65 protein-coding genes, 1 tRNA gene and 1 pseudogene (2 of these 67 cut by a window edge) are annotated in these 52,816 nt (G+C 65.0%); 25 read left to right on the plus strand and 42 right to left on the minus strand.

What is annotated here, in order from left to right:
* The 24 genes from EJA05_RS16410 to EJA05_RS16525 form a co-directional block, all read right to left on the minus strand.
* Positions 1–2: a 2-nt sliver of a head maturation protease, ClpP-related gene (locus EJA05_RS16410; protein WP_125859041.1), read on the minus strand. Its footprint begins 874 nt before the window's first position; only 2 of the gene's 876 nt are visible here; its start codon straddles the left edge of the window (only 2 of its three bases are visible, at positions 1–2); the stop codon falls past the left edge of the window.
* A 13-nt stretch (positions 3–15) separates the two neighbouring features.
* Positions 16–1,413 carry a phage portal protein gene (locus EJA05_RS16415; protein WP_228711097.1) on the minus strand — a complete coding sequence of 466 codons (1,398 nt, stop codon included), beginning with the start codon at positions 1,411–1,413 and terminating at the stop codon, positions 16–18.
* Positions 1,413–3,110: a terminase large subunit gene (locus tag EJA05_RS16420; RefSeq protein ID WP_125859043.1), complete on the minus strand. Its 1,698-nt coding sequence runs from the start codon at positions 3,108–3,110 to the stop codon at positions 1,413–1,415. The genes EJA05_RS16415 and EJA05_RS16420 overlap by 1 nt, the downstream gene beginning before the upstream one ends.
* Positions 3,107–3,580: a terminase small subunit gene (locus tag EJA05_RS16425; protein WP_125859044.1), complete on the minus strand. Its 474-nt coding sequence runs from the start codon at positions 3,578–3,580 to the stop codon at positions 3,107–3,109. The genes EJA05_RS16420 and EJA05_RS16425 overlap by 4 nt, the downstream gene beginning before the upstream one ends.
* A gap of 149 nt (positions 3,581–3,729) precedes the next feature.
* On the minus strand, positions 3,730–4,068 hold the full coding sequence (locus EJA05_RS16430; protein WP_125859045.1) for an HNH endonuclease: 339 nt from the start codon (positions 4,066–4,068) through the stop codon (positions 3,730–3,732).
* Entirely contained in the window at positions 4,068–4,256 is a 189-nt protein-coding gene (locus EJA05_RS16435; protein ID WP_125859046.1) for a hypothetical protein, read from the minus strand. The genes EJA05_RS16430 and EJA05_RS16435 overlap by 1 nt, the downstream gene beginning before the upstream one ends.
* Before the next feature lie 60 nt (positions 4,257–4,316).
* The gene (locus tag EJA05_RS16440; protein WP_125859047.1) at positions 4,317–4,598 is read right to left on the minus strand and encodes a phage holin family protein; all 282 of its coding nucleotides are present in this window, start codon (positions 4,596–4,598) and stop codon (positions 4,317–4,319) included.
* Positions 4,599–4,973: a putative holin gene (locus EJA05_RS16445; protein ID WP_125859048.1), complete on the minus strand. Its 375-nt coding sequence runs from the start codon at positions 4,971–4,973 to the stop codon at positions 4,599–4,601.
* Between the two features lie 64 nt (positions 4,974–5,037).
* The gene (locus EJA05_RS16450; protein WP_125859049.1) at positions 5,038–5,397 is read right to left on the minus strand and encodes a hypothetical protein; all 360 of its coding nucleotides are present in this window, start codon (positions 5,395–5,397) and stop codon (positions 5,038–5,040) included.
* A gap of 179 nt (positions 5,398–5,576) precedes the next feature.
* Positions 5,577–5,951 (minus strand): antiterminator Q family protein, encoded by a 375-nt coding sequence (locus EJA05_RS16455; protein WP_125859050.1) that lies wholly within the window; start codon positions 5,949–5,951, stop codon positions 5,577–5,579.
* Positions 5,948–6,235, minus strand: a complete 288-nt coding sequence (locus EJA05_RS16460) for a hypothetical protein (protein WP_125859051.1) — start codon at positions 6,233–6,235, stop codon at positions 5,948–5,950. The genes EJA05_RS16455 and EJA05_RS16460 overlap by 4 nt, the downstream gene beginning before the upstream one ends.
* On the minus strand, positions 6,228–7,562 hold the full coding sequence (locus EJA05_RS16465) for a tyrosine-type recombinase/integrase (protein ID WP_125859052.1): 1,335 nt from the start codon (positions 7,560–7,562) through the stop codon (positions 6,228–6,230). Before EJA05_RS16465 ends, EJA05_RS16460 begins: the two co-directional genes overlap by 8 nt.
* Positions 7,559–7,903: a Lar family restriction alleviation protein gene (locus tag EJA05_RS16470; protein WP_125859053.1), complete on the minus strand. Its 345-nt coding sequence runs from the start codon at positions 7,901–7,903 to the stop codon at positions 7,559–7,561. Before EJA05_RS16470 ends, EJA05_RS16465 begins: the two co-directional genes overlap by 4 nt.
* A complete protein-coding gene (locus tag EJA05_RS16475) occupies positions 7,900–9,282 on the minus strand; it encodes a replicative DNA helicase (RefSeq protein ID WP_125859054.1) in 1,383 nt (460 codons plus the stop codon). The genes EJA05_RS16470 and EJA05_RS16475 overlap by 4 nt, the downstream gene beginning before the upstream one ends.
* Positions 9,279–10,079, minus strand: coding sequence for an ATP-binding protein (locus EJA05_RS16480; protein ID WP_125859055.1), 801 nt, complete (start codon positions 10,077–10,079; stop codon positions 9,279–9,281). The genes EJA05_RS16475 and EJA05_RS16480 overlap by 4 nt, the downstream gene beginning before the upstream one ends.
* Positions 10,060–10,794, minus strand: a complete 735-nt coding sequence (locus EJA05_RS16485) for a helix-turn-helix domain-containing protein (protein WP_125859056.1) — start codon at positions 10,792–10,794, stop codon at positions 10,060–10,062. Before EJA05_RS16485 ends, EJA05_RS16480 begins: the two co-directional genes overlap by 20 nt.
* Before the next feature lie 4 nt (positions 10,795–10,798).
* Positions 10,799–11,029: a hypothetical protein gene (locus EJA05_RS16490; protein WP_125859057.1), complete on the minus strand. Its 231-nt coding sequence runs from the start codon at positions 11,027–11,029 to the stop codon at positions 10,799–10,801.
* A complete protein-coding gene (locus EJA05_RS16495) occupies positions 11,026–11,418 on the minus strand; it encodes a hypothetical protein (protein WP_125859058.1) in 393 nt (130 codons plus the stop codon). The genes EJA05_RS16490 and EJA05_RS16495 overlap by 4 nt, the downstream gene beginning before the upstream one ends.
* Positions 11,415–12,179, minus strand: a complete 765-nt coding sequence (locus EJA05_RS16500; protein ID WP_125859059.1) for a BRO-N domain-containing protein — start codon at positions 12,177–12,179, stop codon at positions 11,415–11,417. The genes EJA05_RS16495 and EJA05_RS16500 overlap by 4 nt, the downstream gene beginning before the upstream one ends.
* On the minus strand, positions 12,176–12,463 hold the full coding sequence (locus EJA05_RS16505) for a hypothetical protein (protein ID WP_125859060.1): 288 nt from the start codon (positions 12,461–12,463) through the stop codon (positions 12,176–12,178). The genes EJA05_RS16500 and EJA05_RS16505 overlap by 4 nt, the downstream gene beginning before the upstream one ends.
* A complete protein-coding gene (locus tag EJA05_RS16510; RefSeq protein ID WP_125859061.1) occupies positions 12,444–12,728 on the minus strand; it encodes a hypothetical protein in 285 nt (94 codons plus the stop codon). Before EJA05_RS16510 ends, EJA05_RS16505 begins: the two co-directional genes overlap by 20 nt.
* Entirely contained in the window at positions 12,725–13,021 is a 297-nt protein-coding gene (locus tag EJA05_RS16515) for a hypothetical protein (RefSeq protein WP_125859062.1), read from the minus strand. Before EJA05_RS16515 ends, EJA05_RS16510 begins: the two co-directional genes overlap by 4 nt.
* Positions 13,018–13,275 (minus strand): hypothetical protein, encoded by a 258-nt coding sequence (locus EJA05_RS16520; protein ID WP_125859063.1) that lies wholly within the window; start codon positions 13,273–13,275, stop codon positions 13,018–13,020. The genes EJA05_RS16515 and EJA05_RS16520 overlap by 4 nt, the downstream gene beginning before the upstream one ends.
* A 373-nt stretch (positions 13,276–13,648) precedes the next feature.
* Positions 13,649–13,945 (minus strand): Cro/CI family transcriptional regulator, encoded by a 297-nt coding sequence (locus EJA05_RS16525; RefSeq protein WP_125859064.1) that lies wholly within the window; start codon positions 13,943–13,945, stop codon positions 13,649–13,651.
* 106 nt (positions 13,946–14,051) lie between these two features.
* Here EJA05_RS16525 and EJA05_RS16530 point away from each other — a divergent pair, with 106 nt between their 5' ends.
* The 11 genes from EJA05_RS16530 (at position 14,052) to EJA05_RS16580 (ending at position 19,655) form a co-directional block, all read left to right on the plus strand.
* Positions 14,052–14,846: a S24 family peptidase gene (locus EJA05_RS16530; protein WP_125859065.1), complete on the plus strand. Its 795-nt coding sequence runs from the start codon at positions 14,052–14,054 to the stop codon at positions 14,844–14,846.
* Positions 14,847–15,013: 167 nt separating this feature from the next.
* Positions 15,014–15,403: a response regulator transcription factor gene (locus EJA05_RS16535; protein ID WP_125859066.1), complete on the plus strand. Its 390-nt coding sequence runs from the start codon at positions 15,014–15,016 to the stop codon at positions 15,401–15,403.
* Between the two features lie 90 nt (positions 15,404–15,493).
* The gene (gene csrA, locus EJA05_RS16540; RefSeq protein ID WP_125859067.1) at positions 15,494–15,685 is read left to right on the plus strand and encodes a carbon storage regulator CsrA; all 192 of its coding nucleotides are present in this window, start codon (positions 15,494–15,496) and stop codon (positions 15,683–15,685) included.
* On the plus strand, positions 15,675–15,902 hold the full coding sequence (locus tag EJA05_RS16545) for an Arc family DNA-binding protein (protein ID WP_125859068.1): 228 nt from the start codon (positions 15,675–15,677) through the stop codon (positions 15,900–15,902). Before csrA ends, EJA05_RS16545 begins: the two co-directional genes overlap by 11 nt.
* Entirely contained in the window at positions 15,889–16,260 is a 372-nt protein-coding gene (locus EJA05_RS16550; RefSeq protein WP_125859069.1) for a hypothetical protein, read from the plus strand. The genes EJA05_RS16545 and EJA05_RS16550 overlap by 14 nt, the downstream gene beginning before the upstream one ends.
* Positions 16,257–16,448, plus strand: coding sequence for a hypothetical protein (locus EJA05_RS16555; protein WP_125859070.1), 192 nt, complete (start codon positions 16,257–16,259; stop codon positions 16,446–16,448). Before EJA05_RS16550 ends, EJA05_RS16555 begins: the two co-directional genes overlap by 4 nt.
* Entirely contained in the window at positions 16,432–16,761 is a 330-nt protein-coding gene (locus EJA05_RS28440; protein WP_223811835.1) for a hypothetical protein, read from the plus strand. Before EJA05_RS16555 ends, EJA05_RS28440 begins: the two co-directional genes overlap by 17 nt.
* A complete protein-coding gene (locus EJA05_RS16565; protein ID WP_125859071.1) occupies positions 16,758–17,492 on the plus strand; it encodes a hypothetical protein in 735 nt (244 codons plus the stop codon). Before EJA05_RS28440 ends, EJA05_RS16565 begins: the two co-directional genes overlap by 4 nt.
* A complete protein-coding gene (locus EJA05_RS16570; protein ID WP_125859072.1) occupies positions 17,489–18,277 on the plus strand; it encodes a metallophosphoesterase in 789 nt (262 codons plus the stop codon). Before EJA05_RS16565 ends, EJA05_RS16570 begins: the two co-directional genes overlap by 4 nt.
* Before the next feature lie 9 nt (positions 18,278–18,286).
* Positions 18,287–18,517: a hypothetical protein gene (locus tag EJA05_RS16575; RefSeq protein WP_125859073.1), complete on the plus strand. Its 231-nt coding sequence runs from the start codon at positions 18,287–18,289 to the stop codon at positions 18,515–18,517.
* A gap of 1 nt (position 18,518) precedes the next feature.
* Positions 18,519–19,655: a phage integrase Arm DNA-binding domain-containing protein gene (locus tag EJA05_RS16580; protein ID WP_125859074.1), complete on the plus strand. Its 1,137-nt coding sequence runs from the start codon at positions 18,519–18,521 to the stop codon at positions 19,653–19,655.
* Positions 19,656–19,786: 131 nt separating this feature from the next.
* On the opposite strand, the gene EJA05_RS16585 is transcribed toward EJA05_RS16580, so the two are convergent.
* Positions 19,787–19,863, minus strand: a tRNA-Val gene (locus tag EJA05_RS16585).
* A gap of 202 nt (positions 19,864–20,065) precedes the next feature.
* On the opposite strand from EJA05_RS16585, the gene EJA05_RS16590 reads away from it, so the two are divergent.
* Positions 20,066–21,349: an NAD(P)/FAD-dependent oxidoreductase gene (locus EJA05_RS16590; protein WP_125464487.1), complete on the plus strand. Its 1,284-nt coding sequence runs from the start codon at positions 20,066–20,068 to the stop codon at positions 21,347–21,349.
* 85 nt (positions 21,350–21,434) lie between these two features.
* Here the strand turns inward: EJA05_RS16590 and EJA05_RS16595 are convergent.
* Positions 21,435–22,179 (minus strand): annotated as a pseudogene (locus EJA05_RS16595) (peptidase C39 family protein).
* Between the two features lie 154 nt (positions 22,180–22,333).
* Between EJA05_RS16595 and EJA05_RS16600 the strand changes: the two are divergent.
* Positions 22,334–22,513, plus strand: coding sequence for a hypothetical protein (locus EJA05_RS16600; RefSeq protein ID WP_125464489.1), 180 nt, complete (start codon positions 22,334–22,336; stop codon positions 22,511–22,513).
* A gap of 3 nt (positions 22,514–22,516) precedes the next feature.
* Here EJA05_RS16600 and EJA05_RS16605 read toward each other — a convergent pair whose 3' ends face one another.
* The 3 genes from EJA05_RS16605 to EJA05_RS16615 form a co-directional block, all read right to left on the minus strand.
* Positions 22,517–23,608, minus strand: a complete 1,092-nt coding sequence (locus EJA05_RS16605; protein WP_125464490.1) for an extracellular solute-binding protein — start codon at positions 23,606–23,608, stop codon at positions 22,517–22,519.
* On the minus strand, positions 23,608–24,717 hold the full coding sequence (gene aguA, locus EJA05_RS16610; protein WP_125859076.1) for an agmatine deiminase: 1,110 nt from the start codon (positions 24,715–24,717) through the stop codon (positions 23,608–23,610). The genes EJA05_RS16605 and aguA overlap by 1 nt, the downstream gene beginning before the upstream one ends.
* 94 nt (positions 24,718–24,811) lie before the next feature.
* Positions 24,812–25,699 (minus strand): LysR substrate-binding domain-containing protein, encoded by an 888-nt coding sequence (locus EJA05_RS16615; protein ID WP_125859077.1) that lies wholly within the window; start codon positions 25,697–25,699, stop codon positions 24,812–24,814.
* 210 nt (positions 25,700–25,909) lie between these two features.
* Between EJA05_RS16615 and EJA05_RS16620 the strand changes: the two genes are divergently transcribed.
* From EJA05_RS16620 to EJA05_RS16635, 4 genes are all read left to right on the plus strand, one after another.
* Entirely contained in the window at positions 25,910–27,199 is a 1,290-nt protein-coding gene (locus EJA05_RS16620) for an NAD(P)/FAD-dependent oxidoreductase (RefSeq protein WP_125859078.1), read from the plus strand.
* Positions 27,192–27,752, plus strand: a complete 561-nt coding sequence (locus EJA05_RS16625) for a helix-turn-helix domain-containing protein (RefSeq protein ID WP_125859079.1) — start codon at positions 27,192–27,194, stop codon at positions 27,750–27,752. Before EJA05_RS16620 ends, EJA05_RS16625 begins: the two co-directional genes overlap by 8 nt.
* Positions 27,753–27,762: 10 nt before the next feature.
* Positions 27,763–29,115 (plus strand): glutamine synthetase family protein, encoded by a 1,353-nt coding sequence (locus tag EJA05_RS16630; RefSeq protein WP_125859080.1) that lies wholly within the window; start codon positions 27,763–27,765, stop codon positions 29,113–29,115.
* 249 nt (positions 29,116–29,364) lie between these two features.
* The gene (locus EJA05_RS16635) at positions 29,365–30,144 is read left to right on the plus strand and encodes a TSUP family transporter (RefSeq protein WP_110994729.1); all 780 of its coding nucleotides are present in this window, start codon (positions 29,365–29,367) and stop codon (positions 30,142–30,144) included.
* Here EJA05_RS16635 and nudC read toward each other — a convergent pair.
* Together nudC and EJA05_RS16645 are read right to left on the minus strand one after the other, a co-directional pair.
* Complete coding sequence (nudC, locus tag EJA05_RS16640; protein ID WP_125859081.1) at positions 30,112–30,942, minus strand: NAD(+) diphosphatase; 831 nt, start codon at positions 30,940–30,942, stop codon at positions 30,112–30,114. The genes EJA05_RS16635 and nudC overlap by 33 nt on opposite strands.
* Before the next feature lie 34 nt (positions 30,943–30,976).
* Positions 30,977–31,789, minus strand: coding sequence for a crotonase/enoyl-CoA hydratase family protein (locus EJA05_RS16645; protein WP_125859082.1), 813 nt, complete (start codon positions 31,787–31,789; stop codon positions 30,977–30,979).
* A 150-nt stretch (positions 31,790–31,939) separates the two neighbouring features.
* On the opposite strand from EJA05_RS16645, the gene nhaB reads away from it, so the two are divergent.
* Both nhaB and EJA05_RS16655 read left to right on the plus strand, forming a co-directional pair.
* Entirely contained in the window at positions 31,940–33,442 is a 1,503-nt protein-coding gene (gene nhaB / locus EJA05_RS16650; protein WP_125464497.1) for a sodium/proton antiporter NhaB, read from the plus strand.
* Positions 33,443–33,586: 144 nt separating this feature from the next.
* A complete protein-coding gene (locus EJA05_RS16655; RefSeq protein ID WP_125859083.1) occupies positions 33,587–34,201 on the plus strand; it encodes a dihydrofolate reductase family protein in 615 nt (204 codons plus the stop codon).
* Positions 34,202–34,210: 9 nt separating this feature from the next.
* On the opposite strand, the gene EJA05_RS16660 is transcribed toward EJA05_RS16655, so the two are convergent.
* Positions 34,211–34,948: an alpha/beta fold hydrolase gene (locus EJA05_RS16660; RefSeq protein ID WP_125859084.1), complete on the minus strand. Its 738-nt coding sequence runs from the start codon at positions 34,946–34,948 to the stop codon at positions 34,211–34,213.
* A gap of 723 nt (positions 34,949–35,671) precedes the next feature.
* Between EJA05_RS16660 and EJA05_RS16670 the strand changes: the two genes are divergently transcribed.
* From EJA05_RS16670 to EJA05_RS16685, 4 genes are all read left to right on the plus strand, one after another.
* On the plus strand, positions 35,672–36,373 hold the full coding sequence (locus EJA05_RS16670; protein ID WP_125859085.1) for a YoaK family protein: 702 nt from the start codon (positions 35,672–35,674) through the stop codon (positions 36,371–36,373).
* A gap of 588 nt (positions 36,374–36,961) precedes the next feature.
* Positions 36,962–39,082, plus strand: a complete 2,121-nt coding sequence (locus EJA05_RS16675; RefSeq protein ID WP_190305995.1) for a TonB-dependent receptor — start codon at positions 36,962–36,964, stop codon at positions 39,080–39,082.
* Between the two features lie 107 nt (positions 39,083–39,189).
* On the plus strand, positions 39,190–39,429 hold the full coding sequence (locus EJA05_RS16680) for a hypothetical protein (RefSeq protein ID WP_125859086.1): 240 nt from the start codon (positions 39,190–39,192) through the stop codon (positions 39,427–39,429).
* 57 nt (positions 39,430–39,486) lie between these two features.
* A complete protein-coding gene (locus EJA05_RS16685) occupies positions 39,487–40,047 on the plus strand; it encodes a nucleotidyltransferase family protein (RefSeq protein WP_125859087.1) in 561 nt (186 codons plus the stop codon).
* A 3-nt stretch (positions 40,048–40,050) separates the two neighbouring features.
* Here EJA05_RS16685 and EJA05_RS16690 read toward each other — a convergent pair whose 3' ends face one another.
* The 7 genes from EJA05_RS16690 to EJA05_RS16720 all read right to left on the minus strand — a co-directional run bounded on the left by EJA05_RS16690 (position 40,051) and on the right by EJA05_RS16720 (position 48,863).
* On the minus strand, positions 40,051–41,058 hold the full coding sequence (locus EJA05_RS16690) for a DUF2955 domain-containing protein (protein ID WP_125859088.1): 1,008 nt from the start codon (positions 41,056–41,058) through the stop codon (positions 40,051–40,053).
* The gene (locus tag EJA05_RS16695) at positions 41,048–42,133 is read right to left on the minus strand and encodes an HlyD family secretion protein (protein WP_125859089.1); all 1,086 of its coding nucleotides are present in this window, start codon (positions 42,131–42,133) and stop codon (positions 41,048–41,050) included. The genes EJA05_RS16690 and EJA05_RS16695 overlap by 11 nt, the downstream gene beginning before the upstream one ends.
* Complete coding sequence (locus EJA05_RS16700) at positions 42,130–43,623, minus strand: efflux transporter outer membrane subunit (protein ID WP_125859090.1); 1,494 nt, start codon at positions 43,621–43,623, stop codon at positions 42,130–42,132. The genes EJA05_RS16695 and EJA05_RS16700 overlap by 4 nt, the downstream gene beginning before the upstream one ends.
* A gap of 13 nt (positions 43,624–43,636) precedes the next feature.
* Complete coding sequence (locus EJA05_RS16705) at positions 43,637–44,734, minus strand: AI-2E family transporter (protein ID WP_125859091.1); 1,098 nt, start codon at positions 44,732–44,734, stop codon at positions 43,637–43,639.
* Positions 44,731–46,518 carry a monovalent cation:proton antiporter-2 (CPA2) family protein gene (locus EJA05_RS16710; RefSeq protein WP_125859092.1) on the minus strand — a complete coding sequence of 596 codons (1,788 nt, stop codon included), beginning with the start codon at positions 46,516–46,518 and terminating at the stop codon, positions 44,731–44,733. The genes EJA05_RS16705 and EJA05_RS16710 overlap by 4 nt, the downstream gene beginning before the upstream one ends.
* Positions 46,519–46,593: 75 nt before the next feature.
* Positions 46,594–47,484 carry a DUF2950 domain-containing protein gene (locus EJA05_RS16715; protein ID WP_125859093.1) on the minus strand — a complete coding sequence of 297 codons (891 nt, stop codon included), beginning with the start codon at positions 47,482–47,484 and terminating at the stop codon, positions 46,594–46,596.
* Positions 47,481–48,863 carry a DUF3300 domain-containing protein gene (locus EJA05_RS16720; RefSeq protein ID WP_125859094.1) on the minus strand — a complete coding sequence of 461 codons (1,383 nt, stop codon included), beginning with the start codon at positions 48,861–48,863 and terminating at the stop codon, positions 47,481–47,483. Before EJA05_RS16720 ends, EJA05_RS16715 begins: the two co-directional genes overlap by 4 nt.
* A 381-nt stretch (positions 48,864–49,244) precedes the next feature.
* Between EJA05_RS16720 and EJA05_RS16725 the strand changes: the two genes are divergently transcribed.
* Positions 49,245–50,114, plus strand: a complete 870-nt coding sequence (locus EJA05_RS16725; protein ID WP_125859095.1) for an AraC family transcriptional regulator — start codon at positions 49,245–49,247, stop codon at positions 50,112–50,114.
* Here the strand turns inward: EJA05_RS16725 and EJA05_RS16730 are convergent.
* Complete coding sequence (locus tag EJA05_RS16730; RefSeq protein WP_125859096.1) at positions 50,111–50,731, minus strand: LysE family translocator; 621 nt, start codon at positions 50,729–50,731, stop codon at positions 50,111–50,113. The genes EJA05_RS16725 and EJA05_RS16730 overlap by 4 nt on opposite strands.
* Positions 50,732–50,844: 113 nt before the next feature.
* On the opposite strand from EJA05_RS16730, the gene EJA05_RS16735 reads away from it, so the two are divergent.
* Complete coding sequence (locus tag EJA05_RS16735; RefSeq protein WP_125464514.1) at positions 50,845–51,465, plus strand: TetR/AcrR family transcriptional regulator; 621 nt, start codon at positions 50,845–50,847, stop codon at positions 51,463–51,465.
* Between the two features lie 9 nt (positions 51,466–51,474).
* Here EJA05_RS16735 and EJA05_RS16740 read toward each other — a convergent pair whose 3' ends face one another.
* Complete coding sequence (locus EJA05_RS16740; RefSeq protein WP_125859097.1) at positions 51,475–52,359, minus strand: alpha/beta fold hydrolase; 885 nt, start codon at positions 52,357–52,359, stop codon at positions 51,475–51,477.
* A protein-coding gene (locus EJA05_RS16745; RefSeq protein ID WP_125859098.1) for a sugar phosphate isomerase/epimerase family protein crosses the window boundary here: on the minus strand, positions 52,356–52,816 show its end. 625 nt of this gene lie beyond the right edge of the window; the window shows 461 of its 1,086 coding nt (coding positions 626–1,086); its start codon lies off the right edge, out of view — the gene reads right to left on this strand; the stop codon is at positions 52,356–52,358. Before EJA05_RS16745 ends, EJA05_RS16740 begins: the two co-directional genes overlap by 4 nt.

The following is a 52,816-nucleotide window of genomic DNA, read 5'->3' on the forward strand; positions in this document are numbered from 1 at the left end:
ATGGGTTACTCCAGGTCAGGCCGCTTTGAGCAGCGGCATCGATATCAGCGCGTGGGCCATCATGGGGCCGTCTGGGTTGCCGGACTCCAAGGCCTGGGACGCCAGCTCTACCGCCTTGTTGATGGCCTCTCGGTCGTCGTTGTTGCGTGCCGAGACCAGTCGAAGCATGAAGGCCGAGGCTGCCGGCGATACGCCTGCGCTCGGCTTGCCGAGTTGATCCAGAGGCACCAGTGCAGACTGGACCGTGTATGTGTCGCCGCCCGGGATCGGCGGCAAGTTCTCCAGCCGGCGCACCTCGTTGCGGGACATCCAGCCATTTTGCAGGGCCGTGTTGTACCAGGCGCCGCGGCCGGCACTGTCCGCTCTCAGCAGACCTTCCACTGCGAACTCGGCGAAGTAGTCGTCGGCATCGGCATCGCCGATGAGGCAACGAGTGATCTCCTGCTCGATGTTGACCAGGAGCGGCCGCAGGCTGTTGGTGAGGAAGTGCAGGTTCTGCGCCTCAACCGAGGCAGCCCAGCTGGACTGCTTGTCCATGTGGCCGACCATGAAGGGCGGCACGCGGAACCAACGGCACATTTCCTCGATCCCGAAAGACCTCGATTCCAGCATCTGCGCTGCCTCAGGGTTCATCGTGATGCCCTGGTACTTGAAGCCCGCCTCCGCCACCATGATCTTGCCGGCGTTCTTCGAGCCCATGAACGCCTGCATGCTGGCCCGAAGCTGCTCGCGCTGCTGCGGCGTGATCTTGGCGTCGCTGCTCAGGATGCCGGACGCCTGCATGCCCTGTGCGAACACCTTCGCCGCGGCTTCCTCGATCGCCATCGCCGAACCGAAGATCTCGCGCCCGGTGGTGACCGGAAGCATCCCGCACACCCCGTCTAGGCCAAAGCCGCGGATGTGCATCAGGTTCTTCTCGGGAATGTCGCGATCCACGCCATTCTCGCTGTACGTGTACTTCAGACGCCCGTTGTCCTGCCGCTTCACCCTCATGCACTGGGGCAGAAGCGGTACCAGGGCAATGATCCTGCTGCCGATCATCTTCTTCTCGACGAATGCATTGCCTCGCAGGCAAATGCTCGCCACCACCAGCAGCATGAAGCGCTGCGGCGTCATCTCGGCGTTTGGGATTCGGCACAGCACGCGGTACAGCGGATGGTCTCTGGCAACCTCGCGAGATCCGTCTGGGAGGCGCCGATACAGTTTGAGCGGCAGCGTGGAGACGGACTCGGACAGCAGCCTCACGCATGCCCACACCGTGGACAGCTGCATGGCTTTGTCGACCGATACGTGCTTCCCAGATGCAGAGCTGCCGAACCACTCTTGCCAAAATGCGCCATCCTTCAGGCCGATGGGCACCCCGAGCCAGTTTTGCAGCGCAGCCTTCACCCGGCCCGGTTTCTTGTCGGCCATCAGATTCCTACCATGATCGGGTTATCAAAGAAGCCCTGGAGATCACCAGAGCCTTCCGGGTTCAGCGCCATCAGCGAAACAGCATCGAATGTCGACATCAACGGGTCGATCTTTGCCGAGCCGCTGGCCTGCTTGGTAATCGTGATGGCATTACCTTGCGGGACGACGCGGGCATTACCGACACACCAGTTCATCAGCGCGCTGCCGCAGTGGACCAGTTCACCCCCGGCCACTTTGCGCTCGGTCGTCTTGATCGCGCCGTTGAGCTTCCAGCCCTGCGAGATGGCCACGATCTGCTCCATGGTGATCCCGCGCTCGTGGGTGGTCAGCTCGTCGACGATGTCGCCGATACCGGCCGAGTCAACACCGATTGCCAGCTTCTCCGGCAGCAGGCCGCGATCCCTGATATCGCAGATGATGTCGGCTACCTGCTGGACATCATCACCTGGTCGATCGACGACGGTCAGATCGCCCGCCGTCTCGAAGTCCCTCAGCGCACTGGCGATATCCTTCCGCCGTTCGAACACGATGTTGTGCGCCCAGGCGTGCGCCCAGTGGAGCCATTGACGAGTGAAGGGCTCGCGCCCGAGCACAGTCAGACCGAGCAAGTCGTCAAGGCCGCCTCCGTCGATCCCCACCGTGACCACTTCAGAGCGCTGCAGCAGGCTCTCCAGAGCCAGGCCAGCCTCGGCTCCAGCTTCCCAATGGTCAGCGCCCGCCCAGCGGTCCGAGCGCAGATCCAGACCGATCTCGACGTTGAGGTGTTTCGCCAAGAAACCGCGTATTGCCCCCTCGCCCTCTGCCTGCGCCTCCTGATACTTCTGCTCGATCACCTCCTGATCGACAGAAAGCCCCCAGTTGGGATTGGTCACATGGGCGTTTGCCAGGTCACGATGATCGTTTCGCTTGATCATCTCTTTCGGGAACTCGTAGATCACCGGCAGGAAGCGCCGGTCCTCGATCTCCCCGTCACGCACTTTGCGTGCATAGTCCAGCTTGGCCTTGAAGGCGCCGGCCGGCGGCTCATCGGACTGGGTGGTGCAGTAGAAAACGAACCCCTCTGGGCGTGACACCAAGCCGCCAGTGGCCTCGACCAGCATTTTCGCCGACTTGGCCTGCTTGCCGAACTCCCAGAGCTCGTCGATGAACACACCAGTTGCTTTCTTGCCTGTGACAGTGGCCGAGTCGGCCGCCACCACCTTCAGGGTTGCCTTGTTCAGGTTGTCGGTGACGATCCGGTTGTATTCCTGCACATGGAACCTGGCCTGCAGATCCTCGTCTGCATCGATCATGTCCCGAATCGGCTTGAATGCGTTGTCAGCCGCCTCCTTAGTCGGCGCCAGGATCAGGAACTCGCCAGAAGGCCGGGTGTTCAGGATCAGGGCCGTGAGCATGATGCCCGCGGCGATCGTCGACTTGCCGTTCTTCTTGCTGACCATCAAGAAGTAGTTGGTGATCAGCCTGCGGCCGGCTTCCGCGTCATACGCGCCGAAGAGCGCGGCCACTACATCGAGCACCCAGCTACGGCAGGTATCCCCCATCAGGGGGCTACCATCCGCATCAACCATTCGAAGGTTGCAGAACACGTCGAGAGCATCTTCTGCCTGCTCGGGGAAGATGGGCTTCACCGGCACGAGCGCCTGGCCACGGACAATCCTGCTCTCCCAGTCGGGGCACGCGGTAGTCCACTTCTTCATTTGACGGCCTTCAAGTGGCGATCACGTAGCCCGAAGCGGTTGCCGCTGGCTCCCACTTTCGCCGCTTCTTCGAGCTTCTGTTCCTTTTTGCCCATGCCGGACTTCTTGCCGTGAAAGTACGGGAGCGCCGACTGGGCGGCATTTCGCCGATCAAAGATCTTGGCCTGGGGGTCGTTCATCAGAGCCAGCAACCAAACGAGTGGGTCATCGGTATTGGGCAGGTCGACCAGGTCGCCCGACTCGTCACCCGCTGGGTCGGCCTCGAAGGCCTCTCGCTCTGGCTCCGGCTTAACATTTCGGGGCGCCTTTAACTTTTCCAGGGCAGCAACAACGTCAGGGTCTTTGGCGAGTCGAGAACCTGCGGCCGAAGCGCTGCCCGCCGCATAGCCTGCGGCTTCCGCCGCTTCGCGATTCGAGGCACCAGCAGCCTTTGACTCGACAAAACGGCGCTTTTTCGATGTTAACGCCATTAACAAAAACCTCTGAAACGGGGAAAAATTTCACGCGTGCGGGGACGGGTGGTCTGGAAGCGAAAAGCCATGAACTTTCGACCCACCCCTCCCCTTAGAATCGGGGGAATGACGTGCTTCAATTCAGTGAGGCACGCCATTGACGTGCATCAACCGATTTGGCCAGCGGCCTCCTCGGCAGCCTTCACCACGTCGTGACAATGCCGGCACAGGGTCTGCCAGTTGCCTCGGCTCCAGAACAGCTTCATGTCGCCCCTGTGCGGGACGATGTGATCGACGACAGTGCCTGCGGTCACCCGCCCCTGACGCTGGCAGTACACGCACAGCGGGTTGGCCTGGAGCCATTCGGCCCGCGCCACTTGCCACTTGTATCCATAGCCACGCTGGGCAGCTGTCCCCTTCGCCGTTCGCCATGAATCTGGGTTGACCGTCGCCAGCCTTGATGGCTGCGCCTGCATCGGTGGTTTGAGGGACGTGAGCCTGGCCATCAGCGGCCGCCCAGGACGGGCGCCCCACTCAGGTAGAACCCGGGAGCGGCATCAGGGTCCACGCCCTGGTCATCCGCCAGCGCTTCGATCAGTGCCAGGTTCTGGGTCGCGATCTGTTCGAGCAGGCTGGTCTGTTTCTGCTGCTGGTTCAGGATCTGCTGGAGCAAAGAGATTGCTTGCTCGTTCACGGGCCACCTTCATCCATTTGTTGATCCATTCGCGCCGGGCGGCGCATCCACTGCAGGCCATCAGTCCACCCGCAGGATCTTGGCCACGTTGCCCTTGGCCCGGCACACCAGAACGGCGGCCAACAGGTAGAACGCGGTGTTGAACCAAGACGCATCGGCGAACTCGTCATGCATCACCATGCGGCCAATCAGGCTCATGAACTGCATCCCTGTGATCGCACAGGCGGCCCAGGCCATCAGAGAGACACCCAGCTTGTAGCGGGCATCGGGATAAGGCCGATAGCGCAGGCCGATCATCACGAAGATGACGGCGCACAGGGCGGCCTGGATAACGGCAACCATTCAACCCTCCTTCCTGGCTCTCATGCGGAAGACCCATTGCAGCCAGCGCGGCATCTGGCCAGTCTGCATCCACTCCAGCAAGCCGGAGAACGTGACCACACACAGGACACCGCAGACGAAGGCAGCGAAGCCCGCCGTCTGCGTCCAGGCTCGCCCCATCAACTCAGCAGCACCGAGGTAGCCGCCGATCCAACCAGCCAGCAGGTAGCCGATGCGGCGAAGCATGCCGATGTCTCTGGCATACACGACGTAGAAGAAAGCTCCGCCGAACGCGCCCACCAGAGTGGCCAGGTCCAGCTGAGGAAAGACAGCACCCAGGCCGACGCTGGCAAGTACGCCGGTCACTGCAAGGGCGCCGGTGCTTGGCTCGGCCATAGGTGATGCTCCATAAATGAAAAGCCCCGCACGATGGCGGGGCTCAAATAACTGTAATGGTCGATCAGCCTTGGCCAAGCGTATAGCCAGAAACCTCCGCTACACGACCACGCCAGAGAACTCCTGGACCGACCGGGAACATCCCGGTTCCATCCAGATAGTGGGCGTTTTTCAGATGGACAAATGCATCAAATCCACCTTCCACTGATCGTTGATCGCCCCACTGGTTGAAGCTCTTACGCAACACATCACCGCCTTCGCCTGGCCAAGCGCTTGCGAAAGACTCAGCAAACCGATCGAAGTACTCCTTCGTCGAGATCAGGGTGCCCCGGATGACTCCGCCTGGAGTCGTCAGCGTGATGTCGAAAGTGATTGGGCTGTTATGGACAAGCGAAATTAGCCCTTCGAGGAAATGGTCTTGCATCGTTCGGTCCTTGTTGGATGACATCAAATTGATGTTACACCCGGCCAGACGACGTACAAAGCCCCTTATCAGAAACGCAAAACCCCGACGCAATGGCCGGGGTTTTCCTGTGTCGCGTGACGTTGCAAGCTGGACACGCTGCTATGAAAACAGGTGTTTATCCGGCATGAAAGAACTTTTTACGCAGCCTCGCTAATTCCATGCAGGTAGCCATCGACGAAGCCAACGCCACCCTTGACGATCTCCCTTGCTGTTCGCTCGGAGATCCCGGCTGACTCGCCAAGCCGCACCATGGTCCACTTTGATCCGAAGTAGAGCCAGATGAAGTCGCCCATCTGCTGGTTGCGCTTCGTCAGCTTGGCCACCGCTGAATCAATGGCCAGCGCTTCGTCGTCGGTCAGGGAGTACTGGCAACCACCCCCGGCAGCTGCCGCAGTGATCGACGGCGATACGTACCGCGGCACTCCCATGCCATCCATCCGCCAACTTCCCCACTGCTCGAGCAACCATTCTGTGTCACCCAGGGGCTTGTCCATGTAGGTGCGTTTCTTCATGCGGCCCTCCGGGGCGTTGGGTCGGTGTCCAGGCCGAACAGCTCGCACAGGAGCTGGTAGGCGTGTTTGTTCTTGGCGCCGCCCTGGATGATCCAGGCCTTGGCGAATTGCTCGAAGCCCTGGGCAGCCCGGGAGCCATGCCAGTCGGCCACGATGTCCATCAGGGCGGCGGCGGCGATCCGGCCATTGGTTTGATCGAGCAGCATGCGATTGCCCTGTTTCAGGAACTCCCGCTCTACCGGGGTCAAGCTTTTGCGCGGCAGGGCCGCCGTTACGTTATTCATGGCCACCTCCTGGCTCTGAATCTTGATTGCGCATCCTCCCTTGGGATGGATGCTGAAAAGTGCTGCAAGACCTGCCGCTCATGGGCGCGCCTGCGTTAGGGTTGGTTTCGTGTCCCGGCAATGTCCCGGTGTGGATGGCGGCAAACCCCAGCGGGTCTAGGTGGTTGTGCCAGGTCTCCAGGGCGCGGCGCTTCAAGGCCTCGGCCGTGGTGTGGATGTAGGTCGCGTCGAGGTCCTTCATGGCATGGTTCAGCAGCAGTTCGCCCACCATGTAGTCCACCCCGAGGTCGGTCCACGCGGTACGTGCGACTTTCCGCAGGTCATGGCTGGACCACTCACCCTTGGCCAGGTCGGCGAACAAGGTGTTGGCCTTGCTCGGCCCCAGTGCGGCCCCATGGCTGCCAGGGAACAGCAGCGGGCCGGTGTAGCCCTGGGCGGCCTGCAAGCGCTGGTAGCGGCGCAGCAGCGCGCAGGCCTGGGTGGTCAGCGGCAGCGTGTGCTCAGCCTTAGTCTTCGTGTCACCGGCCGGGATGAACCAGCGCCCGGTGTCGAGGTTGACGTTGCGCCAGCGCGCGAGCCGGGTCTCACCCAGTCGAGAGCCATGGCACAGCATCATCAGGGCCAGCATGCAGCCCGCCGGCTCCACGTCGAAGCGCTCGGCCACCACCACCAGCAGTCCCGGCACATCATCCCCGCGCAGGCGCGCCGGCCGCGGCCTAATCCGGGTCCGCACGAAGTCGGTGAACTTGAGCGCCGCCATGGGGTTGGTCGGCAGCATGTCCAGGCGCAGTGCCTGGCGGAACGCCACCGACAGCACCCCATAGACCGAGCGCACGAAGGACAATGCATAGCGCTCCTGCATAGGCCACATTAGGCGCTGGTCGATCGCCTGCTTGTTGGTCTCGGCCAGCAGCAAATCGCCCAGGCAGGGCACCAAGTGGCGATCCAAGGCCGACTTGGCGCTGGCCTTACGCTTGGCCGATAGTCCACGGTCTCGGGTCATGCGGTCGCGGTACCAGGCCAACACATCGCCCACGGTGAACCAGCTGGTGGTGGTGGACTTCGACTTGGCGTCCGTCGCCCGGCGGGCCAGGATCTCCGGCAGCGTGGCCAGCATGACCTTGGCGTTGATCCCCGGGTAATCACCCGCCTTGCCCCAGCGGCCGCGCACGACGACGTGCCAGGCGCCTCGGGAGCGATCCACGGTCGAGAACCGGAACCGCAGCTCTCGGTGGCGCGGGTCGCGCAGCTGGAACACCTCGCCAGCGGCCTGCCGGCGGATCTCGGCGTCGCTGATGGTGACCGTCAGGGTTCTGGGGGCGCTCATGCATCCCTCCTTGGCCACAGGTTCAGGCCCTGCCGCTCGCCAACGTCGTAGCATGCGCGGGCCTTGGCGTGGCGGTCATTCCACCGCTCCACGGCAATACGCATCACATCCACGACCTGCAGGTCATACAAGTGCTCGAACGTACCCAGAGCCAGGGTCTCGATGTTCGGCCCCCGCGCCCCGCAGTCATGGCACCAGACGTGCGCCGAGAAGCACGGATGATCGTCGTCGGCATCGAACTGGTGGCCTTCGTCAATTTCGTTTCCGTGCTCATCGCGGGCTTCCACACAGGGCGGCCCCTCGCAGAACGGACAGGGCGTCAGCTTGATTGGCTCGCTCACAGGCCGCCCCCCTTGTAGCGCTGGGCATAGCTGCCCCGCCCCGCTTCAACCTCGTCGTCGCTGGGCAGCGAGCCGGCGAAGTTGGCAAACCGCCCATACTGACCCTCCTGCTGGACGATGCAGCTGCCCACACGGGCGTGTCGGCACTTGGTCATCAGGATCTCGGTCAGGCCGTTCTGCCCCTCCTCGCTGTCCATGTCGCGGTGCACCATGAGGATGCAGCTGGCGTCCGCCTCGATCTCGCCCGAGTCGCGCAAGTCGCTGGACTGTGGCTTCTTGCTCACCCGCTTGGTCGACTCGCGGTTCAGCTGCGCCAGCTCAATGACCGGAATGGCCATTTCCTTGGCCAGCTGCAACAGGGCCTTGCTGATCTTCCCCACCTCCTCGCTGCGGCTGCGGCCGGTACTGTCGCCGCGCACCAGCGTGAGGTAGTCCACCACGATCCCGGCCAGGCCGTGCTCGCGCTGGCACTGCCGCGCCGTGGCCCGGATGCTCGACGGGGTCTGCACGGGGTCATCGCAGACGAAGAGCGGGGCTTCCTGGGCCTGGGCAACGGCGCCAACCATCCTGGTCCAGTCGTCGTCCTTCATCTTCGACGGGTTGTCCAGGTGGTGCAGTGAAACCCCGCCCAGCGAGGCAATCGCGCGCAGGCCCAACTCCTCGCCCGGCATTTCGATGGAAAACACCAGCCACGGCTTCCGCGCCCTGATGGCGTTGTGCTGGGCGATCTGTAGCGCCAGCGTGGTCTTGCCACTGCCCGGCAGGCCGGCGATCACCGTGACTTTCTTCGGACGAATGCCCTGGACCAGTTCGTCCAGTTTGTCGAGACCGGTGGCCGGCCATGCCGGCGCGTTCCCGTTGAACTTGTCGTCGATCAGCTGTGCGGCTGCCCCCATCCACTCATCCAGGCGCTTGAAGCCCTTGGTCTCGCCGTCGAGGTCCCGCAGGTCTGCCATGGCCTGCTGGGCGGCAGCGATCACCTCGGCGGTAGGATCGCCGGCCTGGACCATGCCCTCGGCCTGGGCCGCAATGCCAAGGATGTGGCGAATCACGCCCCATTCCTTGACGTGCTTGGCGTAGGCCTTCCAGTTGGCGACCGAGGGCACCTTGCTGGCCAGTTCCGCGGCGTAGGCCATGACCTGATCGCCGCTGGGCAAGGCACGGCGAATCGTTCCCACGGTAACCGGGTCAATGGGCATGCTTCGGTCGCGACACTCGAGCATGATCTCGAACAAGGCTGCGTTGTCATCATGGTAGAAATCGCTGGAGCTCATCTGGCCGAGTATGTCCTCGACCAAGCCTGCGTCCTGCTGCAGCCCAGCCTGCAGCACGGCGCCGAGCACACCATGCTCGGCTTCGTCGCTGAACAGCTCCCTCATGCTGCCGCCCTCATCGAAGACCAGGTGAAGCCTACCGCCATGCCGCCGTTCTGACGCAGGCGGTCCAGGGCACGATCGCCGATGTAGGCCTTCAGGCTTTCTGGGCTCAGGTTGCTGATCAGCACCGTCGGCAGCACCGCCTGGTACCGGCGATCGATGATGGCGTGCAGCAGGCCCAGCTCGTACTCAGAGCCTTTCTGGCAACCAACCTCATCGATCACCAACAGGTCCAGACCGCCCAGGTGCACGACCACGTCGCGGTCGGTGTAGCCCGACTCCGGCACCATGGAGGCGCGGGCAATGCTGATGATGTCGCTCGCTGGGATGATCAGCGCCCGGCAGCGGTCGGCCACCACTGTGCGCACGATCGCGCTGGCCAGGTGCGTCTTGCCGCAGCCGACGTTACCGGTCAGCAGCAGCGAGCGGCCGGCGCGGAAGTGGCTCGGGAACTGCTCGGCGTAGCCCCGGCACTTGGCCAAGGCCTTGCGCTGCTGGTCGGTGTCCGCGACATAGCCGTCAAAGGTCGCCTCGGCGAAGCGCGGCGTGATCCCGGCGCCGATCAGCGCGCTGGTGGTCCGCTCGGCATCGGCTTGGGCCCGGGCCATGCCATAAACCTCGGAGTCCCGCGGGGAGTTGTGCAGCGCCTCCCACTGGCAGCGCTTGCAGCCGCGCGCCAGCATCGAGCCGTCCAACTGCTCGACCTCGGTCTTGTCGACTTCGCCGTGGACTTGGCACTGGCCAGCGAAAATACGTTTGGCCGGGGCGCGGTGGAACAGATCAGAAATTCGAGCGGCCATCGTGGCTCTCCTGGTACATGTCGGGTGTGTGTTGCGGCAGGTCGTTGAACGACCCGGGGCGGGCGGTGCCAGCGGCAGGCTGTAGAACGTCGAGCCAGCGTTCGCCATTCAGCCAGGTGGCGGCGTTCGGGATGTACTGGCCACCGTCCTTGGCCCAGTCGCGGGAAACGCAGTGGTTGGCCAGGGCGGCGATCATGGTGGCTTGCTGGCCTGCGCCTGGATTGAGCTTGTTCCAAGCCTTGAGGGCGTCTTTGCGGCTCTTCTTCTTCGGGTACAGCTTCCAGAACTGATCGAACCCATCCGCCACCGAAGTGCACGTAGGTTTTGGTTCATTGACTGGTTCAGAAAGGTGACTGGTTCTGGGGGCAGCTGCCGCCCCACCCCCTGGGTTTTCTGTCGCCCCAGGTGGGTTTTCTGCCGCCCCACCCCCTAGGGCAGCTACAGCCCCACCCCAGAGGTTCAAGTGGAAGACGTTCGACTGGTTCAATTCACCGTTGCGTCGGAACTCCCGGCGCACCAGGCCGGCCTTCTCCAGCTCGCGGATGTGTGTTTTCACGGTCGAGCGCGCGATCTCGCATTGATCGGCGATGTGCTGATACGACGGCCAGCATTCGCCCTGGTCGCTGGCGTTGTCCGCCAACTTGATCAGCACCAGCTTGCGCAGCGGATTGCCGACCTTGGTCTTCATGGCCTTGACCATCAATTCCATGCTCATAGGGTCAAATCTCCAGCTCAGCGGTCACCCGCTTGATGAATTCGTCGTAGCCCTCGCTCATGACCAGGCCCTGCTCCTCCAGCGCGGCCCGGTAAGCCTTCGCACTCCCATAGAGCACCCAGCGCTCTCGCTCAGGCAGATCTCGAAACGCGGCATAGCTCGGCCATGGGCCGCTGATGATCGTTGCGCCTGTGCGCTGCTGGTGTCCCTGGGCGGGGTTCGGGATCGTGGTCATTGCAAGGTCTCCCCGGTGGCGGTGGTGCGCCTCAGCGGCATAGGTGGCAATGGCGAAGGGGCAAGCGGTGGTTCGAGATCGACGGCGGGGCCGATCATCGCCCTGATGGCTGATTCCATTGCTCGCTTGGCGTTGTGCTTGGCCCGCAGCGCCTTCTGGTAAAGTTCGTAGGTGTCCGCCGTGTAGGCGATCACTGCGTCGTACATCGGGTTCGAGGGGTCGATACGACGACTCTTCGGATCGGGCTCGCCCCGGGCCTGGAAGAACGCGCCGTACTCACGGCTAAGCCTCATCTTCAAGCGCCGCGCCAGTGACTGCGCCCGATAGAACTCGGCCGCCCTGTCGGCCACCAGCTGAATCACCTGCACCTTGCTCAGGTTCCGTTTCATGGGTGCACCTTCCCGATCAGCCGGAACCGACCATTGAAGTAGGGGTGGGAGGCTTGGCTGGCGTTGACCATCTCGCACTCGTCGACGAAGCGCTTGAATGCCGCGGTGACGAGACTCTTCGTCCAGACCAGGTACTGCGAGCCCTTGGCATCCTCATGCCCGTTGCGGACCATGCCGGCGGAGTTCGGGGCGTGCGGCCATTCCTTGAGCACGTAATCCACGACCGCCCCGGACAGGCCGTAGCGTGCCAGCATTGCGGCCTTCACCCCGGTGAGCGACAGGCAGTTCTGCGGGCAGTGGTCCCAGACCATGGTCTGGCTGAGCTCATCTACCCGGTGCTCGACGCGCTCCAGAGCCACCTGCTGTAGGTGCTGGCGACGCTCCAGATCAACCATCACCTGGGCGTGGGCAAGCGCTTGCTCAGCAGGGGTCAGCGGGCGCTGGTAGGAGCCTGTCTTGCGGATGGTCGGCAGCACCTCGTCGAACACCCAAGACTCAAACTCCTGTGCGGCAGGCATCGTGCTGTTGACGATCAGGCGCAGCGTGTCGCCTTCGGACAAGACGCGAACCTCTTGCATCCCGCCGGCGGTTTGAAGGGGGTAGCGTTTCACGACCCCCTTGCAATGGCGGCCGACCGCGTCACTGGGATTGGCATACCCCAGCAAGTCGCACGCATCCTTGGCGACGAACCATGGCTCGCCGTTCTCGTCGGTCACAACACGAACAGGGGCGCCCTTGAAGCTAAACGGGACAAGGCTCATGCCGCACCTCCCGCGCCACGAACTGGGTCGACGGCGTTTTGTGGCGCGCAATCCTGCAAGCGACGATGCAGATCCTCCCGCGCGCAGTCGAAGCCATTGGCCTGGTCGCCTGCTGCGTAGATCCCGAGCTCAATCAAGCGCGCCGGCGCGGTGTGCTCGCCCAGGCCAGGTCGGGCTGCCCTCAACAGCTCTTCCAGTTGCAGGATGGTCTGCACGGCCGCGGCCAATTGGTCGATCGCTTCACGCGCAACAACGTCGCGGGCATCACTGAGCTGGCAGGTCATGCTGCACCCCCTGTTCAGGGTCGAGCCCGGCATGGGCGGCATAAACCAGCGCCAGCGCCGATTCGGCGGCGTAGAACACCAAGGTCGCATGGTGAGTGACGACTGGCTCCTGCATCAGCGTGCGAAGTCCAGCGACCACTGCTTCCAGGCGATCGGTGGCAGCGTCCAAGGCTTCTTGTAGCGGAATCTCTCCGGATGCCTCCAGCACATCGTGGAGGCCGTAGGTAGCGAACGGACTAGCAAGGGTCTGGGGTTGCTTGTTCATGCGGCAACCTCCTCACCACTAAATCGAGGTATCGGATCTCCTACCTGCTCGACAGCCACAATTCCGGAGTCGATCAGTGCCTTCGCCTGGCTCACCAAAGCGCGAACCGCAAACGCCAAGTGGCAGGTTTCGTCGATCTGAACTAGCTGACCGAGCAAGTCTTCGGCTGCGGCCAGGCCGGCACTTGCGAAGTTGAATGCATCGGAGCATCTGACGCCCGGAACCGTTGCGAAGAAGAACTCTTCGCCGTTCTGGTTGAATTGGTGCGAGGTGGTTACGAGGCGACTGTTCATTGGGCGCCTCTCTCGCCAGGCTCCAGCTCGGCTTCGTGATGGGCATAGAGGTCGTAGCAGATGAACTCGAGAGCCAGCAGAAGGCCGTACTGATCTCGAGCCTCCAGTGGTTGTTCATCGAGGCCGTGGTTCTCGCGCAACACACGAGCGATTGAGTAGGCTCCCAGCGACCCGCGGTGGAGTCGATTCAAGTTGAAAATATCAACCCGGGCTTGCGGGTCCGGGTGCTCAGTGCTAATTTCCGGGTGCGACATAGCGCATCTCCTATTTGCATAGCGATGTGTTTCAAAGACCTCCTGCAAGAGGTCAGTTAAAAGAACCCGCTTCCTACGGCGGGTTTTTTGTGCCCTGGATTTGGGTAAGCCCCATCTTCCACGGAACACAAAATATGCAACCCCCCCTCTGAGAGGGTCGTTGGCTACCCTGGTCGGGCCTGCCGAATTGATGCTCGTGTGCGCATATCACATCCCCCAAAACTGCAAGTCATGCCCTAAATAGTGGAAATGCGGTTCCCCTACATCGTGTTCTGTGTGGCAATTTTCTGCCGTCCGGACGCGGAAATGCTTTTAATCGGATTTAAAGAATGCTCGCCGGCCCCGAAGAGATTCTGCATGCGGAATCTCTCGATCACGGCGAGGCCTGCGAGGTACTGGATGGATTAACAGGGTGATCAACCGACTCGATGAGACGGCAAACCTGGGCGATTATTTCGTCCAGATTGAGGCGAGCTTTATCTCGATCACCGCCGCACGGGAATGGCTTGATCTCGAAAGAAGAAACGCTGCCATCAGGGAGCGCAGAAACAACGATCAAGCGCTCAGACTTGAGTGCTTTGCTGATTGCAACCTGGCTAGAGCCAAGCATTCTTGCTGCTTCAGCTTGACCCAGCGGGTGCACGAAATCGCTAAGGGTGGTTGTGATCATGACTCACCTGAGACGGACTATTGCCGGAAAAAATAACCTGCGGTGTTCGAAATGTAAACACCGCAGGTCCTTTGAGATTTAACACCGAAGGTTTTAGGCTTTCGCCATGAAGAAAAGACAGCTCACCGCTACCGAGCAGGCCGAATGCGCTGCGCTCAAGAAAATCTACATGGCAAAGCGAAAAGAGCTTGGCCTCACTCAGGAAAAGCTCGCAGAGGCTTTCAACATGTCTCAGACCGGAGTGAGCATGTACCTCAACGGGCAGAACGCACTGAACGTCATGAGTGCCGCCAGGTTCTCCAGCATATTGAATGAGCCCGTCTCCACGTTCAGCCCGCGCATCGCGGGCTTGATCGAACGGCTTGCGACAATTTCCGTTGGAACTGATGCAGTCCCTGAGGACCGTTCAACCGAGGTTGTACTCCCGCCGATAACTGCCTGGGACGAAAACACACCGCTTGGGGATGATGAGGTACACGTCCCTTTCCTCAAGGAAATCGAGCTCGATGCCGGCCACGGACGGTACGCGATTGAAGAGAGCGGGGAGAAACTACTTCGTTTTGCCAAGCGTGACCTGCGGGAAAACGGCGTCCAGTTCGACAAGGCAAGATGCGTCACCGTCAGAGGGCGCAGCATGATCCCAGTCTTGAAAGATGGGGCGACCGTTGGCGTGAATACTGGCAGAGCCAGCATCGGCGATGTGGTAGATGGCGATCTATACGCAATCGACCACAACGGCCACCTCAGGGTGAAGCAGGTGTACCGACTGCCCACTGGGATTCGCCTTAGGAGCTTCAATCGAGACGAGTACCCTGACGAGGATTATTCGTTTTCAGATATAACCGATCAAAACATCAGGCTGGTTGGTCACATTTTCTGGTGGGGCATGTTCTCCAGGTAGCGTACACAGGGTCAAAAGACCGCTCTCGGGCGGTTTTTTTTCGACCCTAAAATGCCACCTCAGCATCGATGGACCACATTCTCACAATATTTTATAACCGCCGGTGTTGACATGAAATAAATCCGCTTGTACTTTTTCCTCCATCAGCCCGCATGGAGCGAACCGTAATGACCACCGAAACTATCACCGCCGGATCTTGGAAGGGCTTTCTCGGAATGGGCTTGGCCCCGCGCGAGCTTGAGGCGACGCTTCACGCTGCGAACGAGCGAACTCAGAAGGAAATCGCCAAGATCATGGGTATTAGTCCGCGCACGGTCGAGAAGCGCATAGACGATGCCCGCTTCAAGCTAGGCGCCAAGACCATGCGCGGTTTAGTGCTTGAAGCATTTCGCCGCGGGCTGATCCAGCCGGCAGTCGTTGCCATGTGCGCCGTGCTGGTCGGTCACACGATCGCGTCAGCTGACGACGAGTTCACTCGCATTCGCCGATCCGGCGAGCGCAAGGTTGCCGAAACCCGTATCCACAGGCGCGCTGAGTGCGCCATGGCGGAGGCATGACGCCGCCCGCCTGATCTGACCAACCCTTGATTTTGCGAAAGCCAACAATCGCGGCGGGCCCTCGGCTTGCCCTGAAAAAGGAGCTTCACCATGTTGATCTTGACCCGCCGCGTCGGCGAATCCATCCGCATCAACAACGACATCACCGTCAAAGTGCTGGGTGTCCAAGGTATGCAGGTGCGCCTGGGTGTCGAGGCGCCCGAAGAGGTAGTAGTTCACCGCCAGGAGGTCTACGAGCGCATCCAGGCTGACGAATCGCAGGAGGTGCGTCATGGCCTTTGAATCCGGCTCCCGGGAAGCTGACAAGTTTGTCGTCCGTCTGCCCGATGGTATGCGCGATCAAGTTGCAGCTGTTGCTGCTGCGAATGAGCGCAGCATGAATGGCTTGATTGTCATCGCGATCCGCGAGCATCTGGACCGCGCTGCGCGAGCCAATGCATTGCTCGATGCACTGACGCTTGCCGCCCAAGCGAAGGGAGTCAGCCATGATGCTGCCTGACCGCATCACCCTGGCGCTGCGCGCCCCCGAAGGCGCAACCCTGGAGCAGGTGCTGCCATTCGCTCTACTCGGCGCCCACGTCTCAATCGGTCGCGGCCTGGCCGTGATCGCCGCCGCCAGCCAGGGCGACTTGGTGTCGCCAGCGCTTGAGCGCGAAGAGTTCGATATCGACGAGCACGTCCGCATGGCTGCTGATGCTCGCCGGTACCGATGGCTGCGAAGTCGGCACTGCATCAGCTCCACTTCCCATGACCTGCTGGCGGCCCGCGGCTTGCGCCCGCTATCCGGTAACGATCTTGATCGATTAATCGATCACGCGCAGCGCCAAGACCAGGCCCTGCTGGAGGAACAGCCATGACGCAGCCCAAGCCAACCCTGAACGAGTTCGAAGACCTGGGCGAGCGTCTGGTGCGTTTCGGCAAGGCCCTGCAGGACAGCACCACCAGCGTGGGTCGACTTAACCAGTTGGCCCGGGAGTGCGGCATCACGCTGCGCCTGCGCGCCGTTGCCGAAATGGAGGGCGCCACCCATGGGCAGTCTCGCTGAAATGGCGCTGGAACACGCCCGCCAGCGGATCAGCGGGAAGACAGCTAAAACGCCTACATCGAAGACGCCGAAAATTAGCGCGCCGGCGCCGGCAGCCAAGCCGCGCAGCCTGGAGGTAGTCGTCACCGGCCCCATCAACCACTTCATGTTCCTGGAGGGGCGAAACTGGGCAATCGACCTGGTCGCATCGCTCCGCGCCTCCCCGGTTGCCGTGGTGATCGAGCGCCTGGCTGGTGCCGCCGTGGATCGGCCCGGCAGTTATGCGGCTGGCATCCAGTCGGTGATCAAGGAGCTGAAGGAGGCCTTGCAATGAAACGCCGAGCAATCAGCCCTGCCACCCTGCCCGCAGTCGGCCAGCCACTGGCCGGCGGGTTCTTCGCCGGCCGGATCTTCTTCGACGGCGCCGAGCATGCGGTGATCGATGCAGGCCGGGAGTTCGAGACCGAGGCTCAGTGGTGGGACCTGCCTGGCCCGCGCCTGAATGTCCGTGGTGCAAAGTCTTACTTCGATGGCCGGGCGAACACTCAGGCCATGGCCGAGGCTGGAAGCTCGATTGCCAAGAAGATCCTGGGCATGACAATCCGCGGCCATCGCGACTGGCACCTTCCCAGCATCGAGCAGCTGCAGGTGATGAGGGCCAACCTCCTGCAGCTTCCAGACTGGGGTAAGCATTGGCCGGCGGATGGTGCTGGCGGGCCTGCGCAGGCCTTTGCGCTACGGGAGTACTGGTCCAGCACACAGAAGCCCACCGCCGGGAGCTCCTGGTGCCTGCACATGCTGCCTTGGTGCGTGCCCGACACTAACTGGTCCAGCAAGTGCAAGGGCATCCGCCCGGTGCGCACGCTTCTGATCAGCCAGGAAGCTTTCGTGCATGCACCGCCGACCGAGTCACCCGTCACCGAGGTGGACCTGCGCGGCCTGACCAACCACGCGGCGGTGGCCAGCGTGCTCGAACGGTTCGTGAACGAGGACGCCGGGAAGTTCTACGGACGCACTGAGGCGCTGGTGGCTGAGCTGGCTGCGCTGGCGGGAGGCCGAGCATGAGCATCTTGCAGCGATTCCCAATCAACACAGCCGGACGCGACTTCGCCGTGGGCGATATCCACGGACACTTCACCCGCCTGCAGCGGGCCCTGGATGAGGTCGGCTTCGATCCTGCCGCTGATCGCTTGTTCTCGGTGGGCGACCTGGTCGACCGCGGGCCTGAGTCGGACCAGGTGGATACCTGGTTGGCCAAGCCATGGTTCCACGCGGTGCGCGGCAATCACGAGCAGATGGCGATCGAGGCGTACCGGTTCGACCCATCCGGCCGCATTGGTGACGTGCATCTGTCCAACGGCGGTGCCTGGCTCTACGCCAGATCATCCGTGGAGCAGGCGTGCTACGTCGAACTGCTGGCCGACCTGCCGCTGATCATCGAAGTGGTGACGCCCCAGGGCCTGATCGGGATCGTTCACGCCGATTGTCCGTTTCCGACCTGGGCCATGCTTGAATCCTGGGCCGATGGCTGCATGCCGGGTATGCGCAATGTCGAGGAGGCCGTGCAGTGGTCGCGCAGCAGGATAACCAGCGAGCAGCCCCACGGTGTAGGCGGCGTCCGCGCGTTGGTGGTAGGCCATACCCCAGTCAAGCGCCCGGCGGTGCTGGGTAACGTCTACCACATCGACACCGCCGGCTGGATGGATGGGCACTTCACGCTGCTGGACCTGCATACCCTGCAGGCTCACCCGCCGATTGATCCGAAGCTGACCTGGGATTGGGATGACGTGACAGATCAGCGTGACAACCAGAACCTGATGCGTCAGGCATCGAATCACAATGTCGATTGAGGCTCAGTCATGGCTAAAGTCATAGCTCATATCACCGCCAGCCTGCCCAGGCTCATGGAGGTGGGCGAGTATCGAAAACTGCGCTACGCCGGTGGTAAGCCGAGCTTGCAGCAACTTAAGAAATGGATTGATGAAGGAGAGTTAGCGGGCGAAGTCCGCGGCGGAATGTACTTCGTCGACCTTCAATCCGCCGTGATCGGCTCGAACGACCCGCTCTTGGCTCAAATGCTGGATATCTGAAATGGCACCACGACCGCGTAGCCCAAAGAACAAGACGCTTCCGCCCAACCTGTACCCAAACGGGAAATACTGGCGGTACAAAAACCCAGTCACCGGGAAGATGACCAGCATCAACAAGCCGTACGACGAAGCGGTACGCCTGGCAAAGGCCGCAAACGCAAAGCTGGCTTTCCTTATGACCGACAACGGCGAAATGCTGGCCACCATCACCGGCGACCGCCTGCCGACTATCGGCGGCCTGATCGATCGCTTCGAAACCGAGTGGCTGCCAGAGCGCGGCTATGCGCGGTCGTCGCTGGACGAGATCGGTTACAAGCTCAAGCGCTACCGGGCGGATATCGGACACCTGCTGGTGGGCCAGTTCGACGTTCTGGCCGCCGCTGAGTACCTGGACCAGTTCAGCAACAACGCCTACACGAAGCACCGCAGCCTGCTAGTCAGCCTGCTGACCTTCGCGATCGCCAAAGGCATGACCGAGCGCAACGCCGCCGACATGACCCTGCTCAAGAAAGAGGCAAAGAAGAAGCGCCAGCGGCACACCATTGAAGGTGTGCAGAAGATCCTTGATGCAGACACCACGCCGGGGTGGCTCAAGCGCGCCATCCGGTTGGGCCTGACCAGCCTGCAGCGGCGCGAAGATATCGTGACATGGAAGAAGTCGGCGGTTGACCTGATCAAGAACACCATCAAGGTATCCCCTGGGAAGACCGACAACTACGACACGCCGATCCACTTGCAGATCATCATGGGTAAGGCACTCCGCGAGACGGTGAACGAGTGCTTTCGGTCGCCAATCATTTCGCCCCTCCTGATCCATTACCGCCCGAAGGCGCGCCGACAGGACCAGATCGAGGCGAAAGAACATTGGACGGCGGTCACCCCTGATTACCTGTCCAAGAGCTTCAGGAAGGCCAGGGACGCCGCGAAGGCATACGACCACCTCGATCTCGAGGAGCGCCCAACCTTCCATGAGATCCGAGCCCTGGGTGCCTGGCTGTACGAGCAGCAGAAGTTCTCGACCGAATATGTGCAGTTGCTGATGGGGCACGCCACTGCTGAAATGACCGAGCGGTATCAAGACGGGCACGCACCGAAAGAAATTCAGTACGTCGAAGTGAAGGCTGATCTGGCCATCTGATGAACGGTGGGACCGGCATAGACCAGATTGAGGTGGGTGGTTTTGCAAAAGTTTTGCAAAAGTTTTGCAAAAACAAAAAGGGCGACCCTCTCGGATCGCCCTTCAAGTGCCCGGAAACCGGGGCTTTTGTTTGGTAGGCACAATTGGACTCGAACCAACGACCCCCACCATGTCAAGGTGGTGCTCTAACCAACTGAGCTATGTGCCTGTCGTGTGGGGCGCATTCTACGCGTTACAAAATCGCTGTCAACGCTTTTTTTCACGCTAAGCTACTGAATCTTAAAAATATTTGAAAAAGGATACCGGCAGGGTCGGCGTAAAGGATTTTCACCGGACGACTAGCGGGTGTTTATTATTATTGATAGCATCGGTACATTCGTTAAAAATATAAAACACGAGGTTCCTCGAGCATGGCCACTACCCCCTACCCCCAGTCCTACTACGCCGCCTCGGCTAACCCGGTGCCGCCACGTCCGGCGCTGCAGGGTGAGGTGGAAACCGATGTGTGCATCATCGGTGCCGGCTACACCGGCCTGTCCAGCGCCCTGTTCCTGCTGGAGAACGGCTTCAAGGTGAGCATCGTCGAGGCCGCCAAGGTCGGTTTCGGCGCTTCGGGCCGCAACGGCGGCCAGATCGTCAACAGCTACAGCCGCGACATCGACGTGATCGAACGCACCGTCGGCCCTAAAGAAGCACAACTGCTGGGCAAGATGGCCTTCGAGGGCGGGCGCATCATCCGTGAGCGCGTGGCCAAGTACAACATCCAGTGCGACCTGAAGGACGGCGGCGTGTTCGCCGCGTTGACCAGCAAGCAGATGGGCCACCTGGAATCGCAAAAACGCCTGTGGGAACGCTTCGGCCACACCCAGCTGGAGTTGATGGACCAGAAGCGCATCCGTGAAGTGGTGGCCTGCGACAGCTATGTCGGCGGCATGCTCGACATGAGCGGCGGCCATATCCACCCGCTCAACCTGGCCCTGGGCGAAGCCGCGGCGGTCGAGTCGCTGGGCGGCATCATCTATGAGCAGACCCCGGCCGTTCGCATCGAGCGTGGCGCCAACCCGGTGGTGCACACCCCGCAGGGCAAGGTCCGCGCCAAGTTCATCATCGTCGCCGGCAACGCCTACCTGGGCAACCTGGTGCCGGAACTGGCCGCCAAGTCCATGCCGTGCGGCACCCAGGTGATCACCACCGAGCCGCTGGGCGAGGAACTGGCCCGCACCCTGCTGCCGCAGGACTACTGCGTCGAGGACTGCAACTACCTGCTCGACTACTATCGCCTGACCGGCGACAAGCGCCTGATTTTCGGCGGCGGCGTGGTCTACGGCGCGCGTGACCCGGCCAACATCGAGGCGATCATCCGCCCGAAAATGCTCAAGGCCTTCCCGCAGCTCAAGGACGTGAAGATCGACTTCGCCTGGACCGGCAACTTCCTGCTGACCCTGTCGCGTCTGCCGCAGGTAGGTCGCATTGGCGACAACATCTACTACTCGCAAGGCTGCTCGGGCCACGGCGTGACCTACACCCACCTGGCGGGCAAGGTGCTGGCCGAGGCCCTGCGCGGCCAGGCCGAGCGCTTCGACGCGTTCGCCGGCCTGCCGCACTACCCGTTCCCGGGTGGCCAGATGCTGCGCGTGCCGTTCAGCGCCCTCGGCGCCTGGTACTACAGCCTGCGTGACCGTCTGGGCTTCTGACAGACCAAAAGTACCAAACTATCGCGGGGCAAGCCCGCTCCCACGTCATCAACGTGGGAGCGGGCTTGCCCCGCGATTTTCCCCCTCAATGCCCCAGGCTATTCACCGCCTGCTTCGCCGCAATCTCCTGCCCCGAGCGCGCCAGCTCATCCGCCGCCTGCAACCAGCGCTGGCGATCCACCTGGGCCGGCAACTGCCGAGGCGACTGCACCAGCACCGCCCAACTGCCCTCCTTGGCCCACGCCGACTCGAAACTGTCGAAGCTCATCAACTGTCGCCGGTGCATGCCTGCGCGCAGCAGTACCCGCTGCTTGTAGCGGTCATAACCGATCAGCACGGCGTAGCGTGGCTCGCTCCACCAGGCCGAACCTTCCTGAAAACGCAGCAGCACCGGGTAACCGGCGGCCACTTGCGCCAGCAAGGCGTCAAGCCGCTTGTCCAGCGGGTACACGACCATGCCGTATTCACGCGCTACCTTGGGGATCGTGCTGTCCAGCGACTCGGCGGCCCCAGGCAGGCCCAGCGGCTTGTCCAGCAAGCCCGGGGTGATTGGCGCGCCCTTGGCCGACAGCACCGCCGCCAAGGCCATCGATCCGCTGTGGTTGGCATTGCCACGGTAGAACGGCACGCTGCTGATCTCGACCCGCTGCGGCAGGCTCTTGAGCGCCGCCGGGGGTGTGCTGGAGCAGCCGGCCAAGGCAGCGGCCACCAGGCAGGCGGCAAGCAGACGACGGGGGCTCGAACCCCGGGACTTGGGAAGGTCTTGCAACATGGGGCACTCGCTTGTTCCGACGCCAGGCGGATGCCGCCCGGCCATGGCCACCGATCATAGGCCGCCACCGCGCCCGGGTATAGCCCGGGCCGTACTTGGAACCAAACGGCCCAAGCACTAGACCTTCGGTCAATGGAACGTCACAAGCGCCGGGCTAGACTATCAACTGTGTCCGGGATGACGCGCTGCCCGTCATCAAGAAGGAGGCATTCATGACCCTGTCCATGGCAATCCTCATGTTGGTCGGCATGTGGCTCAGCGTTGCGGCGGCCATGCTCTGGGGCGTGCTGCGCATCGTGCGGCGGCACTCCCATCCCCACCACCTGCCCACGCCGCCCCTGGCCAAACCCCGGCAAACACGCCGTGCACGGCGGCATGCGGGGGCGCACTGAGGTTCAGGTGCCGCTCTTCAAACGGCTGAACGCCCGGGTCAGCTCCCGGTTGAACGCCTTGTCGTTGTCGTTCTTGCTGTACAGCCGCGCCCGAACCGCAGCCGGCGGGTAAGTACCCGGGGCATTGCGGATCTGCGCATCCACCAGGTTGTCGGCCGCCGTGATGGCGTTGGCGTAGTGGATGGTATCGGTGATCGGCGCAATCACCTCCGGGCGCATCAGGTAGTCCATCAAGGCCCAGGCCGCTTGCGGATGCGGTGCGTCCTTGGGCACCACCAAGGCATCAAGCCAGATCAACGTGCCCTCGCGGGGGATGCTGTAGTCCAGGCCGAACGGCTTGCCGGCCTGCTGCGCCTGGGCCTGGGCGATGGCCACGTTGCCGTTCCACGACATCGCCACGCAGGTCTCGCCATTGGCCAGGTCGTTGATGTTGCGGTCGTTGTCGAAATAGCGAATGTACGGGCGCACCTTGCGCAGTTGCGCCTCGGCGGCCCTGAGGTCCTCCAGCCGCTGCTGGTTGATGTCCAGGCCCATGTAGCGCATCACCGCGGCGAACACTTCGTTGGGGTCGTTGAGCAGGCTGACCCCGCAATCGGCGAATTTCGCCACCACCTGCGGGTCGAACAGCATCGCCCAGCTGTCCTTGGGCGCGTCGGCCAGCCGCGCGGCCACTGCCTGCTGCTGGAAGCCCACGCCGGTGGTGCCCCAGGCGTAGGTGCCGGCGTAGCGATTACCTGGGTCGAACACCGCCATGTGCTCGAGAAACGCCTCCCCTACCCCTTGCAGGTGCGGCAAGCGCGACTTGTCCAGCGGCTGCAGCGCGCCGCTGGCGATGGCCCGGCTCAGGTGCTGGCCGGCGCTGAGCACCAGGTCGTAGCCGCTGCCGCCGGTAAGCAGCTTGGTCTCGGCGGTTTCCAGCGAATCGAAATGGTCGGCTACCACGCGGATGCCGGTTTCCTTCTCGAAGTTGGCCAAGGTGTCCGGGGCCAGGTACTCGCCCCAGATGTACAAGTTGACCGTGGGCTTGTCGGCATCGGCGGCCGTGGCCGCCGACACCATGCAGCCCAAGGCGAGTGCGAGGGCCAGGCGGTTCATCAGCGGCGGCCCCCGGCGTATTGCGGCATGGTGATGCAGGCGACGTTGCCGCCACCGAGCAGGATCTCGCGGCTGTTGTCGATGCCGATGATGCGGTGGTTGGGGAACAGCTCGGCCAGGGTGGCCTGGGCAATGCTGTCGTTGCGGTCGCCGAACAGCGGCACGACGATCGCCGAGTTGCCGGCGTAGTAGTTGATGTAGGAAGCGCAGATCTGCGTGCCCGCCTGGCGCACATGGGTGCCCTCCACATGGTCCAGGCCCGCCGCCTCTTCAGCCGTCCAGCGCAGCACTTCGGGCTGCGGCAGCTTGTGCACCTTGAGCGCGCGGCCACGGCTGTCGCGGGTGCTGCGCAGGACGTCATAGGCCTCCTGGTAGATCTCCCACTGCGGGTCGTCGCGGTTGTCGGTCCATTGCAGCACCACCTCGCCGGGGCGCACGAAGCAGGCCAGATCGTCGACATGGCCATCGGTTTCGTCGAACTTGCACCCGCGCGGCAGCCAGATCACCTGCTCGGCGCCGAGGTAGTCCTGCAGCCGGCGGGTCACCTCGTCCTTGCCCAGGTGGGCGTTACGGTTGCGGTTGAGCAGGCACTGCTCGGTGGTCAGCAGGCTGCCTTCACCGTCGCTCTGGATACCGCCCAGCTCGGCGATCAAAGGCGCGCGGTAGCGGTCGAGGTTTTCGATCTCGAGGATCTTGCGGGCGATCTGGTCATCCTTGTCCCAAGGGTAATAAAGGCCGCCGTCGAGGCCGCCGTAGGCATTGAACTCGAAGTCCACGCCGCGCACCTCGCCGCTTTGATCGTTGACCACGAAACACGGCCCACTGTCGCGGAACCAGGTGTCGTTGCACGTCATCTCCACCACCCGCACATGGGCCGGCAGCAGGTTGCGGGCGTTGGCGTACTGGGCGGCGGAGGCACAGACCGTCACCGGCTCGCTGCTGGCGATGGCGGTGACGATCTCGACCCAGACCTTCTGCGCCGGTTTGCCGCCATTGCGCCACACATCCGGGCGCTCCGGCCAACCGAGCCAGCAGCCGGCCTTGGCTTCGAATTCGCCGGGCAAGCGGAAACCATCGGCCTTGGGGGTGGTGGTGAGCGAACGTGCCATGGGTCAACCTCGGTGTCGGTGAGTGATGACTGCACGCTACGCCGCGGCGCTTTTGCCTTCCAACGATGAAAACTCAGCGATAGCTGAATTTAATTCAGCTATCGCCCAACTGTTCGATGAACCATTCGATGAATTGCGCCACTGCGCCGCGTTCCAGGCGCAGGCGCTCGCACACCAGCGCGTACTGCCCCTGGGCGGTGACGCTGGCGCTGAACGGGCGCACCAGGCGGCCACTTTGCAGGTCGGCCTGGCAGGTAAGGTTATCGCCCATGGCCACGCCCTGCCCCAGCAACGCCGCCTCCAGCGCCAGGGCGGCGTGGGGGAAATACAGCTGCCGGGTGGGCAAGGCGTCTTCGGCGTGGGTGGCCAGCCAGGTGGTCCAGGTGCGGCCATCCTGATCGTCGTGCAACAGGCAATGGCGCACCAGGTCGCGCGGGCGCTTGAGCCCGCCCTGGTTGAACAGGCCCGGGCTGCACACCGGGAAGAACTGCAGCAGCGGCAAAGGCCGCACGAAGTGGGTACTGGCATCCAGGGTGCTGGTGCCGTAGGTGATCGCCAGGTCGACGTCCAGCGCCGGGGCGCCGGCGTCGATCGGCTGGTCGTGCAGGTGCAGGGTGATGTGCGGGTAGCGGCTGCTGAAATCGGCCAGCCGCGCCACCAGCCATTTCTGCGCCAGCTCCGCCGTTACCGCCACCCGCAGCACGGCCTGGGAGGCCGGGTCGCGCAGCTCGTCGCAGGCCTTGCCGATCAATTCGAAGGCCTGCTGCAGGTGGTGCAGCAGGCGCTCGGCCTCGGCGCTCGGGCGCACCTGACGGCCGACCCGCTCGAACAGGGCGACGCCGAGTTGTTCTTCCAGTTGGCGGATCTGGTGGCTGACGGCGCTGTCGGTGACGCACAGCTCGGCGGCGGCGCGGCTGAAGTGGCCATGGCGGGCGGCGCATTCGAAGGTGCGCAGGGCGGTGAGGGATGGCAGGCGGCGCATGGGCGTAAGCCTTGTATTTGTCATTGGGGCTGCTGCGCAGCCCTTTCGCGGCACAAGGCCGCTCCTACAGGAATACGCATTCCTCTGTACCACGAAAGGACCGCAACGTGGTCCCCGGATCATATCGCCAACACCGCCCCGCTGGCGCAATGAAATTTATCTGCTATTTTTTCATGAAAATAATCAAAACAAATTTCACGAGGCACCGGCATGTTCAAGCAATCCGCCCAGCACGTCGCCAGCTACTACGCCCAGACCTACCCCAGCGCCATCCCCCTGCGCCCTACCCTGCAAGGCCAGCACGACACCGATATCCTCATCATCGGCGCCGGTTTCAGCGGCCTGCACACCGCCCTGCGCCTGGCCCTGGCCGGCAAACGCGTAACCCTGCTCGAAGCCAGCCGCGTCGCCTGGGCCGCTTCGGGGCGCAATGGCGGCCAGGCCCTTCCGGGCTGGTCCTGCGACATGCCACCGCTGGAAAAGGCCCTGGGCCTGGAGCGCAGCCGGCGCCTGTGGGACAGCATGTGCTGGGCCGCCCGCGAGATGAGCGAGCTGCCGGCGCGCCACGGCTTCGACATCGATTACCGCCTCGGCAGCCTGTGGACTGCCGTGCTGCCGAGGCGGGTAAAGCTGCTGGAGGAAGCGCAACGCGACGCGGCACAGAAATTCGGCTACGACTGCCTGCGCCTGATCGGCCGCGACGAGCTGCCCGAGTGGATCGACAGCCCACGCTACCAGGCCGCCCTGCTGGACCCCAACGGCGCCCACCTCAACCCGCTGAAACTGGCCCAGGGCCTGGCCGCCACGATTGAACAGGCCGGCGGGCGCATCTTCGAACAGAGCCAGGTGCTCGATTATCAGGAAACGGCCGAAGGCTTCGTCGCTCGCACCGACAAGGGCGAAGTGCGCAGCAGTGTGCTGGTGCTGGCCTGCAACGCCTACATCGACCGCCTCGACCGCAATCTGGCGCGGCGCCTGCTGCCGGTGGGCTCCTACCAGGTGGCCACCGCGCCGCTGGACGCCGACTTCGCCGCCTCGCTGCTGCCGCGCAACAGCTGCGTGATCGACAACCAGTTCGTCCCCGACTACTTCCGCCTCACCCCCGACCACCGCCTGCTGTTCGGCGGTGGCTGCACCTACCTGGGCGGCATCCCCAAGGATGTCGCCGCCGCCACCCGCCCCTACCTGGAACGGGTGTTCCCGCAACTGCGCGGGGTGGCCATCGAACATGCCTGGGGCGGCCACATCGACTGCAGCATCCAGCGCACCCCGGACATCGGCCGCCAAGGCCAGCGCTACTGGCTGCAAGGCTTCTCCGGGCACGGCGTGCTGCCGACCCTGGCCGGGGCGCGGGCGGTCAGCGACGCGATCCTCGGCGACGACGATCTGCTGGCGCTGTACCAGGGCATCGACAACGGCCGCTTCCCCGGCGGCGACCTCCTGGCTGCGCCACTGGAGGCTGCGGCCAAGGCCTGGTACAGGATGCGCGACCATGTCTGAGTTGACCGACGACAGCCAAGCCCTGGCGCGGCTGGTGCGCGACCTGCGCAAGCACCGTGGCCTGACGCTGGACGAGCTGGCCGGGCGGGTCAACCGCTCGCTGGGCTTCCTCTCGCAAGTGGAGCGCGGCCTGTCGCGCCCGACCGTGGCCGACCTCACCGCCATCAGCGAAGCCCTGCAGGTACCGACCACCTACTTCTACCAAGCCGTGCCGCCACGGGAGATCGACTGGGTCACCCGCCCCGGCGAGCGGCGCACCCTGTATTACGCCGCCGGCGTCACCGACGTGCTGGTCTCGCCCACCCTCAATGGCCGCTTCGCCATGCTCGAAAGCCACCTGGCGCCCGGCGCCAGCAGTGGCGATGGGCACCTGGACGACAGCTCGGAACAGGGCGGCTTCGTCCTCGAAGGCGAGCTGACGCTGTGGCTCGAAGGCGTTGCCGAGGCCGTCACCCTGTACCCCAACGACAGCTTCCAGCTGCCGCCGCACAGCCAATTCCGCTACGCCAACCTCACCACCGAGCCGACCCGGGTCCTCTGGGTCTTCCGTTAAGAGCATGACCATGACAACTACAAAAACAATGCCCGACCTGCTCAGCGAAGTCCGCGCCTTCCGCGCCCAACACCCGCAGGTGCGCTACGTCGACCTGATCAGCCTGGACATCCCCGGGCACTTCTACGGCAAGCGCTACCCCATCGACATGCTGGAAAAGGTTGCCGCCGGCAGCCCGCTGAAGCTGCCGCAGAACTGCGTACTGCTGGGCGTGCAAGGCGGGCTGTTCCCGATTGGCGACTACTGCTTCAACGACGGCGACCCCGACGCCGCACGGCGCCTGGTGCCCGGCACCCTCAAGCCGGTGAGCTGGGAGCGTGAGCCGCTGGGGCAGATGCTGATCACCTCCGACGGCACCGCCGCCCCCATCGAATTCGAACCGCGCGAAGTGCTCGCCCGCGTGCTGCAGCGCCTGGAGCGTCGCGGCATCCGCCCGGTGGTGGCGTTCGAGCTGGAGTTCTACCTGTTCGACCGGGCCCTCAAGGAAGGCCTGCCGCAGTTCCCCCACGACCCGTTCAGCGCCGACGCCGACGACCAGCCGAACATGCATATCGAGCGCCTCTCGCGTTTCTCCGACGTGCTGCGCGACATGGTCGAGACCGCCAACGCACAAGGGGTGGACGCCAACGTCATCACCGCCGAGCTGGGCCCTGGCCAGTTCGAGATCAACTTCGGCCACTGCGACGACGGCCTGCGCGCCGCCGACTGGGCGGCGCTGTTCTGCCGCAGCACCCGCGGCGTGGCCCTCAAGCACGGGCTGCGCGCCTCGTTCATGAGCAAGCCGTACCTGCAGGCGCCGGGCAGCGGCATGCATGTGCACGTCAGCCTGTACGACCCGCAAGGCAACAACCTGCTCGCGGCCAACGACCAACGCCCCTTGCGCCATGCCGTGGCCGGCTGCCTGGAGCTGCTGCCGCACTGCATGCCGATCTTTGCCGCCAACCACAACGCGTTCCGCCGCTACGGCGCCATGGTCAATGCCGCCAGCCGCGCCAGCTGGGGCTTCGAAGACCGCGACGCGTGCATCCGCATCCCCGAGTCGGACCCGCGCAACCTGCGTATCGAGCATCGCCTGGCGGGGGCGGATGCCAACCCCTACCTGGTGCTGGCGGCAATCCTGTGCGGTATGGAGCACGGGCTCGATGCCGGGCAGGAGCCGATTGCGCCGCTGAACGACGACCGCAACAGCGGCATCGATTTCCCCAAGGACATGCTCGGCGCGGTGGCAGCCATGCGCGGGCATCCGGCGGTGAATGAGGGGCTGGGGGCGGAGTTCGTGATGGTGTATTGCGAGAACAAACGCCAGGACCATCTGGCGTTCATGCAAGAGGTGAGTGCCCGGGAGTATCGCTGGTTCCTGTAAAAACAATCGCGGGGCAAGCCCGCTCCCACGCTGCCAGAGATCCAGAGATCCAGAGATCCAGAGATCCAGGAAAATGGATGGCCCCCATAAGTAGGAAATAAATCCAACGCCTGGGGGCAGTCCACAACGTGGGAGCGGGCTTGCCCCGCGATGGCGTAAGTGCTGACAACACATACTTGGCGGCTTACCATGTCACCCCCCTAGCGCGGCAGTTTGCCGCACCCCCTGCCTTCCAGCCTGCCGACCCCCATGCCCTTCGAACTCACCGTAGAACCGCTCACCCTACTGATCCTCGCCCTGGTCGCCTTCGTCGCCGGTTTCATCGATGCCATCGCCGGTGGCGGCGGCCTGCTGACCACCCCCGCGCTGCTCACCGCCGGCATGCCACCGCACCTGGTGCTGGGCACCAACAAGCTCAGTTCCACCTTCGGCGCGGCCACGGCCAGCATCACCTACTACCGGCGCAAGCTGTTCCACCCGGCGCAGTGGCGCCAAGCGATAGCGGGTACCCTGGCGGGCGCGCTGCTGGGTGCGGTGGTGGCCCATTACATGCCGGCCGAATGGCTGAACAAGATGCTGCCGGTGATCGTCTTCGCCTGCGGCGTCTACCTGCTGTTCGGCGGCACGCCCAAGGCGCCGCTGGACGCCGATGCGCCGATCAAGAAGAAATGGCAGTTCCCCCAGGGCTTCACCCTGGGCTTCTACGACGGCGTCGCCGGCCCCGGCACCGGTGCGTTCTGGACCGTCAGTACGCTGCTGCTCTACCCCATCGACCTGGTCCGTGCCAGCGGCGTGGCGCGCAGCATGAACTTCGTCAGCAACATCGCGGCGCTGACGGTGTTCATCATTTCCGGGCAGGTGGACTACATCGTCGGCCTGTGCATGGGCCTGTCGGTGATGGTCGGCGCGTTCTTCGGCGCACGCACGGCGATCAGCGGCGGCAGCAAGTTCATCCGCCCGGTGTTCATCGCCGTGGTGCTGGCGTTGACCGTACGCCTAGCGTGGCAGCACTGGTTCGGCCAGGCCTAAGCGCCGCGCCACATACAAGTCGATCAGGTAGCGGGCGATGGAACGCCCCGCCGGCAGCGGCGGCAAGTCATGCACGCTGAACCACTGGGCATCCTCGATCTCGTCCGGCTGCATGACGATCTCGCCACCGGCGTACTCGGCATGGAAACCCAGCATCATCGAATGCGGGAACGGCCAGCACTGGCTGCCGACGTACTGGATGTTCTGCACCTCCACCGCCACCTCTTCGCGCACCTCGCGCACCAGGCAGTCCTCGGCCGACTCGCCTGGCTCGGCAAAACCGGCCAGGGTGCTGTAAACGCCGGTCACGAAACGCGGCGAACGCGCCAGCAGCACCTCGTCGCCACGGGTGACCAGCACGATCATGCTCGGTGAAATGCGCGGGTAGCTGCGCAGGTCGCAGGGCTGGCAGTACATCGCCCGCTCCCAGTGGATCTGCGTCATCGCCTGGCCGCAACTGCCGCAGAAACGGTGTTCGCGGGCCCAGGTGCCGATCTGCGCGGCGTAGCCCAGCACCTTGTAGGTGTCGAAGTCGCCTTCGAGCATGAACCGGCGCAGGCCCTGCCAGGTGCAGCCCGGCACCTCGCCGGCGCTGCGCAGTTCGAGCAGGAACACCGGCTGGCCGTCGAAGTGGCCGATGCCGTGCTCGCACAGCACGTCCAGTGCCTGACGCTTGAGCCACTCACGGGGGAACAGCGCGCCGTTGGCGTCCACCAGGAACCCTTCCGGGCTGCGGGCGACGGCCAGCCCCCCGGTGATCTGCGGGTCGAGTACTGCGGTTGTCCAGCGTGCTGACATCGTTGCGGTCCCTTGAAGGCGCCCGCCAACGGGGTCAGTCGGCGAACGTCGGTTGCTGTTTGCTCATGTGGGCGGCCACCGCCACGCGCAGGTCTTCGGACTGCAGCATGGCGGCGTTCCAGGTGGCAATGTACTCCAGGCCATCGTCGACGCGATGGTCACGCATGTAGCTGATCAGCTCCTTGGTGCCGGCCACCGCGATCGGCGATTTTGCGGCAATCTCGCGGGCAATGGCAAAGACTCCGTCGAGCAATGCCGCCTGGTCGGCATAAACCCGGTTGACCAGGCCGATGCGCAGCGCCTCCTCGGCATCGACCATCCGCCCGGTAAAGGCCAGCTCGCGCATGATGCCGTCGCCGATGATACGCGGCAAACGTTGCAGGGTGCCGACATCGGCGGCCATGCCCATGTCGATTTCCTTGATCGAGAACTGCGCGTCGCTGGCGCAGTAGCGCATGTCGCAGGCCGAGACCAGGTCGATGGCGCCACCGATGCAGTAACCCTGGATCGCCGCCAGCACCGGCTTGCGGCAGTTGTCCACGGCATTGAACGAGCTTTGCAGGCGCAGGATGGTGCGGCGCAGCAGGCGGGCGTTGCGGCCGACGTCCTTGCCCAGCTGGCCGGCCAGCGAGGCCAGCATCATCAGGTCGATGCCCGAGGAGAAATGCTTGCCAGCGCCGCTGATCACCACGGCGCGCACCGCGTCGGTGTCGTCGATCCACTGGAAGATGTCGACGATCTCCTCCCAGAAGGCGGCATTCATCGCGTTGATCTTGTCCGGGCGGTTGATCTGCACATGGGCGATGTTGTCGGTCAGTTCAACCTTGAATGCGGTGTATTCGGTCACGGACGGCACTCCTGTGGGGAAAGGGTTCACGCGCAGGATCTTAGCGCACCCATAAGGCCGCACATGTGCCAAAAGCGGGACTGCACGCCTTGCACCCCGGGGCCCAATCCGGCACCGTGCGCCACTGCTGAATCAAAAGGATACAAATTCATGTCGCAATCCCTGCCCAGCGCCCTCGCCCACAGTTTCCTGGGCCAGTCGCCGCGCTGGTACAAGGCGGTCATCTGCCTGTTCCTGCTGCTCAACCCGCTGCTGCTGGCAACCCTCGGCCCGGTGGTCACGGGGTGGGCGCTGGTGCTGCAGTTCATTTTCACCCTGGGCATGGCGCTCAAGTGCTACCCGCTGATGCCCGGCGGCCTGCTGCTGGTCGAAGCGCTGCTGCTGCGCATGGCCACGCCCGAAGCGCTGTATGAAGAGTTGCAGCACAACTTTCCGGTGATCCTGCTGCTGATGTTCATGGTCGCCGGCATCCACTTCATGAAAGAGCTGCTGCTGTACCTGTTCTCCAGGATCCTGCTGGGGGTGCGCAGCAAGGCCGTGCTGGCCCTGCTGTTCTGCGTGCTGTCGGCGTTCCTTTCGGCGTTCCTCGACGCGCTGACCGTGACCGCGGTGATCATCAGCGCCGCCGTGGGTTTCTACGCGGTCTACCACCGGGTCGCCTCCGGCACCAACCCCCGCGAAGAGTCGGCACTGGACAGCGACCACCAGGTCGAACAGCTGCACCGCGACGACCTCAACCAGTTCCGCGCCTTCCTGCGCAGCCTGCTGATGCATGGCGCGGTGGGCACCGCGCTGGGCGGCGTGTGCACCCTGGTGGGCGAGCCGCAGAACCTGCTGATCGGCCATGAGATGGGCTGGCACTTCGCCGACTTCTTCTTCAAGGTCGCGCCGGTGTCGATGCCGGTACTGGCCGCAGGGCTGGTCACCTGCGTGCTGCTGGAGAAGCTGCGCCTGTTCGGCTACGGCACCCTGATGCCCGAGCGCGTGCGCCAGGTACTGGCCGCCTACGCCGCCGAAGACGACGCCGCACGCACCCCGGCGCAACGCATCGCCCTGGTGGTGCAGGGGCTGGCGGCGCTGATCCTGATCGTCTGCCTGGGCCTGCACATCGCCGAGGTGGGGTTGATCGGCCTGCTGGTGATCGTGCTGATCACTGCGTTCACCGGCATCACCGACGAGCACCGCCTGGGCCGCGCGTTCCAGGACGCCATGCCGTTCACCGCGCTGCTGGTGGTGTTCTTCGCGGTGGTGGCGGTGATTCACCAGCAGCAGCTGTTCAGCCCGCTGATCGCCTGGGTGCTGGCGCTGCCGACCGAGCAGCAGCCGGGCATGCTGTACCTGGCCAACGGCTTGCTCTCGGCCATCAGCGACAACGTGTTCGTTGCCACCATCTACATCACCGAGGTCAAGCAGGCGTTCGTCAGCGGCGCCATGAGCCGCGAGCACTTCGAGACCCTGGCAGTGGCGATCAACACCGGCACCAACCTGCCCAGCGTGGCGACACCCAACGGGCAGGCGGCGTTCCTGTTCCTGCTGACTTCAGCGATCGCGCCGCTGATTCGCCTGTCGTACGGGCGCATGGTGTGGATGGCGCTACCCTACACCGTGGTCATGGGTGGGCTGGGCTGGTGGGCGGTGACGTACTGGCTGTAGACCAGGCCCGCCCACACCAGCGCAATCGCCGGCTTGCCGGCGATTGAACCTGCCAACGCGTCGCCCATGTTGTTTCGTTCCTGTCGATTTCAGCCAGCCCCGTTCGACTACCCCTCGAACAGCAACCTGAAGAGGAACACCCCCATGCGCAAGCTTATCGTCGCCGCCTTCATCACCCTCGACGGCGTCATGCAGGCCCCCGGCGGCCCGCAGGAAGACACCAGCGGCGGCTTCACCCACGGCGGCTGGATCCCGCCGCTGGCCGACGAAGCCTTCGGCCAGGCCATGCAGACACTGTTCAGCCAGCCGTTCGAGCTGCTATTGGGACGGCGCACCTACGACATCTTCGCCGGGTACTGGCCGCACGTTGAGCATCAAGCGGACGATCGCTCGCTGGCCGACCTGTTCAATCGCGTGCCCAAGCACGTTGCCACCCACCATCCCGGCTCACTCCACTGGCACAACAGCCATGGCCTGGGCGCGGATGTGATCGGCGCGGTTCGCGCGCTCAAGCAACAGGACGGCGACGTGCTCCTGACCCAGGGCAGCGGCGAACTGGTGCGCCAGCTACTGGCCGCAGGCCTGGTGGATGAGCTGAGGCTGCTGATCCACCCACTGCTGCTCGGCCGTGGCAAAAGGCTGTTCGGTGATGACGCGCAAGCGGCTGCCTTCGAGCTGGTGGAATCAGCCACCACTCCCAAGGGCGTGCTGCTCGCCCATTACGTGCGCAGTGGCGAAGTCCACACCGGCTCGTTCTGAGGGTGGTGGTCAGCCGAGCAGGCGGGCGATGGCACTGGCAAAGCCTTGCGGGTCTTCGAGCATCATCAGGTGGCCCACACCCGCAAGCTCGGTAAAGCTTGCCGCCGCCCGCTCGGCCCAGTGGGGCACGTCCCAGCCGGCCCGTGAGTGCTCGCCGGCCACCAGGTGCACCGGCGTTGCGCCAAACACCGCCTGCAACTGCTGCGGGTAGCGGGCCGCGCCTGTGACCGCGACCACCGAAGCGGCCATGGCCTGCAACGTGGCTGCCGGCTGGTGGGCCAGCCAGCGCTGTGCCAGGGCCAGCCGCCGCGCATCGGGCCCGACCCCGGCCCGCGCCAGCCAAGTGCCGGGATCAGCCCGATAGCTTGCCAGCAGCTCTTCGACCGCTTCGCGCTCCATGCGCGCCACCGCTGCCGACCAGAACGCATCGTTCAAGGTGAAGTTGCCTTCGACACTGGTCACGCTGGCCACCTGCTGCGGGTGGCGGTAAGCGAACATCAGCGCCACCACCCCGCCCACCGAATGCCCGACCAGGTGTGCCCGCGCCACATTGCGCGCCTGCAATTGGCGGTACAGGTGCTCGACCTGGGCGGCAATATCGATCAGTTTCGGCGCGGTGTCCTGCAAGGTGCCATAGCCGAGCAGGTCGGGGGCGATCACCTGGGTAGGCAGGGTGTCGTGAAGTGCGGGATGATCCAGGCAGCCAATCAGGCCGTTGATCAGGACTACCGGCGTATCCTTTTGCATCGCATGCCTCGCGGCCAGCCGTGGGGAGCCCGCAGCATGGGCCTGCCGTCCGGGGATCGCCAGCAGCGACTGATTGCGCCGGCCCACTGCGTGGTTTGCCTGGGTGCTGTTGCAATTGCCGCGTACCGTCTACAGCCGTGCCTGCCTTGGGATCGTTTGAGCGCGACCAGGCGCATGTCGACAGGCTTGCAGCGCTCTCAAGATCGAGCGCCGCCCGCGCGGCGCATCGCTGGCAAGCCAGCTCCCACATCTGTTTCGGGCCAATTATGCCTGTGAAGGTGCCGCTGCCCGCCTTAGTGCATGCCTCAAGTCAGGTGAGGCGCCAGTAGTGCCCACCTCAATACCGAGTCGAACCAACAAGGCGTACAGCGATGAAACAACAGGAGTAACTGGCCCGAAACAGATGTGGGAGCTGGCTTGCCAGCGATGCGCCGCGCGGGCGGCGCTCGATCTTGAGAGCACTGCAAATCTGTCGCCCTTCACCTGGTGGCCCACATGCGATCCCAAGACAGGCCCTTGGGCGGCACACCGCCGGCCCTGGGTAATCAGGATTGGGCAATGGCCACCAGGTGAATGGCGGGATATTGGGTGGGGGCCACCAGGAGCCTGCCGGTGTTTTCCAGCGCCTATGAAATCGAGCGGCCTGGAACTCCCCTGCGTACCCATGCGCAAGGCCTTGGCGCCGGTATAAGATCGGGGCCCCACTGCCGGAGACATACCCTCATGCTGCCCACCGCCTCTTCCCTGCACAGTGCCCGCCGCGCCAGGCTGCAAGTGCTGCGCGGCCGCGTCGGCCTGGGGCTGGTGGCCGGGCTGTCGGTGCTGGCGGGCATGACCGACGCCATCGGCCTGCTGGCGCTGGGTGATTTCGTCTCGTTCATGAGCGGCAATACCACGCGCCTGGCGGTGGCCATCAGCCAGGCCGACCTGGCGTTGGTGCTGCGCCTGGCCCTGGCGGTCTTCAGTTTCGTGCTGGGCAATGCGCTGGGGGTGCTGCTGGCCCGGCACTTTCGCCGGCGAGCCTCACCCTTGTTGCTGGTGGTCGCCGGCCTGCTTGCCTTTGCCGCCGCCTGGCCGCTGGCAACGAGCTTCCCGGCGCTGGTCGCGGCGATCCTGGCCATGGGCATGCTCAATGCCGTGGTCGAACAGGTGAATGGCCTGCCGATCGGCCTGACCTATGTCACCGGCGCGCTTTCGCGGTTTGGCCGCGGGCTGGGGCGCTGGTTGCTGGGCGAGCGGCGGCATGGCTGGCGGGTGCAGTTGGTGCCCTGGAGCGGGATGCTGCTGGGGGCAGCCATTGGCGCCTGGCTGGAGCAAAGGCTGGGGTTGCTGGCGTTGTTTGCAAGCTGTGGTCTGGCCTGCGTGCTGGCCTTGGTGAGCCGGTTTATTCCGCGTGCGTGGCAGTTGGGGTATATGCCGCGTTGAGGGGGTAGCAGGGGGCGGCATGCCTTGGGATCGTAGGTGGGGCACCAGGTGCATGGCGATAGATCTGCAGCGCTCTCAAGATCGAGCGCCGCCCGCGCGGCGCTTCGCGGGTAAACCCGCTCCCACAGTCTGTTTCGGGCCAGTCTCTCCTGTGCCATTACCTGGTCCGCCTTGTTGGTACGACGCGGTTTCAGTGTGGGCGTTACAGCCGCCCCACATGACTCAAGGCATGCATCAAGGCAGGCGCCGGTACTTTCACAGGCATAATTGGCCCGAAACAAACTGTGGGAGCGGGTTTACCCGCGAAGCGCCGCGCGGGCGGCGCTCGATCTCATAGGCGCTGCAAAAACACCGGCAGGCACCTGGTGGCCCTCACTCAAAATCCCGCCAGGCACCTGGTGGCCATTACCCAATCCTGATTACCCAAATCCGATGAGGGCCCGGAACCCCCATCGCGACACAGAAAAACACCCGAACGGATAGCTACCCACAAGGTAAATATTTTTCCGAATATTTCATCTTTACACTTGCTTTACATTTGCGAACCATTACCATTCGCCACCTCAAACAACAACGAGTCGTATTACCATGGCGAAAAAGTCTGTTGCTCCAGTATCCCTGTCGATGCTGAGCCTGCTGGTCACCCCTGCTGTCCACGCGCAGACCCAGGACCCGCTGGCCCTGCCGGCCACCTCGGTGACCAGCGCCTACGAGCAGCAGAGCTACAAGGCCAGCGAGAGCAAGAGCGCGCTGAAAATCGATGCACCGCTGCGCGATATCCCGCAGACCGTCAACGTGGTGCCCGAAAGCGTGATCAAGGACCAGGGCGCCCAGTCCATGGAAGACGTGCTCAAGAACGTGCCCGGCGTTGGCCTGTCGAACGGCGACGGTCAACGCGACCAGGTGACCATTCGCGGCTTCAGCGCCATCGGCGACATGTACGTCGACGGCATTCGCGACGATGCCCTGTACTTTCGCGACCTCTCCAACGTCGAGCGCGTCGAAGTGATCAAGGGCCCTGCCGCCGTGCTCTACGGCCGTGGCTCGTCCGGTGGCCTGATCAACAGCATCAGCAAGAAGCCGGGCCTGGCGCCGAAGCAGGAAGTGGGCATGACCCTCGACACCGAGGGCAAGCGCCGCACCCAGTTCGACAGCGGCTGGGCCGCCCCCGAGGGTAACCAGGCCTACCGCGTCACCGGTGCCTTCGAAGACAGCGACACCTTCCGCGACGACGGCTACACCGACCGCAAGGCCATCGCCCCGTCGGCCTGGTTCAAACTGTCCGACGACCTGGAACTGAACCTCGGCGCCACCTACCTGTACGACAAGCGCCTGATCGACTTCGGCATCCCGGCCGTGGGCAACCGCCCGGCCAACGTCGACCGCGACAAGCGCTTCGGCTCGGGCAACGCCTCGCAGGACTATGCCCGCAGCGAGGTGTTCTCGTTCACCGCCAGCCTCGACTACCGCATCAACGACGACTTCACCCTGACCAACACCAGCCGTTACTACCGCTACGACCTGGACCGCAACAACACCCTGGCCGACAGCAGCCCGACCCGCTTCGTCACTGCGCCCAACGGCGAACTGCTGGTCAAGCTCAACCGCGGCAACGTCGCGCGCGATGAAAGCGGTGTGTTCAACCAGACCGAGCTCAAGCAGCAGGCGCAACTGGCCGGCATGCAGCACAACCTGCTGTACGGCGTGGAAGTCGGCTTCCAGGACAAGTACCAGCGCGTCTACAGCCAGAACAACGTGGCCCGCGTGCCGGTGTACCGCGACGCTCTGGTGGGCGTTCCGGACCACGCCGCCAACCTGTCGTCCAACGGCACCAACTACCAGCAGACCAGCGGTTTCTACGTGCAGGACCTGATCGAGCTGACCTCGCAATGGAAGGCCCTGCTAGGCGTGCGCTACGACATCTTCGGCCAGGAATACAACGACGCCCGGGTACAGAACGTCGACCTCGACCGCACCGACAAGACCTGGAGCCCACGTGCAGGCCTGGTGTTCCAGCCTGACCAGATCCAGTCCTACTACGTGTCGGTCAGCCGCAGCTACCAGCCTTCAGGCGAAGTGTTCGCGGTCTCGCCGACCAACGCGGGCCTGGAGCCGGAAGAGACCACCAACTATGAAGTGGGCGCCAAGTGGGACCTGCTCGACAGCCGCCTGTCGCTGACCGCGGCGGTGTTTCGCCTCGAGCGCACCAACATGAAGACCGCCGACCCGGCCAACCCCAACCTGACCATCCTCGCCGGCGAACAGCGCACCGACGGCTTCGAGGCGACCCTCAGCGGCCAGCTCAGCGACAAATGGCAGGTGTATGCCGGCTACGCCTACCTGGACGCCGAGATCACCAAGTCCAACAGCAAGACCAACGGCGTGGCCAACGAAGGCCAGGTGCCCACCCTGACGCCACGCAACAGCGCCAACGTCTGGCTGGTGCGTACCCTCACCCCCGAGTGGCGCGTGGCCGCCGGCGCCAACTACGTCGACGACCGCTACACCGCACTGGACAACAAGGTGGTGATGCCGGCCTACACCACCTTCGACGCCGCCTTGCTGTACAGCGTGCAGCACTGGGATGCGGCCTTGCGCCTGAAGAACGCCTTCGACCGCGACTACTATGCCTCGGCCCACGGTTCGGTCGACCTGGCCACCCCGGGCGCACCGCGTACCCTCGAAGCCAGCGTGAACTACAAGTTCTGACCGCCTGTTGCCGCGCTCGATAGTCACTATCGAGCGCGGCAATTTCTCCTCATCGGGCGTGCGCCCTATGCTCGCTCCATCGATCCACCGATCATGGAATGCGCCCGATGAACACCCCCCGCCTGTTGCTCGCCGCCTTGGCCATCGCCGTATTGAGCGGTTGCGCCAACCACCCCGAACTACGCCCCTTCACTGCCAGCGAAGCGCACCAGCTACAGCTCGAAGCGCTGCAACGCCAAGGGCTCAGCCAGGAGCAATACGAACAACGCAGGCTTGCCGTGCTGCGTGCGGACCAGCAGCAAGTGGTGACCGAAACGGCCACCCGCTCCACCTCGGCACGCGGTTAACACCGCCAACCGAACCGGTTATTCTCGCAGCCCCCTGCCATTGCCAAGGACTGGACGATGCCGCCACTCACCCACGAGCGCGTGATCGCGCTGGCGCTGGAAAACCCGATCAACCGTACTCTGCTCGAGCGCCTGCCAGCACTCGACCTGCCCGGCGGCATGCTCACCGCCGGCTGCCTGTTCCAGGCCCTATGGAACCACCGCGCAGGTCGCGAACCGGGCTGGGGCGTCAAGGACTACGACATCATCTACTTCGACCAGGATCTCTCCTGGGAGGCCGAGGACCGAGTGATCCAAGCCGTCCAGGCGCTGGGCGCCGACCTCGGCGTCACCCTGGAGGCGCGCAACCAGGCCCGGGTGCACCTGTGGTACGCCACGCGCTTCGGCGTGCCCTACCCGCGCCTTGCCAAAGTCACCGACGGCATCGACCGCTACCTGGTCAGCTCGACCTGCCTGGGCCTGGGCATCGCCAGTGGCGAGCTGTACAGCACCCATGGCCTCGATGACCTGCAGCACGACCTGCTGCGCAGCAATCCGCTCAACCACCAGACGGAAATGTTCCGCGCCAAGGCCGAAAGCTACCGGGCGCGCTGGCCGTGGCTCGCCATCGTCGAGTAGCGCCTACAGCGCAACCCGGCGCCGGTCGATCCACACCAGCATGGCGCTGGCATACAGCGATACCAGCAGGAACAGCGCCAGACGCACGGCGAACGCCCGGTACACGTCCTGCCCGGCGACACTGTCCTGCACCGACTGACCAAGCAGGATCAGCATGGTGGTCAGGCAGCTGACCCAGAACGCCTGAGCATGCCGGCTCGCCACCAGCCGTTGCAGGCGCCGCGCCTGCCACAGCGCGGCCAGCAGCACCCAGAGAAAGAACATCCACAGGTGCACGAACAGGCTCAACGCGCCCCACACCAGTATCGCCAGCACCCCGGCCAGCAAGGTCGAACCCACCAGCTCGCGGGCCGCCTGGCGCGCGTCGGTCTCGCCAGCCTGCTGGCCCAGGCTCACCGACTTCATGATCAGTGGCATGAAACGGTCCGGGGCGACCAGTGCGAGCAGGAACGCCGGCATCACGATCAGCGTGGCACGCAGGGCGATCCAGCCGGCCTCGCGCGAGTCGAGGCGTGGCGTGACGGGTGCGGCGGGCGCATCGGCCGGCTCCGGGAACAGCCAGTGGGCCACCAGGGTGCACAGCACCGCCAGCAACATGCCCTTGGCCATTGCCTCGACCACCGACAGCGCCAGGGTGAAATCGCTGGTACCGGCGGCGGCGATCATGGTCAGGCCGATCACCAGCAAGTTAGCCAGCAAAGCGTTGCCCCCGCGCAGCGCCCAGCGGAACACCAGCAGCAGGCCGACCGCCACCAGCAGCACGCCGCTCAGCGGCGCGTGGCGCAGCAGCGGGATCAGCAGCAGGCCGCTGCCGCAGCTGAGCAGCACCAGCAGCGCCAGCACCGGGGCCATGCGCAGCGGTAGCGCGGTGTTGCGCATCGCCAGCAGCAGCACGCACAGCACGGGTGCCAGTACCGGCACCGGCAAGCCGATGCCGAAACTCGCCGCCAGGCTCATGGCCGCGCCCCAGGCCAGGCGCAGCGCGCGGCGGCGGCGCAGTTCAATAGGCATACGACAGCCAACTCATGCACCACATGAACAGCCGCCCGAGCAGGTTCAGCGGGTTGCCCTCCCCGGGCAGCGCCATCACCTCGGCTTGGCCGCCGACGCGCAGTTGCATGGGGTCCACCTGCTGGTCCGGGTCGAGCCCGACGATCACCGGGAAGCGTTGCGCCGAGCGCAGCCACTCGCGGCTGTTCTGCACCGTCGGCAGTTGCCCCGGCGGCGGCGCCTGGCCGCTGCTGACCCCCTGGCCGATGCTGCGGATGCGTCCGTGCAGCACCTCGCCCGGCAGGCTGTCGAGCACCACTAGCACGGGTGTGCCGCTGCGCAGGCGGCCAAGGTTGTTCTCGGTCATGTCGGCGCTGATCCACAGGTCGTGGGTGGCGATCAGGGTCATCAGTGGGCTGCCGGCCCCCACGTAGTGCCCCACGTCCACCTTGAGGTCGGTGATACGCCCGTCGGAGTCGGCGCGCACCTGGGTGCGCGCCAGGTCGAGCCGGGCCTTTTCCAGGTTGGCGGCGGCACTGCGCAACTGGGCGTTATCGTCGTCGCTGCCGCCTTCCTGTTCCCTGGCCCGCTCGACTTCGGCACGGGCCGCGGCCACCTGGCTGCGCGCCTGCTCGTAGGTGGCCTGGGCGCCTTCGAGGCGGCGCACCGACACCGTGCCCTGGTCTTCCTCGTACAGGCGCCGCAGGCGCTCGGCGTCCTGGCGCGCCTTGCGCTCGTTGGCCTGGGCCGCGGCCAGCGAGGCCTGGGCCGAATCGATGCCGGCGGTGTGGGCGCCGACCTGGCGCCGCGCCGCATCATAATCGGCCTGGGCCCGGCTCAGGGCGATGCGGTACTGCTCCGGGTCCAGCTCGAACAGCAGCTCGCCGCGGCGCACCTCCTGGTTGTTGCCCACAGCCACCCGCCGCACCTGCCCGGCCACCTCTGCGCTCACCGGCACCACGTAGGCTTGCAGGCGAGCCTGCTGGGTGTAGGGGGTGAAGCGGTCGGCGAGCAGGTACCAGGCCAGGCTCATGACGATCAGCAGCAGGACCCAGCGCAGGCTGCGGTCGGGGGCTGGCGTGGTGGTGTCAGTCATTGCGCGTCACCTTGTTCATCGAGCAGGTCGCCCCAATCGGTGCGTTGTTCCATCTGCCGCCGGGTCGGCGCGTCGATGGTCGGCACACGGCGCTCCCAGCCACCGCCGAGCGCCTTGTACAGCGCCACCAGGCTGCCCACCGCATTGCCACGGCTGACCAGGTAGCCATCCTGTTGCTGCAACAGCAGTTGCTGGGCGTCGAGCACCCGCTGAAAGTCGGCGAAACCCTCGCGATACTGCGCGCTGGCCAGGTCCAGCGAGCGGCTCGCCGCCGCCGAGGCGCGGTCGCGGATGGCCGCGCTCTGCAACGCCCGCACCAGGGCGCTGGCAGCGTCGTCCGCCTCGCGCGCCGCCTCGCGCACCTGCTGGTGGTAAAGGGTGATCAGCTGTTGCAGGCGGGCGTCCTCGACACGCACGGCATTCTTGCGCCGCCCATAGTCGAACGGGTTCCAGATCAGCCCGGGGCCGGCGGCGATGTCGAAACTGTCAGGCACATGGCTGGCCGAAGCCAGGCTCCAGCCGATGCTGCCGAGCAGGCTCAACTGTGGGTACAGGTCGGCCTCGGCCACCCCCACCAGCGCCGACTGCGCCGCCACGGCCTGCTCGGCGGCGCGGATGTCCGGGCGCCGGCGCAGCAGCTCGGCCGGCACGGCCTGCAACACGGCGCGGTCCGGCAGCGGCAGCTGAGCGTGCCTGGCGTCCAGCTCCGGCAGCAGGCCCGGGGGGCGGCCCAGCAGCGAGCAGAGCACGTTGCGCAAGGCATTGAGCTGGTTCTCGAACTCCGGAATGGTGGCCTCGGTGGCCAGCAGCTGGGTACGTGCCTGCTGCCAGTCGAGTTCGTCGTTCTCGCCATGGCGGAACAGCCGCTCGGTGATTTCGAGGCTGCGTGCCTGGCGCCGCGCGTTGTCCCGGGCGATGTCCAGCCGCGCCTCGGTGGTGCGCAGGGCGAAGTAGCTGTCGGCCACCTGCGCGCGCAGCAGCACCAGGGCGTCCGTGTAGTTGGCCTGGGAGGCGAAGTACACCGCGTCGGCCGACTCGACGGCGCGGCTGAAGCGCCCCCAGAAGTCGATCTCCCAGGCGATGTCGAAACCCAGGCTCGACTGCCAGAACACCGAGTCGCGCGCGGTCGAGGTGCCGGACTGATCCTGCTTGAGGTACAGGCTCTGCGCGCGCAGTTGCTGCAACTGCGGGTAGCGCCCGGTCTGCACGATGGCCAGCTGGGCCCGGGCCTCGGCGATACGCAGGCCGGCCACCTGCAGGTTGGTGTTGTGCGCCTCGGCTTCGGCGATCAATGCGTCGAGGGTGGGGTCGGCGAACAGTTGCCACCACTGGCGCAGGTCGCCCCCAGGGGCGGTGACCTGGCTCAGCAAGGGTGTGCTCCAGCGGTCCAGCCAGGGATCCTGCGGCGGGCTGAAGTCCGGCCCGACCTGGGTACAGCCCGCCAGCAGCACCAGCAGGCTCAAGGCGCAACGACGTGGTGACCCGGGCATGGCTGGCCCCCGCTCACACCGCAGGCTCGTCGGGCCGGGCGGGGACCTGCTGGTCCACCCACTGCCAGAACAGGTTGTAGGTCACCGCCAGGATCACCGGGCCGAGGAACAGGCCGATGATGCCCTGCACCACCATCCCGCCCAGGGCGCCGATCAGCACCACCGGCATCGGCACGTCTACCCCACGGCCCAGCAGCAGCGGCTTGAGCACGTTGTCGGCCAGGCCGGCGACGAAGGTGTACACGGCGAACACGATGGTCACCAGGCTGAAGCCCTCGCTGTAGAGCACGTAGCCGATCACCGGCAGGGTGACCAGCGTCGCCGGGGCCTGGGCGATGCCCAGTATGAGGATGACGATCGCCAGCATGCCGGCGGCCGGCACCCCCTTGACCACGAAACCGACGCCGATCAGCAGCATCTGAATGAAGGCGATGCCGATCACCCCCTGGGCCACCGCGCGGATGGTCGACGTGCACAACCTGGCGATGGGCTTGCCGCGCTCCTCGCCGGACACGCGCATGGCGATGCGTAGCGCGGCGCGCTGGCCGTTCTCGCCGAACGCCATGATCACCCCGCCGATGATGATCGCGCCGATGAACATCAGCAAAGCCCCACCCGCGCTGGCGGCGGCGCCCAGCACCGCGAGGGCGGCGCTCTTGAGGTTGGACGTCTGGTTGGCGAGCACGCTGCTCAGGCTCTGCGACGCCGCCAGCCAGACGTCGTGCAGCCGTGGCCCGATCAGCGGCCAGCCGGCCACCGAGTCCGGGGGGGGGGGTACTTGCCAGGCGCCGCTCTTGACCAGGTTCGTCAGGCTGTCTATCGACTCGATGATCGACGCCACCACCAGATAGATCGGCACCAGCAGCACCAGCAGCAGCAACACCACCACCAGGGTCGCGGCATAGCCCTCGCGCATCCCGGTCAGGCGTTTGATCCGGCCATGCAGCGGGTACAGGGTGACCGCCAGGATCACCGCCCAGAGCATCAGGTCGAGGAACGGCTGGAACACCCGGTAGGCGAACAGCACCAGCGCCGCCACCAGCCCGGCCTTGATCAACACATCGAGCATCCCGCGCGACAGTTCTCTGTCCAGCTTGAAACTCGGCATCATCCTTCATCTCCTGGTCGAATCACGGTGGCGGCCGGGGGTTCGGCTCGGTCGGTGGCGGGTGGTCCCTCCTCATCCAGCGCCGTGCCCTGGCGATGCTGCTCGAGCAGCCAGTGCGCCTCCTGCTGCTGATAACGCTGCACCCAGGCGGCCGCCTGCGCCTCGCTGCGGCCCAGCGCAATGAAGGCGCGACGGGCCATCTCGAGGCTGGAATGGAACGTCTCGCGCACCGGGTTGACCCCCAGGTCGAGCAGGCGCAGCACATCGCGGTGATTGCGTGCGGCGGCGATCACCTGGGCCTTGGGGTACAGGTGCACGAGCACGTCGACGGTCTTCTGGTTGCTCTGCGCGTCATCTGCGGCGACGATCACCAGCGCGGCCTGGTCGACCTTCGCCGCGCGCAGGATTTCCGAGCGCGACGGGTCGCCGTAGAACACCGTGGGGCCATCGCCGCGTGGCCGGGCCTTGCGCGCGAGGGCTTCAGCCGTGGCGTCCAGGGCCACCACGCGAATGCCTTCGGCATGCAGCATGCGCCCGATGGCACGCCCCAGGCGGCCAAAGCCGGCGATCACCACCTGCGGGGCGTCTTCCAGTTGCGGCGGTTCCTGCGTCAGGTCGGCCTGATCGGCCGGGCGCAACTGCCGGGCCAGGGCCATCATCACCAGCGGTACCAGGGCCATCGACAGGGTGATGGCCAGCACCAGCAGATCGTGCACCCGCTGCTCCAGCACCTGGTGCTGCAAGCCGAGCTTGAACACCACGAAGGCGAACTCGCCCCCGGACGCCAGCACCACCGCCAGGCACAGCGCCTGGGGCCGGTCGAGGCCGCCGAAAAGGCGACCGATGCCCCACAGCAGCGGCAGCTTGAGGGCCACCAGCAGCACGGTCAACCCCAGCACCTGCAGCGGCATGCCGGCCAGCAGGCGCAGGTCGGCGGTCATGCCCACACCCACGAAGAACAACCCCAGCAACAGGCCCTTGAGCGGCTCGATCTGCGACTCCAGCTCGTGGCGGAACTCCGACTCGGCCACCAGCACCCCGGCGAGGAACGCGCCCAACGCCATCGACACGCCGACATGCTCCATCAGCCAGGCCGTCCCCAGCACCAGCAGCAGCGCGGTGGCGGTCGACAGCTCATGCAGGCCACTGCCCACCGTCCAGCGGAACACCGGGCGCAGCAGGTAGCGCCCGGCGATCACCACCACCCCGATACCCAACAGTACCGCCAGCAGCGGCCAGCTGCCTTCGTCGGCGGTCCCGACGCCACCACCGAGCAATGGCACCACGGCGATCAGGGGGATGGCCGCGATGTCCTGGAACAGCAGAATGGCCACCGCGAGGCGGCCATGGGGCTTGCCCAGCTCTTTACGCTCGGCCAGCACTTGCAGGCCAAAGGCGGTGGACGACAGCGCCAAGCCCAGGCCCAGCACCACGGCGGTGGCCGGGGCCTGGCCGAACAGCAGCCAGGCCAGCAGCCCGAGCACCAGCGCGGTCAGCCCCACCTGCAACGAACCGATGCCGAACAGCGCCCGACGCATGGTCCACAAGCGCCGTGGCGAGAGTTCCAGGCCGATGACGAACAACAGCATGACCACGCCCATCTCCGACAGCCGTGCGACGTTGTGCGGGTTGTCGATCAGCCCCATCACCGACGGGCCGATGAGAATGCCGGCCAGCAGGTAGCCCGGCACCGCCCCCAGTTTCAGGCGCTGGGCCAGTGGTACCAGAAGCACCACCGCCAGCAGGAAAACCACCGTCGCCTGCAACAGGCTGCCGTCATTTGGCATGTGTGCCCTCCCCTGAACCCCAAAACCCGGTTTGCCGGCGATGCGGGCTGGATGATCACCCTTACCGGGAGCCCACTACTTGCCCTGCACCGCCACCGCCGTCCAACTGCTGTCCGGGTCGAACTCTTTCATCGCCCGGGCCACTTTTTCGCCGTCGGGCCCCAAGTCCTTTTCGAACACCTCGCCGTCGTGGCTGATCATGAAGCTCATCACCCCGCTGTCGTCGTAACGGGCTGGCCAGGCGACCAGGGCAAAGCCGCGGATCATGCGGTCGCCGATCAAGTAGTCGTAGGCGCCACCGGGTGCCGATGGCCCTTGGGCGTCGAGGATGCGGAAGTGGTAGCCATGCCAGTCATCGCCGGCTTCCTCCTGGCCAAACAACGGGCCCAGCGGGCTGATCTGGCCATCGCTTTCGTCGGCCCAGTACAGGCCATCGTGCTCGCCGGGCGTGCTGAAGATCTTGCGTGCGTACTCCAGCGCGCCGTTGCCGTTGCGGTCCTGGCTGGCGTACTCCATCTGCGCGTCGTGGTAGGCCAGCATCGATTGCAACGCCGCCAGTTCGTTGCGGCCGATGCGCCGGGCACGGATCTCGGCGCTACCTGCCTTGAGGTCGAAGCGCCAACCTTCGGCGCCCTTGGCCAGGGGGATCGGCAGGGTCCAGCCGTCGCGCCCCACCGCCAGCACCGCGCCACGCTCGCCGGTGTGTTCGATGCGGTGTTCGGCGCGGTACTGCTCGAGGAAGGTCTCGACGTCGCGGTGCTGCACCCCGCCACGCGGTATGTAGGTGCGCCAGTCCTCGCCGAGCAGCTTGCCGAAACGTGCTTCGTCAGGTGGCTGGGTACCCAGCGCGGCAACGAAGGCGTCGACGGCCGCCTGCGGGGTGGCGAACACTTCCTGGGCCGTCGCCAGGCTGGGCCAGGCCAGGCTGGCGGCCAGCCACCAGGCACTCAAGATGCGCGTGTTCATCGGCGGCCTCCTCCCCGTTGACGCCCGCCGGAAAAGCTCGGACGGGAAACCTGCTGCCCGCTGGCGCGCGGCGCGCTGCCGCGCTGGGCGAAGGCCTGGCTGGTGCGCCCGCGGCTGGCCTGGGCGCTGCTGCTCGACGGCGCGCGCACGCCATCGAAGGCATTGTTGCGGGCACGACCAGTGTTCTGGCGTTGCGCCACCTGCTGGCGGGCCTGGCCTTCGTTCTGGCGACGCTGGTTGAGCTGCCCGCCCTGGTTGGCGCGTGGCGCGTCCTGGCGGCGTTCGGCCAGGCGCGGATTGTTGTTGCGTTCGGCCTGTGCCTCGCGCATGCGCTCGCGGGCCTGCACATTGTTGCTGGCGGGCCGCTCGATGCCGTGGCGGTCCATCGAACTGAGCGCGTTCTGCCGCGCCCTTGCACGCTGCGCATCGTCGCCACGGTAGGCGGCGCGGTCGCGCGCGCCGTCCAGCTGGCGGCCGTATTGCTCGCGGTTGCGGGCATCGCGGTACGGCACGCCGTCGCGGTGCACGGGGTTGTGCTGCCACTTGTTGTTGCTGATGTTGTTGATCTGGTTATTGCGGTTGATGCTGTTGTAGCGATTCACGTCGATGTCTACGTCATGGTTGTTCCAGTCGCAGTCGCCCCACAGCGAGGCGACGATCGCCACCCCGGTGCCGAAGGCCAACCCGGCAACCAGCGCCTGGCCCGGGTAATAGGCCGGCGGCGGCGGATAGTAGACCGGCGGCGAGGCCGGGTAGGCCCAGGTGCCGTAGGTGGTCGTGGGGTTGTAAGTGGGCACGTAGATCGTCTGCGGATCGGCGGGCTGGATGATGATGGTCTGGTTGCTGGCCGGGGCGCTCTGACTGGCCGGCGCGGCCTGCACGGTGACGTTCTGGTACTGGTTGCTCTGCAGGTTGCCGGCGGCCTTGGCCTGCTGGCGCAGGCGCTGTACGCCGTTCATCAGGTCGTCCGGCTGGGCCAGAAACGCATCGCCCAGGCGCTGCACCCAGACCGGGTCCTGGCCCAGCGTGGCGAGCACCTGGGGGAAGGCCACCAGCGCCTGCACGCTGGGGTCCCAGGGCTGGCTGGCCACCTGCTTGACCGCGTCATCACCCTTGGCGTCCGGGTGAGCCTTCGACCAGGTGACCGCTTCGGCCACCTCGCCCGGGTAGGTGCTGGCCATCAGCACCTGCGCCAGCAGCGGGTCGGGGTACAGGGCGATAGGCGCGAGCATCTGGTCCAGTTGCTCCTGGGTGAACACCGCCTGCTTGGTGGCGGCGGGCTCGGGCGCCGCCGGGCCGGGGGCCGCCGTCTCGGCGAGCGAAGGGACACCATGCAACGCCAGCATTACGGCCAGGACGCAGGAAAATCGAGTACGCATTCACACCTCCCAGGTGGGTCATACCGCTCGAAATAGGTAAGTCGAAGCCCGGGAGGTGAACGCTTGAACCGCAAGCGACTGATTTCAGCTTCGGTGCTGAGTGGCAAGGGTAGCAGAGGGATTCGATGTTATAAGGCGGGCTATTTGGCCTCCTCGCAAACATGCCGGTCACAGCCTGGACGCCTGGTGCGGGCGTCGACACACAGGCCAATCGCGCATTGCTCGCCCTGCTCAAAAGTCCGGGCCCGCCGTTACCGGCGGGATCCTAGGCTCACCCATACTTGTGGCGCGTAGCAGCGCCAGCTGAGCAAACCCGGCTAGGCGTACCCCGCGCCGCCTATCGCATCCTGTGCCTGCCCGTGACCCCAGGAGTCTTCACCGATGTCCCGCCCCCCGCCCAGCCGCCCCTACGACCAACGCTTCGCCGCCGTGCTCGCGCATATCGAGGGCAACCTCGACGGCGACCTGTCGCTGGAGCGCCTGAGCCAGGTGGCGAACTTCTCGGTGCACCACTTTCACCGCCAGTTCAGCGCCTATATCGGTGTGCCGGTGGCGCGCTACGTGCAACTGATGCGCCTGCGCCGTGCCGGCCACGCGCTGGCCGCCGACCCGGCGCTGGCGGTGCTGCAGGTAGCGCTGGATGCCGGTTTCGACAGCCCGGAGGCATTCGCCCGTGCCTTTCGGCGTGACTTCGCACTGTCGCCGAGCGCCTTTCGCCGGGCGCCGGACTGGCGCGCCTGGAACACGGCATTTCGCATTCCCCACTTTGCCAGGAGCATCAGCATGCAAGTCCGTATCGTCGATTTCACGCAAACCCGGGTGGCCGCCCTGGAACACCTTGGCCCACCCGCGCAACTGCCGGCCACCGTGGGCCGCTTCATCCAATGGCGCACCCATGGCAATGAGTCGCCGGTGGCCACCCAGCGCACCTTCGGCATTCCCTACAACAATCCCGATACCACCGCACCAGAGGACTTTCGCTTCGCCATCTGCGGCGAGGTCGATGCCGAAGTGGCCGCCAATTCATTCGGTGTGCGAACGCTGGTCATCCCCGGCGGGCGCTGCGCCGTGGTGCGGCATGTGGGCTCACCGGACCATATCGGCGAGACCATCTACCCGCTCTACCGTGACTGGCTGCCGGCCAGCGGCGAAGAGCTGCGCGACCACCCGCTGTTCTTCCACTACCTGAGCGTGTACCCGCAGACGCCGCAGGCGCAGTGGCAGACCGACATCTATCTGCCGCTGGTCTAGCGCCTGCTCAACGCCAGCCGCGCCGCGAACAGCACGAACACCAGGCCGGTGCAGCGGTCCATCCAGCGAATCACCCGCTCGCGGCGCAGCACCTCGGCCAGTGGCCGGGTGGCGGCGATCAGGCCGGTCGCCCACAGCAGCCCCAGCAGCACATGGATACCCACCAAGCCGAACGTCCAGGCCACCAGCGGCTGGCCTTGGGGGATGAACTGGGGCAGGAAGGACACATAAAAAATGCCGACCTTGGGGTTGAGCAGGTTGCCCAGCATGCCCTTGACGAACCAGTTGCCGGTGGGGGGCGCCTGCTCGCCAGCCGGTGCCATCGACTGGCGCGGGCGCAGCAGCATGTTCACCCCCAGCCAGGCCAGGTAGGCGGCGCCGCAGTACTTGAGCAGGTTGTAGGCCAGCTCCGACACCGCAATCAGCGCGCCCAGGCCGAAGGCCACCGCCGCGCCCCACAGCAGGCAGCCGGCATTGATGCCCAGCGCGGCGCGCAGTGCCTGCTGGCGGCTTTCCACGGCGGCGGTGCGCAGGATCAGCGCGGTGTCCAGGCCGGGTGTCAGGGTCAGCAAGGTGGCGGCCAGGGTGAAGGCAATCAGGTTGTCGGCGAAGGGCATGGCGCGGGACTCGGCGGGGCAATGCGCGCACGTTAGCAGATGGCCGCGAAGCCTTCACCACACGCCCTGCAAAGCTGTTAGCCTTGCCCTGTTCAGGTCACCACGGACAGCCCATGGCCAACCACAAGATCGAGATCCGTCGGCGCAACATCGACAAGATCCTCCAGGCCGCCGAGCAGGTGTTCGCCGCCAAAGGCTACGGCGCCACCTCGATGGGCGACATCGCCGAGCAGGCGCAGCTGCCGCGCTCCAACCTGCACTACTACTTCAGTACCAAGGACGAGCTGTACCGCGCGGTACTGCAGGACTTGCTGGATGTGTGGAAGCAGGACGCGCTGTGTTTCGAGCGTTTCGACGACCCACGCGTGGTACTGACCAGCTACATCCGCGCCAAGATGGGCCATTCGCGCTCTCGGCCACTGGGCTCGAAGCTCTGGGCGGAAGAGATCCTGCACGGCGCGCCGGTGCTCGGCCCGACCCTGGACGAGACCTTGGTGCCCTGGGCGCAACTCAAGCAAGCCAAGATCCGTGGCTGGGTGGAAGATCGACGGATCCTGCCGGTGGAGCCCTCGGCGCTGCTGTACATGATCTGGGCAGCGACCCAGCACTATGCGGATTTCGGTTACCAGGTGACGCTGCTCAACCGCGGCGAACCGCTGTCCGACCTGGCTTTCGAAAGCGCGGTACAGACCGTGACCAGCGTCATCCTGCGCGGTATCGGGCTGGAACCCTGAGCACAGCGCTCAGCGACTGGCCGCCGGGCCCTGCAGGAATGCCAGCAGGTGTTCGTTGAACAAGTCTGGCGCCTCCTCCATCACGAAATGCCCACAGCCTGGCAGGATCACGCCATGCACCGTCTGCGCATGCCCCTGCAGGGTCTGCAACGGCGCATCGCCGGTGGCGTGCTCGGCACCGATCGCCAACACCGGCATGCGCAACGGGCGGGCAGCACGCTCGCGGTTCTGCCGGATGGTTTCAGGAATCGCCCGGTAGTAGGCAAACCCACCTCGCATCCCGCCGGGTGACGAATAGGCGCGAATATAGACATCGGATGCCACGGCATGGCGCTGGATCGCCCAGCGATCGAACATGAAATTCAAGTAACCCTCCTCACGCCCGGCAATCAGGAACTCCGGCAGGTCGCGGACCTGGTTGAACAGGAAGTGCCAGAGGAAGATGTTCTCCTGCGGATCGACGAAGATCGGCGGCGCCGCCGCCAAACCTGGTATCACCGCCTCGGCCACCGCCAGCGAGCGCACCGCTTGCGGCTGATCGCTGGCCAAGGCGTAGGCCACCCACATGCCCACATCATGACCGACCAGGTGATAGCGCTCATGCCCCAGCTGCGCCATGAGCGCATGCAACAGGCGGGCGACGTTGCCTGTGTCGTAGCCCTGTTCGGGCCGGTCCGAGTCACCCAGGCCGGGCGGGTCGACGGCAATGGCCTTGAAGCCTCGCGCGGCCAGCGCAGGCAGCACATGGCGCCAGGCATACCAGGTCTGCGGCCAGCCGGGCACCAGCAGCACGGGCTCGCCCTCCCCCGCCACGGCGCAGTGGATGCGCAGCCCGTCCACCTGCACATAGACATGGGCGAACGCGTCGTCCCGGGTTGCGCTGACTGCATTCATGCCCGTGCTCCCACTGCGTTGCCAGCCGCCGCAAGCCCCAGCATGCGCTGGATCTGCCCAGGGTCGAGCGGTGCACCGGCAAAGTCGTCGAAGACCTGCCCGGTGACCTGGATGATGTGTCGGTCGATGAACTCGACGCCCTCCCGGGCCCCGACCTCCTGGTCCTTGAGGCAGCACTCCCACTCAAGGGTGGCCCAGCCATCGAAGTCGTACTGCGCCAGCTTGGAAAAGATCGCCTTGAAGTCGACCTGCCCATCGCCCAATGAGCGGAAGCGCCCGGCGCGCTCGGCCCAGTCGCTGTAGCCGCCATACACACCCTGCCGGCCGCTCGGATTGAACTCGGCATCCTTGACGTGAAACATGCGGATCAACGGGTGGTACAGGTCCAGATAGGCCAGGTAGTCGAGTTGCTGGAGCACGAAATGGCTGGGGTCGAACAGGATACGGCAGCGCTCGT

It is taken from the genome of Pseudomonas oryziphila, assembly GCF_003940825.1.
GTDB lineage: Bacteria > Pseudomonadota > Gammaproteobacteria > Pseudomonadales > Pseudomonadaceae > Aquipseudomonas > Aquipseudomonas sichuanensis.

Excerpts from the sequence above, each read along its gene's own strand:
- EJA05_RS16450 (WP_125859049.1), bottom strand. The coding sequence starts at position 5,397 with ATGCAAGACCATTTCCTCGAAGGGCTAATTTCGCTTGTCCATAACAGC.
- EJA05_RS16690 (WP_125859088.1), bottom strand. The coding sequence starts at position 41,058 with ATGCCTATTGAACTGCGCCGCCGCCGCGCGCTGCGCCTGGCCTGGGGC.
- EJA05_RS16445 (WP_125859048.1), bottom strand. The coding sequence starts at position 4,973 with ATGGCCGAGCCAAGCACCGGCGCCCTTGCAGTGACCGGCGTACTTGCC.
- EJA05_RS16475 (WP_125859054.1), bottom strand. The coding sequence starts at position 9,282 with ATGAGGGAGCTGTTCAGCGACGAAGCCGAGCATGGTGTGCTCGGCGCC.
- EJA05_RS16500 (WP_125859059.1), bottom strand. The coding sequence starts at position 12,179 with ATGAGCCTTGTCCCGTTTAGCTTCAAGGGCGCCCCTGTTCGTGTTGTG.
- EJA05_RS16660 (WP_125859084.1), bottom strand. The coding sequence starts at position 34,948 with ATGCAAAAGGATACGCCGGTAGTCCTGATCAACGGCCTGATTGGCTGC.
- EJA05_RS16460 (WP_125859051.1), bottom strand. The coding sequence starts at position 6,235 with ATGAATAACGTAACGGCGGCCCTGCCGCGCAAAAGCTTGACCCCGGTA.
- EJA05_RS16565 (WP_125859071.1), top strand. The coding sequence starts at position 16,758 with ATGAAACGCCGAGCAATCAGCCCTGCCACCCTGCCCGCAGTCGGCCAG.
- EJA05_RS16725 (WP_125859095.1), top strand. The coding sequence starts at position 49,245 with ATGTCCCGCCCCCCGCCCAGCCGCCCCTACGACCAACGCTTCGCCGCC.
- EJA05_RS16505 (WP_125859060.1), bottom strand. The coding sequence starts at position 12,463 with ATGACCTGCCAGCTCAGTGATGCCCGCGACGTTGTTGCGCGTGAAGCG.
- EJA05_RS16680 (WP_125859086.1), top strand. The coding sequence starts at position 39,190 with ATGAACACCCCCCGCCTGTTGCTCGCCGCCTTGGCCATCGCCGTATTG.
- EJA05_RS16440 (WP_125859047.1), bottom strand. The coding sequence starts at position 4,598 with ATGGTTGCCGTTATCCAGGCCGCCCTGTGCGCCGTCATCTTCGTGATG.
- EJA05_RS16600 (WP_125464489.1), top strand. The coding sequence starts at position 22,334 with ATGACCCTGTCCATGGCAATCCTCATGTTGGTCGGCATGTGGCTCAGC.
- EJA05_RS16615 (WP_125859077.1), bottom strand. The coding sequence starts at position 25,699 with ATGCGCCGCCTGCCATCCCTCACCGCCCTGCGCACCTTCGAATGCGCC.
- EJA05_RS16625 (WP_125859079.1), top strand. The coding sequence starts at position 27,192 with ATGTCTGAGTTGACCGACGACAGCCAAGCCCTGGCGCGGCTGGTGCGC.
- EJA05_RS16735 (WP_125464514.1), top strand. The coding sequence starts at position 50,845 with ATGGCCAACCACAAGATCGAGATCCGTCGGCGCAACATCGACAAGATC.
- EJA05_RS16715 (WP_125859093.1), bottom strand. The coding sequence starts at position 47,484 with ATGAACACGCGCATCTTGAGTGCCTGGTGGCTGGCCGCCAGCCTGGCC.
- EJA05_RS16710 (WP_125859092.1), bottom strand. The coding sequence starts at position 46,518 with ATGCCAAATGACGGCAGCCTGTTGCAGGCGACGGTGGTTTTCCTGCTG.
- EJA05_RS16415 (WP_228711097.1), bottom strand. The coding sequence starts at position 1,413 with ATGGCCGACAAGAAACCGGGCCGGGTGAAGGCTGCGCTGCAAAACTGG.
- EJA05_RS16430 (WP_125859045.1), bottom strand. The coding sequence starts at position 4,068 with ATGGCCAGGCTCACGTCCCTCAAACCACCGATGCAGGCGCAGCCATCA.
- EJA05_RS16525 (WP_125859064.1), bottom strand. The coding sequence starts at position 13,945 with ATGATCACAACCACCCTTAGCGATTTCGTGCACCCGCTGGGTCAAGCT.
- nudC (WP_125859081.1), bottom strand. The coding sequence starts at position 30,942 with ATGTCAGCACGCTGGACAACCGCAGTACTCGACCCGCAGATCACCGGG.
- EJA05_RS16485 (WP_125859056.1), bottom strand. The coding sequence starts at position 10,794 with ATGAGCATGGAATTGATGGTCAAGGCCATGAAGACCAAGGTCGGCAAT.
- EJA05_RS16490 (WP_125859057.1), bottom strand. The coding sequence starts at position 11,029 with ATGACCACGATCCCGAACCCCGCCCAGGGACACCAGCAGCGCACAGGC.
- EJA05_RS16570 (WP_125859072.1), top strand. The coding sequence starts at position 17,489 with ATGAGCATCTTGCAGCGATTCCCAATCAACACAGCCGGACGCGACTTC.
- EJA05_RS16530 (WP_125859065.1), top strand. The coding sequence starts at position 14,052 with ATGAAGAAAAGACAGCTCACCGCTACCGAGCAGGCCGAATGCGCTGCG.
- EJA05_RS16695 (WP_125859089.1), bottom strand. The coding sequence starts at position 42,133 with ATGACTGACACCACCACGCCAGCCCCCGACCGCAGCCTGCGCTGGGTC.
- EJA05_RS16580 (WP_125859074.1), top strand. The coding sequence starts at position 18,519 with ATGGCACCACGACCGCGTAGCCCAAAGAACAAGACGCTTCCGCCCAAC.
- EJA05_RS16555 (WP_125859070.1), top strand. The coding sequence starts at position 16,257 with ATGACGCAGCCCAAGCCAACCCTGAACGAGTTCGAAGACCTGGGCGAG.
- EJA05_RS16635 (WP_110994729.1), top strand. The coding sequence starts at position 29,365 with ATGCCCTTCGAACTCACCGTAGAACCGCTCACCCTACTGATCCTCGCC.
- nhaB (WP_125464497.1), top strand. The coding sequence starts at position 31,940 with ATGTCGCAATCCCTGCCCAGCGCCCTCGCCCACAGTTTCCTGGGCCAG.
- EJA05_RS16740 (WP_125859097.1), bottom strand. The coding sequence starts at position 52,359 with ATGAATGCAGTCAGCGCAACCCGGGACGACGCGTTCGCCCATGTCTAT.
- EJA05_RS16550 (WP_125859069.1), top strand. The coding sequence starts at position 15,889 with ATGATGCTGCCTGACCGCATCACCCTGGCGCTGCGCGCCCCCGAAGGC.
- EJA05_RS16575 (WP_125859073.1), top strand. The coding sequence starts at position 18,287 with ATGGCTAAAGTCATAGCTCATATCACCGCCAGCCTGCCCAGGCTCATG.
- EJA05_RS16420 (WP_125859043.1), bottom strand. The coding sequence starts at position 3,110 with ATGAAGAAGTGGACTACCGCGTGCCCCGACTGGGAGAGCAGGATTGTC.
- EJA05_RS28440 (WP_223811835.1), top strand. The coding sequence starts at position 16,432 with ATGGGCAGTCTCGCTGAAATGGCGCTGGAACACGCCCGCCAGCGGATC.
- EJA05_RS16605 (WP_125464490.1), bottom strand. The coding sequence starts at position 23,608 with ATGAACCGCCTGGCCCTCGCACTCGCCTTGGGCTGCATGGTGTCGGCG.
- EJA05_RS16655 (WP_125859083.1), top strand. The coding sequence starts at position 33,587 with ATGCGCAAGCTTATCGTCGCCGCCTTCATCACCCTCGACGGCGTCATG.
- EJA05_RS16590 (WP_125464487.1), top strand. The coding sequence starts at position 20,066 with ATGGCCACTACCCCCTACCCCCAGTCCTACTACGCCGCCTCGGCTAAC.
- EJA05_RS16520 (WP_125859063.1), bottom strand. The coding sequence starts at position 13,275 with ATGTCGCACCCGGAAATTAGCACTGAGCACCCGGACCCGCAAGCCCGG.
- EJA05_RS16455 (WP_125859050.1), bottom strand. The coding sequence starts at position 5,951 with ATGAAGAAACGCACCTACATGGACAAGCCCCTGGGTGACACAGAATGG.
- csrA (WP_125859067.1), top strand. The coding sequence starts at position 15,494 with ATGTTGATCTTGACCCGCCGCGTCGGCGAATCCATCCGCATCAACAAC.
- EJA05_RS16720 (WP_125859094.1), bottom strand. The coding sequence starts at position 48,863 with ATGCGTACTCGATTTTCCTGCGTCCTGGCCGTAATGCTGGCGTTGCAT.
- EJA05_RS16510 (WP_125859061.1), bottom strand. The coding sequence starts at position 12,728 with ATGAACAAGCAACCCCAGACCCTTGCTAGTCCGTTCGCTACCTACGGC.
- EJA05_RS16630 (WP_125859080.1), top strand. The coding sequence starts at position 27,763 with ATGACAACTACAAAAACAATGCCCGACCTGCTCAGCGAAGTCCGCGCC.
- EJA05_RS16620 (WP_125859078.1), top strand. The coding sequence starts at position 25,910 with ATGTTCAAGCAATCCGCCCAGCACGTCGCCAGCTACTACGCCCAGACC.
- EJA05_RS16670 (WP_125859085.1), top strand. The coding sequence starts at position 35,672 with ATGCTGCCCACCGCCTCTTCCCTGCACAGTGCCCGCCGCGCCAGGCTG.
- EJA05_RS16675 (WP_190305995.1), top strand. The coding sequence starts at position 36,962 with ATGGCGAAAAAGTCTGTTGCTCCAGTATCCCTGTCGATGCTGAGCCTG.
- EJA05_RS16685 (WP_125859087.1), top strand. The coding sequence starts at position 39,487 with ATGCCGCCACTCACCCACGAGCGCGTGATCGCGCTGGCGCTGGAAAAC.
- aguA (WP_125859076.1), bottom strand. The coding sequence starts at position 24,717 with ATGGCACGTTCGCTCACCACCACCCCCAAGGCCGATGGTTTCCGCTTG.
- EJA05_RS16465 (WP_125859052.1), bottom strand. The coding sequence starts at position 7,562 with ATGAGCGCCCCCAGAACCCTGACGGTCACCATCAGCGACGCCGAGATC.
- EJA05_RS16700 (WP_125859090.1), bottom strand. The coding sequence starts at position 43,623 with ATGCCCGGGTCACCACGTCGTTGCGCCTTGAGCCTGCTGGTGCTGCTG.
- EJA05_RS16515 (WP_125859062.1), bottom strand. The coding sequence starts at position 13,021 with ATGAACAGTCGCCTCGTAACCACCTCGCACCAATTCAACCAGAACGGC.
- EJA05_RS16425 (WP_125859044.1), bottom strand. The coding sequence starts at position 3,580 with ATGGCGTTAACATCGAAAAAGCGCCGTTTTGTCGAGTCAAAGGCTGCT.
- EJA05_RS16495 (WP_125859058.1), bottom strand. The coding sequence starts at position 11,418 with ATGAAACGGAACCTGAGCAAGGTGCAGGTGATTCAGCTGGTGGCCGAC.
- EJA05_RS16730 (WP_125859096.1), bottom strand. The coding sequence starts at position 50,731 with ATGCCCTTCGCCGACAACCTGATTGCCTTCACCCTGGCCGCCACCTTG.
- EJA05_RS16705 (WP_125859091.1), bottom strand. The coding sequence starts at position 44,734 with ATGATGCCGAGTTTCAAGCTGGACAGAGAACTGTCGCGCGGGATGCTC.
- EJA05_RS16545 (WP_125859068.1), top strand. The coding sequence starts at position 15,675 with ATGGCCTTTGAATCCGGCTCCCGGGAAGCTGACAAGTTTGTCGTCCGT.
- EJA05_RS16480 (WP_125859055.1), bottom strand. The coding sequence starts at position 10,079 with ATGGCCGCTCGAATTTCTGATCTGTTCCACCGCGCCCCGGCCAAACGT.
- EJA05_RS16535 (WP_125859066.1), top strand. The coding sequence starts at position 15,014 with ATGACCACCGAAACTATCACCGCCGGATCTTGGAAGGGCTTTCTCGGA.